Source organism: Ligilactobacillus murinus, assembly GCF_003288115.1.
Taxonomy (GTDB): domain Bacteria; phylum Bacillota; class Bacilli; order Lactobacillales; family Lactobacillaceae; genus Ligilactobacillus; species Ligilactobacillus murinus.
This window is the reverse complement of sequence record NZ_CP023565.1, coordinates 2135001-2192671: the sequence shown is the minus strand read 5'-3', so window position 1 is coordinate 2192671 and position 57671 is coordinate 2135001. Positions and strand designations below refer to the sequence as shown.

Below are 57671 nucleotides of genomic sequence, written 5' to 3'. Positions count from 1 at the left end.
GCTGGCCAATAATATCTGCGACAAAGATGAAGATGTTGTGATCGGACGTAAAACACTTGCCTATTATCTAGGCACCAAGCACAGTTTGACTTTATTGCAAATTAATTATGTTTTTAGCTATCTGGGACTGATCTTAAGCGCGATCCTTGGTTATCTCCCCTGGCTCATTGTCTTATCCATCTTCACGGTCAAAAGTGACTATCAGCTAGTCCAAGGCTTTGTCAAAGCACCCAATAAAGTCACAACTTTTCCGCGTAATGTTTTGATGTTTCATAAGATCGTCGGTCTCGAAGTTATCTTAGGCTTACTTGGTTTGTTGCTGTGATGAAAGGATAGTTAAAATGCTGCTCTAAGCTATCATGTTTAATAAAGTAAATAGGCAAGTAGCGCTTTAGCCCAGCCGCTACTTGCCTATTTACAGTGCTGACTGCATTAGCCCACACTTTTATATCTTAACTTTATTCAACAATAATGAACTACCGACAACTGAGATCGAGCTAAAGGCCATTGCTAGACCGGCTAATTCTGGGCTAAGCGTCAAGCCCCAAGCCATAAAGACACCAGCTGCGATCGGGATCCCGACCACATTATAGATCAATGCCCAAAACAAATTCAATTTGATCCGTTGGAAGGTCTTTTGACTTAGCTTCAAAGCTTTAACGACACCCATGAGATCATTTTGGACTAAAACGATCCCGCCAGCTTCGATCGCAATATCAGAACCAGCTCCCATTGCGATCCCGACATCTGCAGTCGTCAAAGCAGGCGCATCATTGATTCCATCCCCAACAAAGGCAGTTTTTCCTTGTTTTTGTTCTTGTTCGATGTAATTTGCTTTTTCTTGTGGTAAGACCCCAGCAATAACTTCATCGATCCCAACTTCTTTAGCGATCGCTCGAGCTGCCCGTTCATTATCACCTGTCAACATCACGGTCTTTAAGCCCTGAGCTTGCAACAATGCCAAGGCCTGCTTAGAAGTCGGTTTGGGGGCATCTTGAATAGCGACCATACCAATAACTTTATCCGCTAAGCCAACTAGGGAAACGGTTTTGCCTTGAGCTTGTAATTTATGGAGCGTTTGTTGTTGCTCGCTGGTCAATTTAGCATTACCCAAGAGACGTTCATTTCCGATAAAGGCTATCTGATCTTCAACTTTGGCAGTCACCCCCATCCCTTTTTGGGCTTTAAAGTCAGTCACTGGACTTAATTTTAACTGTTCTTGTTCTGCTTGTTTTAAGATCGCTTGGGCTAATGGGTGTTCTGAAGTAGCTTCTAAACTAGCTGCCACCGCCAAAACTTCTCGGCTGTTTGCACCGACTACATCCGTTACGACCGGTTTTCCTTCAGTGATCGTCCCCGTTTTATCTAAGACGATCGTTCTTAATTGATCAACTAACTCTAAAACTTCACCATTTTTGATCAAAACGCCCATTTTAGCGCTCCGACCTGTTCCGACCATCAAAGCTGTTGGCGTCGCTAATCCCAGCGCACACGGACAAGCGATCACGATCACAGCGATCGCGTAGAGCAGAGCTGTGATCGCACTTGCACCTAAAAAGACGTACCAAACGACATAAGTTACGATCGCTAAGATCATTACTAACGGGACAAAATAATTTGAGATCTTGTCCGTTAATTTTTGGATCGGTGCATGACTGGTCTGAGCTTTTTTGACCAATTCAACGATCTGAGCTAGTAAAGTTTCTGCACCAACTTTTTTAGCTTCAAATACCAAAGTTCCATCGGTATTTAACGTTGCCCCGATAACTGGTTCACCCTTTGTTTTTTCAACTGGCATACTTTCCCCAGTCACCATCGATTCATCAACTAAAGAATCGCCTTTAACAACGATGCCATCAACTGCGATCTTTTCTCCTGGCTTGACTAAGATCAGATCACCAACTTTAACTTGATCTAACGGTATTTTGACCGGTTTACCAGCTTGCAAGATCGTTGCTTCTTTAGCTTGCAGATCGAGGAGCTTTTCGACAGCACTCGAAGCATTGTTGCGCATTCTTTCTTCAAAAACTTGCCCTAATAAGACAAAGACCGTGATGAAGGCGGCACTTTCAAAGTACACTGGACGCCCCGTTGCCATCGCAAAAATACTATAAAAATATGCAACTGCCGTCCCTAAGGCCACCAATGTGTCCATATTGGCATTATGATGCTTAAAGGCTGCATAGGCACTGCGCCAAAATGGATAAGCAGCGAAAGCCATGATCAGCGTCGTTGTGAGCAGTGCGATCCAATTGTATCCAGGTAGCATTACACCAAAGGGCATCAAGATCATATCTACCAACATCGGTAGCGATAAAACTAAGGCAAGCCAAAAACGTTTTTGATATGACATCATTTAACGACCACCTTCCCATGAAACATGTTCATTCCACAAGCATAATTGAATTCACCCGCCTTGTGCGTATCGATCTTGATCGCATGGTCTTGATCTTTTGGCAAAGTCTCATTGATCCCAAAGTCTTCAAAGACGACCTTTTCCAAACATGCTGATGGATCTTTACGTTCAAAAACTATCTCAGCTGGGACACCCTTTTTCAAAACGACCGTGTTTGGCGTATACCCCCCATCAACTACAACTTTTACTTTTTGCAAATTTTTGTCTTTCATCGTTGCACTTACCTCTTTTTGCTCATGTTTGCCAAAGAACCACCAACTGATAAATCCGATCAAAGCTACTGCTACAACTAGTGTCAATGCTTGTGCCATTTATTTCTCCCTCTTTCGTTTACATTTGTAATCACAATTATATAATACACCTTAGTTTACAAATGTCAACAAAAAAGTTCAGCCTACTTGCGACTGAACTTTCACCTATTATTTATTTTGCCAACGTAAGCAGTAACGCTCTAAACCGCTGATCGTTAAAAACAACAAAAATGAGACCACACTGATCACAATGATCCCGCCAAACATCGCTAAATAATCCAAGCGATTCCACTGATCCATGATATAGTACCCCATACCATACTGTGTCCCATACATCTCCGTGAAAAAGAGCGTAGCAATGGCAGTCCCCAAAGCGATCTTTAGCGCAGAAAAAAAGCCCGCCAAACTCGCTGGTCCCGTAACATTGACAAAGGTCTGCCACCGATTTGCTGCCAGCACATCTAGTACTTGATACATCGTAGGAGCGATCTGCTTGACTGCATCCCGGACCCCGATGATGATCTGAAAGACGATGATCAAAGTGATCGTGATGATCTTTGAGGCATTGCCTAAGCCCGCTAGCAACATGATCACAGGCAATAAAGCGATCTTTGGGATCGGATACGTAAAATACACTAAAGGTTCAAATAAAGCTCCGAATTTAGGCAAACGGACACTCATGATCCCTAATGGAACACCGATAAGCGTCGCAAACACTAAACTCAGCGCCAACCGATATAAACTAAAGTAGATATTCCACCATAGATCCATATTCAGCAAGTGTGGAAAATACATATATACAGCCCAAGGTGTCGGTAAAATTGGCCGATCCACGAGCCAAGCCCCAAGTGCCCACAAAACATGCAAGATGAGCACAGCATACAGTAATTGCAGTCCGCGTTTTACCATAATGTTGACACCAACCCTTCTAATTTCGTCAAAGCCGGCGTCAAGATCTCTGGGTGAGCGCGTTTAGCAAACGTGATCGCTTGAAGAGGATTTTTAATTAAACGTGGCTGGTCTTTGGTCAAGATCAAGATCTGGTCACTGAGTTGTAAAGCTTCTTTTAGATCATGCGTGACCATTAATGTCGTCACCGGACTTTGTTGCCACTGTGCTAAAAACAACTGTTGGGCTCGGCGCTTGATCACTGTATCTAAAGCTGAAAAAGCTTCATCCAACAATAATAGCTCAGGTGTCAAGGCAAAGGCCCGCGCTAAGGCCACCCGTTGCTTTTGTCCCCCAGAAAGCTGACTGGGATAACGCATTAAAACGTCTGTCAATTCCAAAGTCTCACACAGCTGCTGTATTTTTTTATTATCTAGCTTTTGTCCTTTGAGCTTAGCCCCTAGTTCGATGTTTTGTATGACACGTTTCCAAGGTAATAAGCCATAATCTTGGGGCACTAGTGCGAGTGTTGCTTGTTTAGGCGTGACTGGTCTAGCATTTAAATAGATCTCACCACTATGAGGCAATAAGCCTGCGATCGCATTTAAAAGCGTTGTTTTTCCACTACCAGATGGACCTAAAATGGCTAAGATCGTCTGTTCAGGGATCGTTAAGCTAAGATCGGTGATGACTTGACGCTTTGCATATCCGATCGTCAAGTGCTCAAGTTCAAACATTACTTAGCCACCGGTAATTGGTAGTGACTAGCATCAATATTATTTTTCAAGATCCCCTCTTCTTTAGCGTAGTTGAAGGCTGCTTGAAGCATCTTAGCTGGGACACGCCCGGCTTTTTCATAATGAGGCAAAGTGTAGTTTTTAGCAACCACTTCTGGGAAGCCGAGGTCTTTGGTCAAGATCTCTTGATAATCGCTAGCTTTATGCTTATTTATCTGAGCAACTGCCTTATTATATGCTGTCGTCAATTTTGCCAAAGTAGCCCTGTCATCACCTAATTTCTTATCTACACCAAGGATCGTTGTTTGGTAAGTCTTAGGATCACTTTTAGCGATCTCTTTTAACCCACTTGCTTTAGCCATACTCAAAAATGGATCAGGCAAGATCGTAGCGTCGGCTTTTTTTTGTTCGACCAATTGCAAACGGGCTGGAATAGCTGGGACTTCTTTGATCGTTACGTCATTAGCCGAAAGACCATTTTGCTTTAATTGTTGATATAGATAAAATGTTGGGGTCTGACGTGGCAAAGTTGCAACTGATCTGCCTTTAAGATCAGCTACATTTTTTACACTATCATCACTTGTGACGATCCCAAAATAACCGGTCAAACCAGTAGCACTCTTCCAACCTAGGTCACCATTGACATAACTAGCTAAAGCGACCACATCAGTCACCGCAGCATCCAATTGTCCCCCAGAGATCGCTGCATCACGCTCTTTAGGTGATTTAAAGTTAGTTAATTTGACATCCAAGCCTTGATCTTTAAAATAGCCTTCTTTTTGAGCAACATATAATGGCAAAGAATCCGGTGCTGGCATCGTTCCAATATTTAAAGTAACTTTCTTATCAGATTTTGCTGAAGAGGAGCTATTTTTTACGGCATCTTCACTCGGAGCGCACGCACTCAAAGTCAAGACAACCAATAAAAAGGCGCCTAATGCAGTAAGGAATTTAGTGTGTTTCACCAATAACATCTCCATCCATAAATTTTTAGTCACTGAAAGTTTAAGAAAAAAATTATCAACTGTCAACTAAAGTAACTCAGTGCGTAAAAATGCGCTCTGAGCCGTACAGATAGCCTAGGTTCGGCAAGGATGCGCTTTTTGCATCTTTGACCAACCGTAGCTATCTGCTAGGCTCTGCATTTTGGAGCACGACAATAACTCAGTGCGTAAAAATGCGCTTTGAGCCGTACAGATAGCCTAGGTTCGGCAAGGATGCGCTTTTTGCATCATTGACCAGCAGAAATAACGCGGGCTCTAGCGCAATGCAAAAAGGCACCGCACGCTAGAACCCGCGTTATTCATCTTGTACGACTTAAGCTTCCGACTAATGTTTGCCCTTGACGGCTAATTTAACTTTAAAACCAAAGACTTCTTTGAAGATGCCACTCTTGTTCAACAAGGCGATATATAACAGAACAAAGGCCCCGCCAAAGACCGCTGCATACAAGAAGGCCGTTAATTTATTTTGTGGCAGATAAACTAAACTGATCAATTTGTTTGTCAGATAAGCCATTAAAGCTACCAATAAATTGATCACAATGATCAACTTCACATTTTTCATCTGACCTCTTACTAGATAATGCTTCTTGATCTGGCCATAGACCCCTAAAGAGATCAGTAAAAATGACACTGTCGTCGCACTTAAAGCACCGTACGCCCCAAAAAGATAGGTCAACGGAACTTGTAAGGCTAATTTTAAAATGATCCCTAAAGTCAAATAACGCACAGCTAAGCGATGTTTACCAAGTGATTGAACGATCGTAAAGAAATCCGTAAACAAAGCCAGCGCAATACTTGTAACTAAGGCATACGCTAACAAATTGGCTCCCAAACGACTAAAGGGGAAAAATACCCCGTTTACTTCCCAAGAGAGTACCGCTAATAATAGCGAACTTGGCAAAAGTGTCAGTAGCATCAATTCGATGTTTTGTGCGATCGTTTTTCCGATCTGACGCTTGTCATTTTGCTTGGCTAATGTTGCTAATAACGGCAAGGAAGATTCAGAGATCGCGATCGTTAACGAGATAACGACGGTCGTGATCTTACTTGGGTTAGCTGAAAAATACGTGTATAGATCCTGAGCTTGTAACGCATCCAAGCCTGTCAGCTCGACCATGATATCTTTAAAAGTCAGCTGATCGATAAATTGGTAGATCGTGATCGCTGAACCAACAAAGATAAAGGGTAAAGCTTCTTTGAAAATATTTTTAAAGATCGTAAAAACATGCATATCGTGAACAGGAACACTTTCATGGTAAAGTTCGCGATAATGTCTCATACGCTTTCTCGAATAGGCGATCAAATATATGTAACTTGCTAAAGCCCCGATAAAGGTCGCAAATGTACTGTAATTGACCGCTTTGATGTAACTTCCATGTTGGACGAGCATGATCCAATAAGTTGCTCCCAAAATAAAGAGCACTCGGATCAATTGTTCCCATAATTGAGAAACGCCCATCGGTTGCATATCGGAGTTACCTTGATAAAAGCCTCGGATCATACTCATCGGTGGCAAAATGATCAAGGTCGGCACCATCACCCGGATCGCTGTTGTCGCTACCTCAGTCGAGACGACCGCACTTCTTTGTGCGATCATTGGGGCAAAAATATAGAGTAGTAGCCCACACAACGAACCCGTAAAGAGCATGAACAACATTCCGTATTTAAAAACATGGACACTATCTTTAAAGCGATTTTGCCCATTATACTCAGCGACTTGGCGTGCGATCGCAGTTGGAAAGCCAGCTACTCCGAGCGATAGAAACAGAGCATACGGTGTATACGCTGCATTAAAAATAGCCTGGGCAGCATTTTGATCACTAGGTGAACCGATCATCATCAGCCACGGGATAAGATATATGATCCCTAAGATTCGTGAAAGGATACTCCCAAGCATCATCCAAAAAGTTCCGGATAATAGTTTATTTTTCATTTCGATTCTCGCTTTTCAATTTAAACTCAGTATTAACCAAAATGTGGCTACACAATAGACATTATATACCATAATTAAAAAATTTTCTTTTAAATCAACAAAAAAGCCGATCACGACTTTTGTAGCATGATCGGCTAAGATCGCGGTAAAAATAAACCATATCCTTAAAATAAAGATCAGACTTAATGCGCAAAAATCTAAAAACATTGCGCAGATAAAAGCGCATGTTATTCAAAGCAGTAACCTCTGTATGGTCTTTAGTCGGCACACCTGTTGTTGTACTTAGCTAAATATGGGCCCATACGTTTGTACTTTAATTTCATCTTCAGCGTAACACTATCTCTGTTGATACCCTGACACTTCTAGTCTAAATTTAACAATGAAGCAGCATCTTCATCTACGATCACTGTTACATTTGGATGCTTTTGCAAAATACTTGCGGGAACATCTGTCGTTACTTCACCTTCGACCATCGCTTTGACCGCTTTGGCTTTGTTTTTGCCAAATGCTTCCAGCAAGATCTTCTTTGCTCGCATGATCTCGCCAATGCCCATTGAATAAGCATATTTAGGCACATCTTCGTAGTTGTCAAAGTAGCGTGAATTGGCTTTGATCGTTGAGTCGGTCAAATGGATCTTGGAAGTCGTTGAATCAAAGGCACTTCCAGGTTCATTGAAACCAATATGTCCATTTTCACCGATCCCGAGAAGTTGTAGATCGATCGGATCAGTGGCGATCACTTGGCTATAACGCTTAGTCTCGGCTTTTTCATCAAGGTTCGTGCCATCTGGCAAATATGACTTCTTGAAAGGCTTTTTGTCAAAAAGATGATGTTGCATGTAATAGTGGTAACTTTGCTCATCATCAGGGGCTAAGCCGACATACTCATCCAAGTTGACTGAAACATCATCGCTAAAGTCAAGGTCGCTTGCAACTATTTGTTCATAAGTTGTTTCTGGGGTCCCACCAGTAGCTAAACCAAAAACTTTGGCACCGCTATCATGTTCTTGTTTAAAAATCTCGGCTGCTTTTTTGCCACCTTCAAATTTATCTTTAACTACAATAATTTCCATGATCCATTGCTGCTATATAAAATATGAACAAACGTAATCAAATATATCAAATGATTACATTTGAGAAAGAAATATAGCTTTTCCTTTCCTAAATTTTATTTACTACCATCAACGCTAGTGTTCCCATATCCTAACAAGAGGGTAATGACATTGACTAGCTCAGATAGCTTAAGGGTGTAGCCCACCCCATTATATTTTCTAGTTTCCTGAATTGTCAAATCAAGTTAGAAAAAGGCTAACTGCTCATTTGTAATATACTTCATGAATATTTCTAGTGGTGTCTTATAGTTTAAACTTTTACGTGGAATATTGTTTCTATAGCTAGCTACTTGTTGAACATAGTCATTGGAAAGATCACTAAAATCCATATCTTTTCCTAGTCCATCTTTCCTGGGTAATCCATTTGTCTGTTCATTTAACGCTCGTTGGTTAGGTGCACCTACATCAGCAAAGTAGGCACTGATATCATGCTTATTAGCGATATATTTCCATTTAGCGAATTCTTTACCATTATCGAATGTGATCGATTTAAAGAATCGTCTAGGAGTAGCAGAAAGTAGCTTATCAAGTTTTTCAAAGATCGCTTTATCATTTTTATGATGTGTATTCAAAACGATAACAGCCTTAGACTTGCGCTCCACTAAGGTCATCACTACTCCCTTATGCTTTTTGCCTTGGATCGTATCGGCTTTACGATGTCCAAATTCATTATGATAGTTAGGATATTCTTTATAGCGGTCTGAAATACTACGACCTAATCGTCCAGCTTTACCACGACGTTTAACATAACCGTTTGGATGTCGTTTGCCTTTCATTGGAAGAGAGGTGATATCTAGTTTACTGGAGCGTTTGAAGATACGATAGAGAGTGTGCATCGAACAACTGATATGTTTTTCATTACGTCCGATGATCGTATCAGGAGTCCAACCTAAACCAACTTTTTCCTTGATGTACTCAAGTTCGTCATTAGGTAATACGAGCGATTTACGCCCAGACTTAGCTTTATTAGCTTGATAATTTTCATAGTATTCAGAGATCGTCTTTCCAGTATCAAGGAAACGGTAGACGCGATAGATAGTTTCAGCACTACGCTTTAAAGCCTTGGCTGCAATATAAGCTTTAATACCTTGACTCCAAAAATTTTGTATGAATGATAGTTCGCTTATGATAAGATGATTGTAGGTCATTTGTGATTTTCCTTTACTTTTGTTTGTCGGTACTCAAAAGTCTATCACAAATGGATTTTTTATTTTTCTAACTTGATTTTACAAACTGCGTAAATAAACTTGAGAAGAAAATCAAGAGTAAAACAACTAACTTCAAGTTCACACATGCTTAAAGTAAAATCTTTAAAACATTGAACTTAATTTTCTCGACTATTATGGGCTAATATATACAAATAACTTTGAAGCTAATCTATTTTCTGCAACAACCATTATCACAATCTCTATTTTTTTGCTATGTAATGTACAGCTTTTTTGATATGGTATACGAATACATAAAAAAGAGTCATAATGGCATCTCTCTCTTGTGCATCCTACCACGAAAACTCAACTAGAAAGTATGATGCCCATTATGACCTCTTCAAATTATACTACAAATTCGATCGATTCGATAGTTAAATCTTGCCTTGATCGTCATGATCCACAGCTTCGTTTTGAGGCTAAGCCTTATCTTGATACTCTTAGAGGTATCAATTATCTTATTTTTCCTGCTACTATTGTTTTTTTACCTCAGGAATCAGCTACTTTTAGATGCCATAACTGCGGAACTACTTCATTTTATCGCAATGGTTTTACTCCTAAACATTCATCAGAGTTCTTTCTGTCAATCGACATATCAAACCAGTATCTCTGCTTGTTCAGCTAGGTTACGAGGAACTCACAACACTTATTATTTTATTTGTTTAGACGCTGTTAATCATGCTATACAGACTATCTTTCCTAATCACTTGAAACAGACTATTTCAATTACTTCATGCGGTTTCCTGATCCTGTGAGAAGCTTAGTCCGAACTGTTAGTTGAAATCTAAATTCTTATTCTTACTATGTCGATCTTATCAAAAGGCTATTTCCTAACGCCAAGATCATCATCGACAGATCCCACATCGTTCAAATGCTCAACCGGGCTGTAAATTCAATGCGTACTGACTTGATAAATCGCTTTGATCATAGTTCTAAAAACTATAGGTTATTTAAACGTAACTGGAAACTTTTCTTAAAGCGGTATGATGATCTAAACTGTACTCATCAATTTTATGAAAGATCACAACGTAAATGGGTCACCTCTGAACGCTTGGTCGCTCAGGGGCTTCAGTTAGCTGATCAAAATTTTCGTAAGGCATATTGAGATCATCAACGACCTCTAAGCTGAAAATATTCAAACAGCGTCTTGACGAAGTACACCAAAAGTGCTCAGGTTCTTGCCATAACGTCTCTAAAGCTGACAAAGTACTACTGACGCTCTTTGTTAATTTGTCTCCTGTTATCACAGCTTTAAAGCCAAAATATCGTCATTATACTAATGGACCTTTGGAAGGTATAAATCGTAAAATAAAACAAATTCAGCGAACTGCCTATGGTTATCGCACTTTTAAACATCTTAAAGCTCGGATCTATCTCCAAACATATCTTGGAAAAGATACAAAAAGTTCTGTTAAAACAGCTTAAGCCATTCTCACGGAACTTCTCTAAAAATATTTATGCTTTACACAGTGGTTGACAAAGAGCCGAAAAATCCCGCGTTCAAACCGCATAAACTATTTTTCTATTTAAACTGTATACTTGACGGACCCCAGTACCCCACATTTAGCGGACTAGGCGATTTTTCATAATTTCAATCGACTAATTTCGAATCTCTTATTCCTTAGCTAGTCAGAGTATATCAGTCATAGCAAGTTACCTTTTTGATCCTTACCCGCGACTAATTATCCGTTTCTAATGTATCTTTAATGAATTGTTTGAGATACGTAACGGTTGAGTCGCTTGCCAGGCTTTCTTTGGCGGTTTCCAACAGAATTCTTGGTAAATCCAATACTGATGATTTATTTGACAAGAGCAACATGAATGTTGAAAATTCATTGAAGGAAGAAAAAGCTAATAAGTTGTCATGTTTTTCCGCTAGACCTTTGACTGAGCTGTGTAAATCTTCGGAGATATTAATTGAATTTCCGTACACGAAAATAGATTTATCTAATCCAGCTGAAAGGCTTTTCTTTAGGCTGTGTTCCACATCTTGAAGTGTAAAAGGTTTGTCTTTTGCTTCTACCGAAAAAACTAGTACCGAACCGTCATAAACATCGATATCGCCAATTTCTTTTGATGATGCACCGGATTGATTAACTTTGTGAACCTCAACCTTATACCCCAACTCATGCGAGTTAGAATATATTTTTAGCAAAGTTCCTATTAAAATTGCAAGTGTTTCCCCTCCATGCTTTTCTGATAGCAAATCACTTAGCATATTTTTTGTTTTCAATAAAGAAGAGTCATTTGTGCTATCAATTTTATACTTATCATTGTTTTTTTCACCGACTTCAATGAGTATTTGAAGAGATTTCTTCAGCATCACTATTGCCTGTTCTTTTGATATGCCACCAAGAACGTCAACCAATAAATCTAGTTTCTGTTTATCTTGTCCAGCACGGACAGCATTTTCCTTTGATAATGCAGGAAATCGAGCAGGTTTATTCAGATAAGGCTCATTCGAGGCTCCGAGTGCCCCCATTTAAAAACTCTCCTTCAAAAGGAACAACTACTTTATGCGCTAAACTCCTAGCATCATAGGCCCCTTTTCCTTTATATTCTTTTTGAAGAGATAATGCACTTATATCTTCACCGAAAGTTGCCTTTGCAAGCAAAGCAGTAAACAAAATATACCTATATGTCTTATGATTTCCCGTCAAAATCATCTCTAAGAATACATCAAAATCAGAGTGAATTTTCTCATCAGTTCCAATAACTTAGTTATAACTAGCATGCAAAAAATTTTCAGCTTTTTGCAATTTCTCCTTGCTCATTTCCACATTTGTTTCCCCCTACGCTCTATCGTACAGGGACAATTATATCACGGTAATGATGTTGTTGTATATTTTTCCTCAAGTATGGGCTAACTGTAAGGTAGATGAAAACAGATAACCTTCTCATTAACAAAATGCAAGTACGTGTACATGAGAATGTATTTTCAAACGGACAACTCGATTAACAGTAAGTCGTCCGCTTATTTTTATGCCGACCGAAGAGCCATTTCTTCTAAATATGTGACCACAGCCTTCGCAACAGCTTCAGCCATTTTTGATGGTACGGCATTCCCAATCTGGGTATATACCTTCCCTTTGCTTCCAGCAAATTCGTAATCATCTGGGAACGATTGTATTTTAGCAGCTTCCTTAATAGTTAATCTTCTCAAGCGATTTGGAGCTAATTCAAATTGCGGTTTGATTGTGCCATTAACCAATCCTTTATGATACCCTACTACCCAATCCTCTTTGGCATCACCATATAGATAATCTTCATCAACAAATGGGGTTTTATTTCCTCCCATGGATGCGGGAAGAGTATTGGAGTATTCATCCACGTTTATCGGTCTACCTTGACCGTTAAAATACATGCCAGAATAAGGCGACTTCCTCATAATTGGATTCGTTGCAAATGTAATCTTTGCGGTACTTGTCTTAGGATTGATTTCAGTCCCAGCAACACCTAGTGGGGCTAGAACTTCTCGAACGCTTGGAGCTTTTACTTTTTGGGCATTTATCAGTTCTTGCATATTGTGTTCAAACATTGCATCGTCAATTCCTTTAATCCCAATGAAGAATACACGCTCCCTTTTTTGAGGAACTCCAAAATCAGTAGCTTTCAAGACAAACGGCACACATAGATATCCCATTTCCCTAGTTCTACCTAGATATTTTTTTCTGACATCAGACCATTTATCTAACACTCCCAAAGCTTTAACATTTTCCATAACAAATGCCTTTGGTTGTATTTTTTCTACTGCATCAAGAAATGTAAAAATTAACTTACTTCTTTCATCATTCGGATCCATTTTACCCGCAACCGAGAAGCCTTGACAGGGTGGTCCTCCAAATACGAAATCAACACCTGCATAATCTTCTAATAAAGGAAAAATATTATTTACATCATCATTAACCATCTTTGCCCCAGGGTGATTGGTGGAATACGTAGTAGCAGCTTCTTTCATCATCTCATTGGCAAGAACGGGTTTTACACCAGCCTTTTCAAATCCAATATCCATACCACCTGCACCAGTGAACAGCGACACCGCTGTGTAATTTTTATCTCTCATAGCCATTTCAAAATCCTCATACCTTTCGAATTATCATTCAACCTACAAATCTGTATTTTTTTCCACAGATTCAGAATTGTACTCTACGATATCTTCAATCCTACAGTCAAAACTTTGACAAATTCTTCCAAGAACCTCCATCGAAACTGTCTGATTTTTTGAAAGCCTTGATAACGTTGCATTTGTTATACCAACTTTATCTCGAAGAGCTGTTTTGTTTAAACGATTTTGATATGCGATTTCCCATAGCTTATCATAACAAAATGACATGGCAACCTCCGTTCTACAAACGAAGAATTTTTATTCTCTATTTGTAGAATAATTGTAGCACAGAAAGTTCAAGATTGGAAGTTAGTTCTTAGCCAAGAATCGTGTAGCTTCTGTTTTAGTCACCCCCAGTAGTCGTGTTAATTGGAACATCAATCCTTGCCTTAGCAATTAACGTATCATCTATGACTGCGTAACACTCGACATAATGTTCTCCATTAAAATCCGTATGCTCTTTTTTCCTCATACCACCAACAACAATTTGGCCACGTTCATTATTTCTATTTTTGGCTTCATAACCAGTATTGCGAACCTTCCAATACCAAATCACTGATGGTATCAGCAAATCAGGAATATCAGTTTTAACAACTTTGAACTCAAGCTGTTTATTCGCCTTCAAAGGACGATGCTTAGCTAAAAATTCTGTCAATAACTTAGGTCTAAAGCCTGCTTGAGTTACTGTGCAATCCAATTTCAGGTTATATCTGATATCCACATTGAATTTATTTTCTGCGAATTCTTCATAAGGGGCAACGTACTGAGCCTTTGCAGTTTCCTGAGCAAATTTTGATCCAAATAGCTCTCGATAAGCATCCCTTAAAGCCTCCTCAGATTCAAGTGCATTGACTTTGTTGAATGCCTTCTTGGCCTTTTTTACAAACTTCCCATTGTCGTCATTGGTGATTTGTTGATTGCTCCCAAGTGCATACCAGTAACTTCTTTCAGGATCTTTTTTAGAAAGATACTCAAACAAATCAGTCACAAGAGTTCCATAATCTGAAAATGTCACAGATTTACGTGAATCATCTGCATCAATGAAATTCTTCACTAATGAGTCAATAAGAAGTCCCTTAAACTTGAATCCAATATTGTTCTTCCATTTACGGAGCAACTGACAGAGGTAGATGTAATGGTTACTAGTTATTTCTGCCATTTCAGTTGCAGCATCTTGCTCTGGAATTGGTTTAGTTATTTTCCATGAACCCCCATCATGTGAATCAGGGTATTTATAATTTCCATCAGACTGCTCGAATCCCGGTACTAACTCAATAACTCCATCACTAAAAGAAACAACAACGACTTGGCCATCTCCTTTGATGTCCGTTCTAGAATATAGAAAATTGATTTCCTTCTTCACCTCTTGAAGCAAAGCAGACTGACCATTTGAATCATAATCATCAAATTTGTCAAAAACATCTTGTGGCAATGAAAAAATGCAGTCCCAGTCACTGACTCCGTGAATAGCCGTATCCCTACCGATACTGCCGACAACTACCATATGATCCCTGTTCGATGTTGAGTCATAATACTTTTTATTCAGTTTCTTTGCTATGGATTCTAGCCGATTTATCCATTTACCCGCCTCGTCATCTGTGATTTGAATTTCATCACAAAAATCTTTGAAATCATCTGATAACCCCAACTACTTTTCGTCCTCCTTCAGTTCCATCATATTTTGTGGAATGAAATACTGATAATCTTCTGAATAATCATTGTCTTTGCGCTCCTTAAGAAGCTTTGATGCCTTCGTCACAACTCGAGAGGGAACATTCAATAGCTCATCATTGTACTGATTACGCAACTCAATCAACTCATCAAATTTAGTTTTTACATTTGCAATTTCGTCTGTCGAAAATTGAACATCTGATAACAATCTCTTGCCACTTTCTCTCAGTTTCCAAAAATTGTTGGCATCCTGCTTCTCTTTAGTGGAAAGCTTCCTCAAATCCATTGCCTTATCGAGTCCATTGGCCACGAGCGTAATGAAGGAAATTATTGCGATAATGACATTAAATTCGAAGCTGCCCTTCCCTAACACGATAGCTAGTAGCCCAGATGCAGTGATAGCAGATGACAAAATTTGGACAATCTTAATTGCATTTGCCCACCACATAAGTTTATCTGACTGGACAATGTGTATTTTATGTGTCCAACCGACATTTACAATGAACTCCTTCAATTCTGCATAAAGTCTTTCTCTTAATTCCAAAATCTATCGCCCCTTTCAGCTATCCTATACATCGGTGTATTTCCTAATTATAGCATGAAAAGCCCAACATTTCAGGCTTTCTTTCCATTCTCTTCATTCGATTAACCTGATGAAATTAGCTTACTTTTCCAATTCAACTAACTTCCTTTGCAAGTAATTGGCATGGTCAGCAGCATGCTTAAATACAGCCACAATTTCTTCAGGAGAAACCTCCTCACTCAATTGAGATACACTTTTTCCGTATTTATTGACAATTTCTTTTATTCGTTGCTCTTCTTCAGTCGGTTCTGGCGTTTTCAAGTCCTCCATAGTTATTTGTTGATGTCCATTGATTCAAATTCAATTTTACTCACTACCATCAAGGAGCGTAATCATCAGTTTCCTGTCCTTGCTAACTACAATCTTCTCAATAATCATTGCCACGTCATCTCTGCTCCCAATTTTGAACTCAGCACTCTTCCCATCCACATCAAAACCAAGAATCTCATTCAGCACTTCACTCAAGTCCTCTCTCATCTGAAGGATTAGTCGAATAATATCACCAAGAATCACTCCGATATGACCATCATAAATATGCGGTGTGCCACAGGTAGTTCGCGTTCTACATTTCCATACTTTTGCTTTGTGACACGACTTCTGCTTTCTTTTCAATTTATAGGCATGCCACGTTCGTGGTCCGTAGTAATTCCCGCATTCTTGACAGGTAATCTTCCTACACACTGGATTATCTACTGTTCGGCCAGTCAGCGAAAGAGTCTGAACATAATCGAACACCTCTCGTGAAACAATACCTTGATGATGATTTTCAACATAATACTGGGGCAGCTCTCTCTCATTCTTCTTTTTTCTCTTAGTCAGGAAGTCGGAAGTAAATGATTTCTGAAGCAAGGCATCGCCCTTACCACCTTTGCTTGCTTCTCGTTAACAACAAACTCACCATTGGACTCATATCGTAACCCATAAACCGTCTGAACGGTACTGTGGCCTTTCCATCAACGAAACACTTCCTCTATCCCCACGTACAATTTTCAGAGATACTACGGCTCTCCTCTTGAGCCAGACTCGACATCAAGGTGATAACGAACTCGCCCTTGGCATCAAGCGTGTCGATGCCTTCCTTTTCAAACCACACGCCAACATCAATTGCCTTGATCATCCGAATGGTCGTCAACGTATCCACAGTGTTCCGGGTGAATCGGCTGATGGATTTAGTGATGATGTACTCCACTTCACCCGACTTCGCCTTTTCAATCATCTCCTGAAAAGCGACACGCTTCCTAAAGGGCGTGCCACTCAAGCCCTCATCCGCAAATAGTCCAGCAAACTCCCAGTCTTCATTGGATTGGATGACTTTAGTGTAATGTTCTTTCTGTGCAATTAGGCTATGAGTCTAATTGTCCTTTTCTGTTGAAACCCGTGCATAGGCAGCAACCTTCAACTTACCCTGCTTCTTATGAGCTGATTTGATTTTCGGGTAGAGCGTTGGCTCAATTTTGATGATTTCCTTATTTGCCATGTTCCGCCTCCAACATCCCAATAATCGGTTCATAAACTTTGAGCAAACGGTTGATTGCTTTATCTCGGTCACGCTTGTTAATCACGCCACTGGAGTGTAAATAGTCAACCATCATCTTCGACAGCCGATAGTCCATTTCTGATTTCTTGATTTGGGTCACTTCCGCTGCCCCAAGAGCTAGTTTGGGATTCCAGTTGGTGCGATTACCCGTCAACCCTTTTGCGTGATAGAACGACTTAACTGTGTTGAGGGAAACGTCCAATACGTTTGTATCCGACCCCCTCGTTCCGTAAATCGATGATTTTTTATTTTTAGGGGTGTCCATTTTTGTGTCCTCCTTCTCTTTTTGATACACACATACATCCCTCTAAAGTCTTATAAAGGCAAGTGTTTCAATGGGTGTCGCACTATCACAAAATGGGTCTTGAACGCAAAATAGGGGTGTCGGTTTTCTCGGATCAAGGGGGCCGATCCCCTTTGCCAAAAATTCCGACACCTCTAATTCCGACACCCATCAGCTGCAATAATTAGAACTTGACCCTTTTCCCGCAAAAGCCTGATGAAAAACCGACCCTCAAGCTCTTTAGGGTCAAGCAGTTTGTAAAAGTATCATTTCCGACTTTCAAAAATGTATTAAGGGTTCAAGAAGAGTACAAATGCGTAACCACGGGCTTTGTATTGGTTTGGAAGTGCAAATAGGTATTTTGAAGGCAAAAAATTAGAGCCGCAGCTCCGACCCCCATTATGGTTCTTTGTAAATGTATTATTAAAGGATTTACATATCATAAATTCTTCCTTTATATGGTTCGATCATTTCAACTAATGTTCTAACGATCGACCGTGGCGTATAAAATCCCCCTCCATTTTTACCTTTTCTGGCTGCAAATTCACGAAGAAAATATTCATATACTCTTCCTAAAACATCTGTTCCTTGCGCCTCTTTACTTCCCACATCAATTTATGTGATCAGATCCACCACTTGACCTAAACGTACTTTATCCAAATCTGGAGAAGCATAATTTTTACTCAATACTCCACGGATAGACTCATTTTCTTTTTCGATTGCTACCATAGCCTTATCGATTATTTCTCCAATTTGAGGTGTTTTGGCAGCAGCCTGAATAACTTCCCAACGCGCTTCTTTTGGTACCCAAAAAATATTGTCGGCCATATACATATCTGGATCTTCAGCATCTTCAAGATAATCTGTGGCTAGAATTTCTTGATGTTTTTCTTCAAATGAATCTGATACATATTTTAAAAAAATCAAACCTAAAACAACATTTCTGTATTCAGACGCATCCATACTTCCACGTAATGCATCTGCTGTTGCCCATAGTTTATCCTCAATACTAAGTTCTTTTGATTTTGCTACCATCTTCTCCTATTCTTTCTTATGTATAAAATATACTTTAATCAATATTATTATATCATTGAATATAATAACAACTACAGGTAACTTACATTTTATGTAGTTTATGAAAATGCTACTACCAATTTGTTGCACAAAAACAAGATTTTTTAATTACTCCTGAATTGTCAAATCAAGTTAGAAAAAAACTACTTGCTCATTTGTAATATACTTTATGAATACTTCTAGTGGGGTTCTATAGTTTAAACTTTTACGTGAAATATTGTTTCTATAGCTAGCTACTTGTTGGACATAGTCAGTGGGGAGATCACTGAGATCCATATCTTTTCCTAGTCCGTCTTTCCTAAGTAATCCATTTGTCTGTTCATTTAACGCTCGTTGGTTAGGAGCACCCACATCAGCAAAGTAGGTACTGATATCATGCTTATTAGCGATATCTTTCCACTTAGAGAATTCTTTGCCATTGTCAAATGTGATCGATTTAAAGAGTCCTTTAGGAGTAACAGAAAGTAAGGCATCAAGTTTCTCAAAGATAGCTTTATCCGTCTTATGGCGCGTATTCAAAATGATGACAACCTTAGACTTTCGTTCAACTAATGTCATTACTGCACCATGATGTTTTTTACCTTGGATCGTATCAGCTTCAAGATGTCCAAATTCATTATGGTAGTTGGGATAGTCCTGATGCCGCTCTGAAAGATCCCGACTTAGTCGTCCAGCTTTTCCACGGCGTTCAACGTAACCATTTGGATGTCTTTTTCCTTTCATTGGAAGCAAGGTCACATCTAGAACGTTAGAACGCTTGAAGATGCGATAAAGGGTACGCATCGAACAGCTGATATATTTTTCATTACGTCCGATGATCGTATCAGGAGTCCAGCCTAGACTAACTTTTTCCTTGATGTACTCAAGTTCGTCATTAAGTAATACGATCGGTTTACGCCCAGACTTAGCTTTATTAGTCCGATAGTTTTCATAGTATTCAGAGATCGAATTCCCAGCATCTAAAAAACGATATACTCGATAAATAGTTTCAGCACTACGTTTTAAGGTTTTAGCTACAATATAGGCTTTAACACCTTGATTCCAAAAATTTTGTATGAAGGACAGTTCGCTTATGGTAAGATGATTATAGGTCATTTGTGATTTTCCTTTACTTTTGTTTGTCGATACTCAAAAGTCTATCACAAATGGCTTTTTATTTTTCTAACTTAATTTTACAAACTGCGTGTAAAAAAATACTCCCCACATTTCTGTAGGAAGTGTTGTATAGGTCATCCATATCAGTTGACGGACACCCAAATATTTACTCTTTACACAGTTATTGACAAAGGGATTAAATACATTATTTTTGTAATCAACTAAAAAACAAACCAGAAATAACGATGTGTGAAGTGAACCCCCTAAGTTGGACAAAGGAATCTGACTTAGGGGGTTTTACTATGACTAAATTTTCTTTTGAGGATAAGTTGCGGGCTGTAAATATGTATCTAAGAGGCTATGGAAGTAACACAGTAGCTAAAGTTTATAAAGTGAAGAATCACTCAAATATCCTTATGTGGGTCAAACGATATCAAAAATATGGTATTGATGGGTTAAAAGTTCGCCGCCCTAAATACGATTACGATGGAAATTTTAAGCTCAACGTTTTAAACTGGAGAAAAAGACATAAGGCTTCCTATCCGGAAACAGCACTTCAGTTTGATATAAGTGATCCTGGGACGATCGCGACTTGGCAACGTAAATTGGATACTAAAGGTGTTGATGCCTTATTTACTAGAAGAGGACGGGCTAAACACATGACGACCAACAATAATAAACAAGCAGAAAAATCAGAATTATCTGAATTAGAACGTTTACGAGCTGAGAATCGTGCTTTACGGGTTGAAAATGAATACTTAAAAAAACTCGATGCCTTGGTTCAGAAGCGCGGACATCGCAAGAAAAATATCAAAGCATCCAAGAATTAAGGCAAGAATTTAAATATACATTGGATGAAATACTACCTTACACTAGTCTTAAACGTAGTACATTTTACTATCAAGCTCAACGAATAAACGATAAAGCCCATATAATTGTGTAAAAGTTAAAAGGCCATGTAACAGCCCTTTTTACGGTACAATGTTTTTAACCACAAAAACATACCTAGGAGGACGTTACATGACCCAAGTACATTTTACACTAAACAACAAAGAGGTTCAAAGTATTATTGAACATTCGGTAAAAGATGATATATCTAAAAACATTCTAACCACTATTTTCAATCAATTGATGGAAAATCAACGAACCGAATATATTCAAGCCGATGACTATGAACGATCAGAAAGTCGTCAGAGTCAAAGAAACGGCTATTACGAGCAAGATTTTACGACTCGTGTGGGTACACTTGAATTAAAAGTGCCTAGAACACGTGATGGTGAATTTGCACCGACGGTGTTTGAGCGTTATCAGCGAAATGAAAAGGCACTGCTCGCTTCCATGTTAGAGATGTATGTCTCAGGTGTTTCTACCCGTAAAATTTCAAAGATTGTTGAAGAACTCTGTGGAAAATCGGTATCGAAATCTTTTGTTTCTAGCCTGACTGAACAGTTAGACCCGATGGTCAACGAATGGCAGAAACGTTCACTCTCAGGTACGAATTATCCTTATCTGATGACGGATGTTCTCTACATAAAAGTCCGAGAAGACAATCGAGTGCTTTCTAAGAGCTGCCATATTGCAGTCGGAATAACGGAAGATGGTGACCGTGAAATCATTGGCTTCATGATCCAAAATGAAGAAAGTGATGACACATGGTCCATCTTCTTTGACTACTTAAAAAAACGCGGTCTACAGGGGACAGAACTCATCATTTTTGATACCCATAAAGGCCTAGTGTCTGCGATTCGTAAGTCCTTTACCAACGCAAGTTGGCAGAGATGCCAGGTCCATTTTTTAAGAAACATCTTCAGTTCCATTCCAAAAAAGAATTCAAAACCGTTTAGAGAAGCAGTAAAAGCGATCTTTAAGTTTACGGATATTGAACTCGCTCGAATAGCTAAGAATGCCTTAGTCGGTGAATATATCGACCAGTCTAAATATACAAAAGCTTGCGAAACATTGGATAATGGCTTCGAAGAAGCCTTTCAATATACGGTTATCGGAAATGGTCACAATCGGCTAAAAAGCACCAACCTTCTTGAACGACTGAACCAGGAAGTCCGCAGAAGAGAAAAGATTATTCGGATTTTTCCCAACCGAACGTCTGCCAATCGATTAATTGGAGCTGTCCTTATGGACCTTCATGACGAATGGCTCAGTTCTACAAGAAAATATATTAAGTTTGATCAATGAGAGACCGGTAAAACATTGTATAGTATTTTACACAGGATTATGGACTTGACTAGTGAAAAAAATTACTATATTTAAACTCATCATCCTTTAGTGAACTATGTGTTTCTAAAGTAAATTTAGAACTGCATTTAATCGTAGTGTCAGAAGTTTTGACCTTACAAACATAGCTAATATCATATTTATGTTTCTTGTTACTTTTCTCGACAAGTAAGCTTTCATCCTCGATATCTTCATTAGCAACATTCTCATCATCTACTTTAAACTCCGAATGTGCTACTGCATGAGCATACTCCCAAAAAGCATTTTTTTGTTCATCTGTCAATTTGTCTATTTTTGATGATAGTAAGACTTGTTTTTCATTCGAATTATAGGCCGGTGCATGCCAAATATACCAATCATGTAATTTGATTCCACCAACTATACATATTATTCCAATCACAATACTAGGTAATACGATCTGCAAAATTTTTTTCTTATCCACAACATTGACCCTCCATTTATTTTTTTAACACAATATAAAAGTATCTTATACTATAAAAAACAAATCAAGTTGTGTCCTATTTTAATTACTTGTAAATAGTTACTGACTCCTATAAATATCTATTCATACAACAATACAAGTCATTAAATCTCGCAACAAAAACTATCTTCGTAAAATTTTATTTCTCTGTGTTGGCGGTATCATTAAAGGATCAGCTACGATCTCATCAATAAATGCTAATGTTTCTTGATATACTTCTTCTTGAGTCATCATATCTAAGACCTTAACACCACCCACAGCATTAAAATGTCCATTTATGAAGCCATAGCTCCAGCTCTGATTTTTGATAACATCTTGTCTATCTCTGATACCCTTTACTATACCGAGCATGATCTCTTTATTCGAAGTTAGCTTGCTGGAAAAGAAACCTACAGCTTTTCCTAGTGCATTCTCTGCACAGAAAAATTCCATTAATTCATATGGATCATCGCTTTTTTCATCATACAGTAGATATCCTAACCACCAATATTTGGAAATACATTGGATCAATTGATCACGCTTAGTTTTCAAAAACAATGCATTCTTGACTTTTGTCCGATCGTTACTTGATAACAGCTTAAGGGTATAATCTAAATAAAAGGTATTAGCTAATGTAAACCACAAATTCTCCTTAGAAGCTTGAGCAGGAGTTAGTTCACGTAATGATCCATATATGAGTTTCGTATTATTGATATAGTCATTAGGTGTTGTTAACTCATGAAAATCAAATGGAATGTCAGCTTCATATGTAGGTGCTTTTTCAAATATCTCAAGTAGCGCTTGTTTGTCACCCGTCCGATATAATTTTGCATATTCATCATTTATATCTCTCCCAAAAGCTTCAATGAATTCTTCTGTAAATAACTTAATCCTCATTTTTAAATAATTCCCCCACTTCTTCAAACGAACGCTCAAGTGGATCATCTAAGATCAACTGTGCTAACACGATTGCTGAAATACGTTGATCTTTTAACTCATCGATACTATGTCCCAAAAGTTCGATTTTTTTATCTAATACCTGATACCATTTATAGTCTTCTAATTCTGCCGAACCAGAGCTTGCTACTTTATTCAATAGTTCGATCACCGCAGGAAAAATAACCATACTTAAAGCTATTTCAGGATAATTGATCGACTGCACATAAGCTTCATACTGCTTTTTTGGTAAATAGACATATACAACATGGCTATCCATATTCAGTTCTAACTGCTTACTATCCCTAGACTTGGCTACCTTTATAATAGATGAGAGTTTTTTAAAACTTTCTACTTCAGATAATGTGATATCAACTGTAAAGCTAACTGCTAAAGGATCTCCCTTTTCTAAATCAGGAAAGACATAGTTACTTCCATAGAGATCTGGATTAACATTTCTTATTTTTAAATCATCTATATCTTCATTTGCGAGTAAGAATCCAGTCAATTCAACTTTTTGTCGCATCAATGTTTGATCTATTTCTACATCTACCATTTTTGTAACTGGATCAACTGGAATAAGCTTTCTAAAATAAGTCCGACTACATTCAACATGCATATATAATCCTAAAACACCATCTGTAAGTAGCGTTTCAAGCTGAGCATCCTTCAATTTGAATACACAGTGGACCTTGGCATTCTTAAATGGTGTCGCTTTTGTCATCGTATATTCCACATTAAAATATGAATCACTGGTATAATCCTCATCTTCGACTGATAGCACTGGATAAGGATAGATACTATTTTGTATACGCATAAACTTCCACCTCCAGTTTCAAACGAGTATTCCGATTCAATTTTATCCGAACCTTCTGCCAACGTTTCTTTAAAATTTGTGGCAAATATATACTGTGTCCTTGTGTTTCAAAGTTTGCATTACTTACCTGTGCATTCAAAACAGAAACATAACCCTTGTTTCCAGAATCACCAATGATATCAACATCTACTTTGACATTGGATAGATCATGATCAGACCACAGCAACAGATCATGGATACCATGAGCAGCATCAACTTCAATACAACGATACTTGATCCGAGTGATGCGACTTCGATTACGACGACCTTTATTCAGATACTGGTCACCGCTAGTTTTATCAAAATTCCCCATAGATCCACCGATCCCATTTTGATTATCACCAGTACCTAGGCCTTTACCATTACCTGTGCCATAACTTTCCGCTCCACCATGTTCGCCTGGTTTACGTCCTGTTCTTTCAAAATCATCGCTCATATCATCATCAAAACTAGTTTCATAGTCACGAGTAGACTTACTGCTTGTCGATTCTTTATGCACAAGTTCGATCTTAATATCATCTTTTTGCTTAGACAAACCTTCTCTACCTTTTAAATCATTAATATCATCAGGTAAAAATTCACTGATACCAAATGCATCGACTTCATCTTCAATTTTTTCTTTGTACTTTTGATTGATGCTTTCACGAATAAATTTTCGTAGATCTTTGAGCAGATTTTTGGCAAACTTTGGATCATCACTGTACCTATCAGCAGACCACTTATCATGATTAGGATTTTCAACTTGCTTCAAAAAATCATTGATATTTCTTCCATCCGCGTAAAAAATACCCGAGAATTTCAAAGTACCACTGATATTTTTTTGTTCGTATATCTTCATCCCCGCGCTACGCGTCATTAAAACACGCCGATTACTTTCGACATTTTTAGAGGCTATTAAAGTAGCTTCACCTGGTTGTATCCCATATTTCTCCAATCCGATCAATGGGAAAACATCATGTTCTTCATCTTTTAAGACACCATAGTAACTCAAAACATTAGTGTACCTCTTAGTTAATTTCTTATTAGACTTGATCTCAGCTATTATTTCATTGATAGTCGAAAAATCGACTTCAAAGTTATTGATATCCACAACTAGTTTTTGCTTATAAAATGAGTACAAAAAGTTATCCACAAGTGAATATTTTATCTGACTCTCCCAGTTCTCAAAAATATCCTTATTTATCCCAATAATATAAATGTCTGTGCCACTTTCCTTGCGAATATCATCGTCAAAGGTAACATTTTTTTCTAACGGTTGTTTACCGTTCTTCCCTAAATAACCAGTCCCCTGTGTTATCTTATCGCCTTCTTTAAAGGATACAAATTTCATGACCCCGATCGAGCGATTTTGCTCTTCAGCAACAGTATTATAGAAGACCATTCTTAAGTCACTAACTGCAAATGGCGCGCCTTTTCCGATACCAAATGATCCCGCAGATGAAGAATCTTTTTTTACGGATGAACCTACTTGATCGATCAAAGATTCCCAATTATTTTTTAGCAATCCTGTCGTGTTATAGTCACTTATCTTTAAAATATCTAAATATTCTTGGTCTAAGACTTCTTCCATTCTTTGAAGCATTCGTTGTGTATTAGCTTCATTTGGCCATTGCTTCTTTGCTTTTTTGACGATATCTTTACGTAATTCATCTATTCCTTGGATCGAACTTGTTTTCTTTTTTAAAAGTTTAAATGCTACTCTTACTGGCTTATTTTCCTCAAGTTTAGCATCCAAAGAATTTTGACATATCTCACGCGTCAATGAGTCAAGTGGATCATCTCTAAACATCTCAAGTGCAGCATTAGATCCCGATTCTAATTGAAGATCACGTCCACCTGGAAAATACCACTTATTCTTTCGTATGCTCGAAAAAATACTCATAAGTATTATCTCTCCTTAATATATGTAATTTATGTTTATTATACGTGATACGTCAATTTTTTTATACTTATTCACTATTAATATTGATAAAATTGAAAATTTTTTATAAAAAATGAGCAGTATCCTACTTTGGGCCCTGCTCAATTATACTTAATATATTTTCTTAGGTGCTTTGTTGAAATACGATTCAATGTGTAATTCTGCAATTTTTTTCAAATATCCCTTGTCGATCACAATATTTATTGGCTTTTCTGGTAATTCTATATTTCGCATCAATCTAATTCCCTTACCTTCATCAAAATCCTTAAACTTATAACACCGCTTGTCAATTGTAGCCATAAATTTTTCCAAGTAGTCGGGATCGTCATATTTTCCAAATAAATCATCCTCACACGAAAAAACATCTCTAACAAAATCTTGTATTCTCTTTTTGTTTAGTAACATTGACTCAACTGATATAATCTCTACATCTTTTTTCCACCAATGTTTATCTTTTACATCATCTGGTAACGTTATCCAATTTATCAAATAATAATCCGTATTCGTGTAATTTTTTCCAAATAACCATCCTTGATTATTTCCATGAGCATTTATCTTCGTCTTTAATTCAAATGCGAAGGTGTTTATTGTTTTGCGTGGATTTGGATAATACAATGCAGCTTTTTCGTCAATAACGACCACTCTTTTATCATCCATGTATAGTAGCATATCTTCTCCCGCAGATTGTCTAATTTTTTCAGTCACTGTTTCATATCGAACTACTTTACTTCCATCCAATGAATATCTTGTTTTAACTAATCCGTATTTTCCACCATATAAATGCTCACATAGAAATTTATTTACTTTTTCTTCACCCAAACTATCTTTCCGCTCCCTACACATCTTCTATTCCTCCCTACTTCTCACAATATACTTCACAAATTCCACACAATAATCGGTCTCTTTCAATACCATCTTCTCCCAAAAATGGATCACATACCAGCCATCAGCTTCCAATAAGGCATCATTGCGCTTATCACGCTTCATATTCTCTTCGATTTTCTCTATCCAATACTCACGATTACGTTTTAACCTCTGCTTACGCACCTCCCAATCCTTTCCATGCCAAAATTCACCATCAACAAAAATAACAATTTTATATTTAGTTAATACGATATCTGGAGATCCAGGTAATTTTTTATAATTTTTGCGATACCTTATACCTTCGTGCCATAAACGTTTCGCCAATAATACTTCAGCCTTACCGCCTTTTAAATGGACCCGAGACATGCGTTTTCTTGTCTTTTCGTCAGAATCATAACTTTTTGGATGCTTCATCTTGATCACCTTATCCCTGACCGTATTATATCAACTATTTAATAATTTTTTTATCATAGTGGTATCACTTCACCTTTTGTGTCATTATATGAGTTAGAGAACTGTAGATAAGGTGGGAAAATTATTATGGAACATGAATTTTCATATACCTCAAAAGAGATCAACGATAAGCTGAGCTCTATCATTAATGAAACTTTAGGAGATATCGACGTCAATAATGCTTTTGACAAAACTATCGGTAAACCTAAAGTTACGGGGATCGCTGGTGATGTTATCGAACAATCAGTTCTAGGCTACCCAGCTAATTCTGACCAAAAGCCAGATATTATCGTTGATGGTAAAAACGTAGAGGTAAAAACTACTGGTGTCAAATATTCAACTAAAGCCTTGAAAAAGAAAAAACAAACAGTGGCTGACTTTGAAGCCAAGGAACCAATGTCTGTAACTGCTGTTTCACCTGAAAAGATAGTAAATGAAACATTTGACGATTCAAATTTTTGGCATAAGTTAGAAAATATCCTCTTCTTTTATTATCACTATGATTCCCCAACGACCGTCAAATCTTGGGAGTATAAGGATTTTAAGGTGGTAGGTGCTGAATTCCACGAATTTTCAAATGCAGACAAGGAACGTTTGAAGCAGGATTGGGAAAAAGTACGTGATTTTATCATTGATGCTCAAAAAAATTATTCTGACCCAACTACTCGGTATCCTTTGCTTGGTTCCTTACGTAAAGAATTATTACTGATCGACACAGCACCTAAGTATCCAAATCCACCACGTTTTCGCCTTAAGCGAAGCACTGTGACTTCGATCATTCAAGAATACTTTGGTAAAAAATTTGAAAAACTTCCTCAAATCGATAGTTTTTCAGATATCGATAAAGTCTTGCATAATGCAACTCAAAAATATCGTGGTCTAACAGTCGAAGAATTACTCAAACGCTTAAATATAAAATATACATTGAATACGAGTGGTGATGTTAATAAAAATGTTGCTGAAAAAATAATGCTGAAACTTTTCGGTTCAAATGCTAATAAGCTCAATAAGATCGATATCTTTCAAAAAGCAAACCTCACCTTAAAATCGATCGTCCAAACTAAGAAACAGACTCGGACTGAAGATACTAAATTGTTTCCTATCGACTTTGACGAAATAGGACTAGATCCTGATTTTGAAGAATCTCAATTCTATACTTACTTTAGTGAAAAACAATTTATCTTTGTTATCTTCGAAGAACCAGATAGCGATGCAAAATTACTCAAAAATAAATTTCTCGGTTTCAAACGTGTTTCTTTCGATGACCACTTCATTGATAATTATGTTCATAAAGCTTGGACACATACCAAAGATCTAGTCTTGAATGATGGTTTAGTTGAGGAGATAGTCATCAGTAAGAAAACTGGTCGGCCTATCATCAACAAGGCTGGGACTCCGAGGACTAAATTGAACTTCATCAAGAGTTCTGAAAATCCTATCTTTGTTCGTGGGTCTGGAAAAGATTCTAAACACAAACCTTTGCAAGTCAATGGTATCGATATGTATGCACAATGGATCTGGATCAAGGGATCGACCATCAATGAAATGCTAAACAACTTAGACTACATCTAAAAAAGAGCAGCTGCCTATCATTTGATAAGTAGCTGCTCTTTGTCTATTCATTATCTGCATCTATTTTCTTAAGTTCTTTACCAATGCGTGATACGATCCCTGTAACTAACGCATTTCCCATGAAAAACATCCGCATTCTAGTGGACACTTCTTTAACTTGACCATCTTCAGTCAATTTATATTTAGTCCAATCATCTGGGAAATCTTGTAAGCGCTCAGCTTCAATTGGTGTCAATAAACGATAACGTCCATCAATTTTTAACAAGTGGGTCGAGCGATTAGTTGAACCCTCAGATGTTAGCATCGTCCGACTTGGTAAGTCTAATGAATCATATGGACTCATGCCGCCTTCAGAATATGTGTATTCATGTCCATCAGCTGATTTACGTTGGAGTTTCTTAGGACCACGTAGATACTTGAATTTTTCTAATTTATCATCATCATTTAGATAGAATTCTTCTGGTACATCTGCTTCAGCTTGTACGATATCCCCTAAAGTTCTAGGCTTTTCTTCGCCAGTAGGTGCTGTTTCGATAGTGTAATAATGCCCATTATGCATCACACCAGTATTAAATACTTTACCAGTGAAGTTATCAGAAATATCAACAACATCACCTTCTAAAGTATATTCAGCGACCCGATTTTTCACTGGCTCTTGCTTCACAGGAAATTGTCTTGCAAATAATCCATCTTTAAAAATATAGTCTTCATATGGATTTTGCCCTAACTCCTCCAAGTGCTCTACTTCACCAGATCCAAGCTTTTTGTTCACACGCTTGGCCCATGGTGTATCATTACGATAGACAAAGAAAAAGACACGTCTTCTTCTCTGTGCCTCCCCATATTCAGCAGCATTGATGACACGCCATTCGAGCGAATATCCTAAGTCAGCAAATGATTTGAGCATAATAGCAAAATCACGTCCACGTTGGCTCGTAGGTGATTTTAAAAGGCGGTCAACATTTTCTAAAACGAGGTACTTGGGCTTGATATTTTCAGTAGCACGAATGATCTGCCAAAAGAGGACACCCTTCTTACCTTGGATACCCTTAGCACCTGTATGGGCAACAGAGTAGTCTTGGCAAGGAAAGCCACCAACTATCATATTAACGCCATTTTCCTTCATTTCTTGGAATTTTTTATCAGGTATTTCTGCTACATCGATCCCAATATGTTCCATATCTGGGAAGCGATATTTCCCTACTTCAAACGCATCTTGTGTCTTACGTGATGGTTCATATTGGTTAGAATACAATGTTTGATAATACTCATTATCTGCATTGTCAAAACCGATCGTAAACCCACCAACACCATCAAACATTGAAAAAATGTTTAACTCCGCCATTCATTTCACCTCATCAATTAAATATCATTACTATATTGTAGCAAAATTTCCCTGATCGATCAAGGGAGCGCTTATATCAGTCAATCATAATATGTTATCGCCATTAAACAAACATGAGTTCGTACGAGCGAAGAATTAGATACTATATATTACAATTACTATTCTTAACGCTTTATGCAGAAATAGTTATACAATTCTTATGTTATGAATATCCCTCAGTTGCTCAATAATCTATAACTTTTTTTGTGTCACTCTATCCCTAAATTCTAACATGTCTATTCTTTCTAGTAATTTCAAAGCTAATTTTTTATCGGTATTTCCAATAAAGTGTGCCGTTCCTCTCAAATATCCAAAAAAGTTCTGTCTATTATATTCTCCTACATATTTCAGATGGCCAGATACACCAAATTTTTCACAGTAATGGATTTCCCGCTTTATTCTCCTTCTTATTTTTTTTGAAACTGACATATACTCTTTAAAAACATTAATTCCTGTGACTTTAGCTGGATATTTACCTAAAATAATTTTTTTCTTCATCTTATTAATTTTAAATTTAGGTAATAATAAATTTTCTATTTCCGAAGATAGTTTCATTAAATCATCGAAGGTAAATGTTTTACTAGTAGATATTGTTATATCATCCGAATATCTAGTATATACGAACGTATTTTTACCATATTTCTCATTTAAAATTTTTTCTATCAATTTATCATATTTATAAAAAAATATATTTGATAACATTGGACTAGTTGAAAAACCTTGATTTAAAATATTTTTATTTGAACATAATTTTCCAAATAACATAGCAACATCCTTAGAAAACCCCAGATTTTCAAAAATCTTTGAAATATCATCTCTATTAATAGCATCAAAAAAATTCATAATATCTAATTTAATCATACCTTTATATCCTACATGGCATTGCGCATTTGTAAATATAGATTTTTTAGATACATATGCATTTGCAGCGTCTGAAATCTTCACATCCTCTAAGATATTTTCCAGAATCCAACTCTGTATTGCTTTTAATTGATTGTTAGCAATAAATATATACCTTATATCCCCATTCTTTTTCTCTATGGGGTAGAACCAACTACTATTATCGACAAATTCATCAATATTTTCATTGATACCAAAAGCCTCACTTACCTGTTTTACTGATATACTTCTAGACACTTTCACTATAAATCCCCCTACACAAAAAGCCATCCTTTTAGAAGATGGCCGTTGGAATACTAACAAGAAACTTACTAATGAGTGAATGATTCTTTTTCTTTATAGATATTCGCTCATAAAAGGACACCTGTCCTTACTCTATTCCCCCATAATATTACCATAGTAGCCAAAGATTATCTACCTTATTAATTAAGAAGATGATCTTTTTATGTGTCTTATCTCTTCATCATCATTGCCACATAATTCCTAGTTTTTATATCTTTGTTCGCATATAATTAATCTTTTCAATCGTATTTTTACTATCGAAAAATGTACTCGAAGCCCAATATAATACTTGTTTGCCATACTTATGATTAATTTCATCGTATCTATACCATCTTCTCTGATAAGCGATAGATTGTCTTTCCTTCAGTTAAACCACTTTTGATACTTTTTGTCTCCGTAACGTTGAATTTTTTCGAACCTCTGTAAATTCTATGAATTTTTATATAAACAATTAAGAGCTCACTAAATAATAGTAGCTCTACTTGTATAAAATATCATCGTTAGGTAGCTTATAGCAACTCTTCCATTTTATATTACTTAAAATCCCCTCTCCACGTTTAGTCAAATAAATTTCATCATTTTTATACTCAATTAATTTTGCCTCATTAAACAAGTCAACTAAATCTAATGCAGTCCCATCCTGTATAGCCAAACAATCGCAAAAAATTTTTATTACATCTCCTAATTTAGGATTAACTTTATCACTTATTTTTTTTAACAGTATTAGCCCCTTCATACAAACTTTTTTATTTATTCCTCCTCCACTACCTATATTTATTGAAGAATATCTAAAATCATACTTTTCCAATGTGCGATTCAAATTATCCATATTATATTTTTCCTGAATATTCCTATTTGCACGTCTAAACATAGGTTTCCAAAATTCATTTTCCTGCCAAAAATTTTCTACAGTACTATTCGGTGTATCTGTATATGTAGATACCAAAGCTTTTTTACTATATCTGTTAGCTTTAACTTTAGCTAAACTATTGATAGTTTCGACAGCTTTCGTATTTGAATATTCAGTCATCGTGGCACACTTATAATACCTAACAACATTTTGTAACCTATTTTCATCAATAAATTTTTTTATCAGTTGTTCAGCCTCTTTTGAGACTTCCAATAGTAGCATTACGACTTCTATATTTAATTGCCCTAATTCTTGTATATTTTCAGAATTTTTTTTCAAAAATTTATTAACTAAACTATTTCCAGTTCCTACAAAATCATCAAAAATGATAATTTTCTCTAACCTAAAAACATTAGCAATACCATATGATTTACCTTTTTGGGATAGTCTCTTCTTCTCTTCAATATACTCAGCATCTGATATTTCCTTACCAATTCTTTTGTCTTTTAACGCTTTATGTTTTTCTCTTATATTTACTACTTCATAAAATAATTCATCCGTCTCCAATCTAGATAATTTATATTTTCCATCTTTAACCCCTTCACAAAATAAATTATATGTCAAATTTGAAGATTCAACTCTATTTTTTTCCATTGTCAAGGGGTTTATTATAATATTAGGTTCATTCAATATACCACTATATTTCTTAATAAACTTAAGCATATCATCTCTTGTATAGTATCTATACTCATCCAACATATTAAAATAATATTTACGTGCTTCAGGCTTACTATTAAAAAAATTTTTTTGAAAATCTAGCATTTCTATGATATCTCTATCATCTTTTATATCTATGATATTTTTGCTTGTAATTTTTAGATACTTTTTGTATATGTCTTCCATCATATGCCCTCCTCATAATAAATAATATTCCTAATATATATATTGGCACATCTATATAATCTAGTCTTTTATCGTAACGTAAAAACATTTCCACACTCTGTAGCCTAATTTCAGAAGAATATAAAATTACTTTTAAAGTTTGAAAATATACTACTATTATTGCGAAACTCATTGTCTATTATTTATAACCGATATCATAAATTCTCCCAAACTTTTAGCCGAATTAGCTACCAAGCGTGCATGATGCTCCTTTATTGTATTTCTTTTACTACCTCTTCCATGAGCATCTCCATTATTATTACGAAATTCTGAAATAGCTACTATTATTTTTTCAAGACCTGATAGTATCTCTTTCACTCTCACATCTTCAAATTTCGACTGATCCATATTATAGTTTTGTTTAACCAACTTGTACAGTTTTCGTATATTACCGCGAGTATTTGCTTCAACTCCTCGTTTTTCAAGAGCATATATAAATACTTCTTCTAGTAGAGTTCTAGATTGTGTTAACACACTATCATAATCTCCAGATTCTAAATTTTTATCTATTTTAACAGAAAGTTTTTTTACGCAGTTTGTAAAATTAAGTTAGAAAAATAAAAAGCCATTTGTGATAGACTTTTGAGTACCAACAAACAAAAGTAAAGGAAAATCACAAATGACCTATAATCATCTTACCATAAGCGAACTGTCCTTCATACAAAATTTTTGGAATCAAGGTGTTAAAGCCTATATTGTAGCTAAAACCTTAAAACGTAGTGCTGAAACTATTTATCGAGTATATCGTTTTTTAGATGCTGGGAATTCGATCTCTGAATACTATGAAAACTATCGGGCTAATAAATCTAAATCCGGCCGTAAACTCATCGTATTACCTAATGATGAGCTTGAGTACATCAAGGAAAAAGTTAGTCTAGGTTGGACTCCTGATACGATCATCGGACGTAATGAAAAACATATCAGTTGCTCAATGCGTACGCTTTATCGCATCTTCAAGCGTTCTAACGTTTTAGATGTGACCTCGCTCCCAATGAAAGGAAAAAGACATCCAAATGGTTACGTTGAACGCCGTGGAAAAGCTGGACGACTAGGTCGGGCTCTTTCAGAGCGGCATCAGGACTATCCCAACTACCATAATGAATTTGGACATCTTGAAGCTGATACGATCCAAGGTAAAAAACATCGTGGTGCAGTAATGACATTAGTTGAACGAAAGTCTAAGGCTGTCATCATTTTGAATACACGCCATAAGACGGATAAAGCTATCTTTGAGAAACTTGATGCTTTACTTTCTGTTACTCCTAAAGGACTCTTTAAATCGATCACTTTTGATAATGGTAAGGAATTTTCTAAGTGGAAAGATATCGCTAATAAGCATGATATCAGTACCTACTTTGCCGATGTAGGTGCTCCTAACCAACGTGCACTAAATGAACATACGAATGGATTACTTAGGAAAGACGGACTAGGAAAAGATATGAATCTCAGTGATCTCCCCACTGACTATGTCCAACAAGTAGCTAGCTATAGAAACAATATTCCACGTAAAAGTTTAAACTACAAAACCCCACTAGAAGTATTCATGAAGTACATTACAAATGAGCATGTAGTTTTTTTCTAACTTAATTTGACAATTCAGGTGATCTTTAGTCGTTGTTGTCGCTTCATCAGCTGATACTCCACTAAAACCAGCAAAAGTAAAACCGATCAAGACAGAAGCGACTCCAACACTGATCTTTCTGATCGCAAAGCGTTGTTTCTTTGGTTCTAACTTATGTATTAATAATTTATTATTATTGCGTGATAACAAAACTAAAAATAGCCCTCCTCAGTTATTAAAAAGTATAAAAATAGGGGGCGTATACAATCGCTATACTCCTCTACCTAATTTATAAACATTTACTATAGTACAACTAAAGAAATTTATTTTCGGTAATTTTTTGATATAAATACATATATTATTTTAATTTTATTTTTTAAAATAAAATTTTTAAAAATATATCTATCCTTATAAATATACTTTTTTTGGGCTAAAACACTTAAATTGGCCATGCTACCCTTACACAAATAGCATTTCAATTTAACAAAAAACTAATATTTTTCTAAAAAATTGACTATAGTTCCATTTGAAAATGAAACTATAGTCAATGAGCTTTTTAAAGATCGTTGCAACGCATGATCGTTAAATGTAACATAAAATCATTGTATTTATCATCAGCTAGATCACGCCCAACTGCAGTGACTGTCCGTACAGCCAACTCTTCGTTTTGATCATACAGATCTGTGCTATCAACACGTAGATCTAAATCGATACCATCTTCAATATGAATGTGTAATTCGGTCTCGTCATAATCACATTGGTAAAAACCACGGATCGGAGGTAAAGCATCTTTGCTTTGACGTTCACCTTCAAATGACACTTTTTGACTCTGAGCATCGCATAATATCATCTTAACATTAAAGTCTGCCATCGTTGACATTTCTGCAAATACGTAGTAGCCACGAGGGATACTCAACTTAACTGTCTTATCGTCTTCCAGCAATGCGATCTTATTCATCTTTTAACCCTCCATAAATCAAAAAATAAAATAATTATATAAAACTTTTTAATGATTTAATTTTATATTCTTTCGCATTTTTGGGTCAACAAAATCACTTTCATTTAGTTCTGACTTAACACAAACATAACAATTATTATGTAAACGTTAAGTTATTTTTTATCAATCTTATACCACAATTAGCAAAAATTACATCTATAGGGTAAAATATAACTATAAATATGCAGTAAAGGCAGGTAATATTATGGTAACGATCAAACAAATCGCAGAAGAAGCCGGTTTTTCACAAGCTACCGTCTCACGCCTCTTAAATGAAGATCCGACCTTATCCGTTTCCCCTGCCACTAAAAATAAGATCCTCACAGTGGCAAACAAGCTCGGCTATGGTAAACGCCAAAATAAATTTCTTATCTCACGTAAGATCGCACTTTTGACCAGTTTCACCGCTGAAGAAGAGCTGCAAGATGTTTATTTTAATACTCTAAAAGAACTTATCCTAAAACAAAGCAAAAATGCCAACTTAGAGATCGATATCTTTCATGATCTTGATCATTTGATCGCTAAGGGGAAAAATTACGAAGGCTTCATCGGGATCGGTGCAGATGATCTTTCCTCAGAAAAGCTAGCTAAACTCCATGAAGTCACACCGCTCGGGATCTTTTTAGATATCAATCCTTATCCGGATAAATTTGATTCCGTCCAACCAGACCTCTCCCAAACGATCTTAGATGCCCTCGACTTATTACAACGTGCTGGCAAAAAACGGATCGGCTTTATCGGGGGTGTCGGTTCGATCATGGGGCAACACAACTATCGCCAAGATCCGCGGGCTTTTGCCTTTGAAAATTGGGCTAAGCGCTTAAATATCTTTAATGAAAAAGATTATTTCGTCGGTGGCTCATTTACAACTTCAAATGGTTATGAGCTCGGTAAAAAAGTCATTACTAACTTAGGTACAGATCTCCCCGATGCCTTTATCGTCGCTTCTGACGCTTTGGCGATCGGTGTTTTACAAGCTTTCAATGAGGCTGGGATCCGCTTGCCACAGGATACTGCGATCATCAGTATCAATAACATTGAAGTCTCACAATACGTTTCACCACCATTGACGACTTATAGCATCGACCAAAAAGAACTCTGTCAGACCGCGATCAATTTATTATGTGATGCCTTAGAGCGTCCTGACCGCGCCAAGATCCATGCTTTCGTCAATACTGAATTAGTGATCCGTAAAAGTTTTACTTTATAACCCCCTAAAAAATCGCATTCTATCAAGGATGCGATTTTTATTTTACCGTTTTTACGTAATTATTTTAGTAATCTAGTTTACTTATTAAGTAAAAAGTTGTATGATGATTCCTGTAAACGATTACAGCTAGTTTTAGTTATTTGCTTAGCTTTTAGGGGGAACACCAATGGAAAAACATGCATCAAAATCATTTATCTCTAAGTTCTCATTTGCAATGGGCAACTTGGGGCATGCAGCTTTTTACGGCTTACTGAGCAATTGGTTCATCGTCTTTGTTACGGCGGGCTTGTTCAGTGAACTAGCACCTGCGATCGCCAATAAGCTGATCGCTTTGATCACTGGTCTGATCGTGGTGATCCGGATCATCGAGATCTTGATCGATCCACTGTTGGGAAACATCGTGGATAACACTCAAACTAGATGGGGCAAATTCAAACCTTGGATCATTGCCGGGAATCTAGTCAGTGCTGTGATCTTAGTAATACTTTTTACTGGGATCTTTAACCTAGCCAATGTCAATTGGATCGCCTTTGCCGTATTATTTGTGATCTTGTTTATCACTTTAGATGTCTTTTACTCATTTTCCGATGTCTCTTATTGGGGCATGGTACCAGCCTTGAGTGAAGATAGTAAGGAACGGGGCGTCTACACGGCCCTTGGAACTTTGACCGGTTCGATCGGGTGGAATGGTCTGACCGTCATCGTCGTGCCTGTGGTGACCTATTTTACTTATGTTGCCACCGGAAAACACACGCAAGGTGCCCAAGGTTGGCTAGCATTTGCGATCATCATTTCGCTTTTAGCTATCGCCTGTGCATTTATCGTTGCTTGGGGAACTGAAGAAAAAGATAATCTTATCCGTAATGCTGCTAAGCAAAAAACGACGATCAAAGATGTTTTTTTGGGGCTAGCCAAAAACGATCAGATCCTTTGGGCCAGTTTAGCATACTTTATGTTTTCCTTTGCTAACGTGGTCACAAACGGGGTCTTGTATTACTTTTTCAAATTTGTCTTAGGTAAACCAGAGACCTTTAGTTTGGCGGGCTTTATTGCGATCTTAGTCGGTTTTATGACCTCACCTTTATACCCTGTCTTGAATAAGTTCATCCCAAGAAAGTGGCTCTTTTCCTTTGGACAATGTTGTATGATCACTTCATACCTGATCTTCATCTTTGCCCGTGAAAATATGGCCCTTTTAGTCGTTGGGCTCGTCTTATTCAACATTACCTTTGCCCAACTCGTCACAGTCCTCACCTTAACAGATGCGATCGAATACGGGCAATTAAAGACTGGCGAACGTAACGAAGCTGTCGTATTAGCTGTTCGTCCGATGATCGATAAATTAACAGGGGCCTTTTCAAACGGGATCGTCGGTTATATCGCGATCGCCGCGGGCATGACTGGCTCAGCGACTGCTGCTGACATGACCGCTAAAAATATCCGAACTTTTGAAAGCATGGCTTTTTACATTCCACTTGCTCTAGCGATCTTAGCTTTGTTGATCTTTTTGACCAAGGTCAACTTGACTGAGAAAAAACACGCTGCGATCGTTGAAGAGCTCAAGGATAAATTAGCTGCTGGCGATGAGACTTTTGGACTTGAAGCTAAACAAGCTCCACTAACTGTCAGTGAGACAACTAATGTCTTAGCTCCAGTCACTGGTTTTGCTAATGCTTTACCAAGCAAAGCTGCACCTGATTTTGATGCAATCGGTTTTGTGATCGCTCCCCTCGATACTAAAGTCTACGCGCCATTTGACGGCACAGTCCGCTTTACATTCTCCACTAAACACGCCTTAGGATTGGTGGCCGATAATGGACTAGAAGCGGTCATCCATGTGGGGATCGATACGGTCAAATTGCGTGGTGAAGGTTTTGTCACATATTATACTGACGGTCAAGCCGTCAAAGCTGGTGATCTGTTGTTAGAATTTGATCCAGCTGTGATCAAAGCTGCCGGGCTCAGCGATAATGTGATCGTCTTTTTCACACAGCCTAAACGCATCACCAATTTGAAACTCGATATCAAACGCGAAGTGACCCATGGGCAACTGCTTGCACAGGTCACCATAAAACAAGGTTGACTTTAAACCACTTAAATAGGCGTTCAGGACACACACACCGTGTCCTGAACGCCTATTTTGTCGTGCTCCCAAATGCAACTCCTAGTAAATATCAACGCCTCACTAACGATGCATAAAACGCATCTTTAGCGAGACATTGCTATTTTTACGGAGTTGATCGCATTTGTCCGCACTGATTTATTTTGGAGTCTTTTTCTTTTCTACTTTTTTACCCATTTCCATTTCATCGTTGTAGCCCCAGAACCAGGTCACTAAGAAACTAATGATCAAAGCAGCTGCACTTGAGAATAAGAAAGCATAGAAACTGTTTAACTCAGTTGGATGTGCTGGGTTAAAAAATGATGGGAAACCGATCAATGAACCTGTAAAGCCAAACATCGAACCGTGCATCAGACCTGTAATGAAACCACCCACAGCTGAACCGATCAAACCTGAGATAAAGACTTTACGGTAGCGTAAGTTGATCCCGTAGATCGCTGGTTCTGTTACCCCGCAGAAAGCAGAGATAGCAGCTGCGATCCCTAATGATTTCATGTCATTTTTACGTGATTTGATCGCTACGGCTAAGACAGCGGCACCTTGAGCGACCATAGTAACCGAGATAATCGCATTCAATGAGCTTTCGCCACTAGCTGAGATCTGTTGTGCCACCAATGGAACAACGCCCCAGTGTAAACCAAAGATAACTAGCAATTGATAGAAACCGCCAATGATCAAACCACCAGCCCAGCCAGAAGCATGGACTAACCAGTTGATGAAATCAGCGATCCCGTTAGCTGCGCCTTGAATGATCGGACCAGTAACAACTAAAGTGATCACAGAAACAACTAACACAGTGATCAATGGATTAAAGATCATTTGCAGATAGTTCGGTAAAGTCTTCTTCAACCAATCCCCTAACTTCTTAGCCATCCAAGCTGCTAAGATCATCGGAAAGATCGAATATGTGTAGTTTAAGAATTGGAAGTGGAACCCACCGATCGTAAACATATCCTTAAACTCACGACCCCAGTCAACTAACTGTGGATAGGTCAAGACGCCCCCGATCACAGCTGTTACGATCGGATCACCACCTAAACGTTTAGCTGCAGCAAAACCAACTAAAACTGGCAAGAAGTAAAAGGCTGAATCGGCGATCGCACTAATTGTGATATAAGCCGTATCCTTAACGTTCAACAAACCACCTAATTGTGGCAAGGTCAATAAAGCTAAGAGCCCTTTGATGATACCAGCCGCAGCGATCACACCAACTACTGGACTCATCGAACCTGTGATGACCCCGATCAAATTGCTAAAAGCACGACTCACTGGATTTTTACCATCATCTTGTGTGGTCGTTTCAACAGCTTCACCTTCACCTAAACCTGGTAATTTCTTCATCACTGCATCAAAGACGTTGGTTACTTCATTTCCGATCACAACTTGGTATTGACCTGAAGCATGCATCACGTCGATCACACCATCGGTCTCACGTAAAACGTCATCGTTGGCCAGCTTTTCATCTTTCAAATAAAAACGTAAACGAGTAATACAATGGATCAAATTATTGATATTTTCTTTGCCACCAACATTTTCGATGATGATATCAGCTAATGCATCATAGTCACGTTTGCCAGCTTTTTGTTTAGCTTCTTTAACATAAGCTGTTGCGACCGTTTGACCAGCTGTTGCTTCTAATTCTTCAACATCCAGTCCTTCTAACTTATCGGCCGAGTTCGTGATGATCACCATGATCGTAGTTTGAAGACCCGCTAAACGGATATTTTCCAAGGCCATGTTAGCGATCTCTTGTCCTGCTTGAACTTTATCTCCAGTCTTGACCTTTAATTCAAATGGTTCCCCGTGCAGACCAACGGTATCGATCCCCATATGGATCAAGACTTCCAAACCTTCTTTAGTTAAAATACCGATCGCATGTTTAGATTCGGCGATCATCGTGATCTCCCCAGCGACTGGTGCCACGATCTTTTCACCGATCGGTTCAAGTCCAAACCCTTGGCCCATCATCCCTGTCGAAAAGACTTCATCTTGAACTTTATCTAGTGCAATGGCTGCCCCTGCAGCGGGTGCACCTAAGACTACTTTGTTCTTAGCCATTTTATTTCCCTCCATACGTAAAACTAAAAACGTTTTCACTTAACTTCACCGATAACTATACATGTTGTCTATACATGTTGTCAACATTTTTTTGTAACCATTTACAATAACGATAACATAAGCATTTTTTTATTTTGCGCATGTACAGACAACTGTGCTAAAATGAAATAAAAAATGACGTTAAGGATGTGAAATTATGGCTTTGAAACACGAAATGATCGCTAATGACCTCGCCGAAAAGATCAAACATCAACAATTTTGTCCCGGCGATTTTTTACCTAGCGAAAAACAATTAAGTGAACTCTACGGGGCTTCACGCGAAACAACGCGTAAAGCCCTCAACCATTTGACAGAATTAGGTTTGATCCAAAAATTAAAAGGCAAAGGGTCATTAGTGCTAGACATTCAAAAGTACACCTTTCCGATCTCAGGGATCACTAGCTTTCAAGAATTGAATCAAGCCTTAGGACTTCACGCAAAAACTAAAGTCTTACGGCAAGAAAAAGTTAAGGCCCCTGAATACTTTGGCAAGACACCGATCACCGCAAAAAAAGCGCTCTTTATCGAACGCCTACGGATCATTGATGATGCTCCTGCCGTGTTAGATCAAGATTATCTATTAGATCCACCGATCAGTGAACTACCAGCAAAGGTCGCGGCTAATTCGATCTACGCCTATTTAGAAAAACAATTAGGCCTTGAGATCGACTATGCCACAAAGGAGATCACTGTTGAAGAAGTTCCTAAAGATATTGCAAAGCGTTTAGACCTTGGACCAAACGAACCAGCTGTGATCGTGCGAAGCCTTTCTTACCTAAGCGACACTACTTTATTCCAGCTGACAACGTCATATCATCGCCCTGATAAATTCAAATTTATCGACTTTGCCCGCCGAAAGAAATTAAGTACTAACTAGGAGGAAGTTATGAAGACAAATCTTGGTGAAAAAGTTATCTACCAAATCTATCCAAAATCATTTTACGATTCAAATAATGACGGTTTTGGCGACTTACGTGGGATCATCGACAAGATCCCTTATCTAGCTAAACTCAATATCGACATGATCTGGTTCAATCCATTTTATGTCTCGCCCCAAAATGATAACGGCTATGATATCGCCGATTACCGCCAGATCGATCCGCGCTTTGGCACAATGGCTGACTTTGAAGAACTAGTTGCCAAACTAAAAGAAGTCAAGATCGACGTTATGTTGGATATGGTCTTGAACCACTGCTCGACTGAACATGAGTGGTTCAAACGTGCACTTGCTGGCGAAGAGAAATACCAAAAATATTTCTATTTGCGTTCAGCTAAAGCAGATGGTTCTTTACCAACTAACTGGCAGTCAAAATTTGGTGGTCCGGCTTGGGCCAAGTTTGGTGACACTGAGCTTTACTATTTGCACCTCTATGATAAGACCCAAGCTGATCTCGATTGGCACAACCTAGATGTACGCAAAGAAGCCCAAGATATCGTAAATTACTGGCGTCAAAAAGGAGTCAAAGGTTTTAGATTCGACGTGCTAAATGTGATCGGAAAAGATGAGATCCTTGTTGACTCCACCGATCCTGTCCAAGAAAAGATGCTTTATACGGATACACCGATCGTGCACCAATACATCAAAGAACTAAACGAAAATTCCTTTGGGCAAGACGAAACGATCATCACTGTCGGTGAAATGTCTTCCACTAATTTTGCTTCTTCGATCAAGTACTCCGACCCTAAAGAACATGAACTATCCATGGTCTTTACCTTCCATCATTTGAAAGTCGATTACAAAGATGGTGAAAAATGGACCAAGACGCCCTTTGACTTTATGGCACTCAAAAAACATTTAGCTGATTGGCAAACTCAGATGGATCAAGGGGGAGGGTGGAATGCACTCTTTTGGAACAATCACGACCAACCGTTTGCGCTCAACCGGTTTGGCGATCCCGTAAACTATCGGGTCAGATCCGCCCAGATGTTAGCAGCGACGATCCATCTTTTACGTGGCACCCCATACATCTATATGGGTGAAGAACTCGGAATGATCGATCCAACTTACACAACGATCAATGACTATGTTGACATTGAAGCATTGAATGCTTATAAAGACTTATTGGCTCAAGGACACAGTGAAAAAGAAGCTTTCGCGATCGTTTTGGCTAAAGCACGTGATAATTCACGGACACCAATGCACTGGGATGATGGTGAATTTGCTGGGTTCTCCAATGTTGAGCCGTGGTTGATGCCAACTGGACAAGACAAGATCAACGTGGAAGTTGAATTAGAAAGCGGTGCGATCTTTAACTTCTATCAAAAACTGATCGCACTTCGCAAACAAGAGCGTTTGATCTCTGAAGGTCACTTCAAATTGCAGCTAGCAGATGATAAACAAGTCTTTGCCTTTGAACGTTATCTAGATGACAGCAACGACAAATTATTAGTCTTAAACAATTTCTACGGCACTAAAACTACAGTCAAGCTAACCGATCTAGCTGGTAAAGCAGGTAAGGTCCTTCTTTCTAATTACGACCGCGACCTAACAAATTGGCCAGACACGATCACACTAAACCCCTACGAAACGCTAGCATTTAAGGTGTAAAACAAGTTGCTCTACGCCGTATGAATAACCTTGAGACCGGCAGGATGCGCTTTTGGCATCATGCTGGGCTTAGCGTTATTCACTAGGCGTTGACTTGACGAACACGTTTCAATAGAGTGTGAGGCAAGTCGCTCTACGCCGTATGAATAACCTTAAGACCGGCAGGATGCGCTTTTGGCATCATGCTGGGCTTAGCGTTATTCACTAGGCGTTGACTTGACGAACACGTTTCAATAGAGTGTGAGGCAAGTCGTTCTACGCCGTATGAATAACCTTAAGACCGGCAGGATGCGCTTTTGGCATCATGCTGGGCTTAGCGTTATTCACTAGGCGTTGACTTGACGAACACGTTTCAATAGAGTGTGAGGCAAGTCGTTCTACGCCGTATGAATAACCTTAAGACCGGCAGGATGCGCTTTTGGCATCATGCTGGGCTTAGCGTTATTCACTAGGCGTTGACTTGACGAACACGTTTCAATAGCTCTATTGCATAAAGACATTTAAATTTAGATCAAAAAACTGATATCAAGATCTTACTTTGCACGATCTTGATATCAGTTTTAATTTTGTGAGATATTTGTCAAAGTCACGGTGCTCAAGCTGGTCAACTGTTTTGCGTTGTAGATCTGTACCTCCCATGTCTGTAATTTTGTACCTATATGCACTGGGATCGCCTTTGCAAACAGGGTCCCGCTACTGGCTTTGCGTAAGTGTTGTGTGGTAATATTGACACCAACAGCGACTTGCTCTGACGTTAAGTTTTCATTTGCACCAAGAGAAGCTGCTGTTTCTGCAAGGACTGCGTTGATCCCACCATGGACTAGACCATATGGTTGCAGGAGCTTAGCTGTGATCGGCAGTTCGAGTTTCACGTAGTCTTTTTGCAAAATTATCGTCTTTATCCCTAAGTTTTCTAATAAATTCATCAGCTACACCTCGTTTAGCTAAAAAGGAGTTATTTTATGTCAAATATCAAGTGGGAAACCATCAAACAATACTCTGAGATCTTATTTGAGCGCAATGATAAAGTCGCTAAGATCACGATCAACCGTCCAGAAAAGTTGAATGCTTTTACTCCAGTCACCGTTCAAGAAATGATCGAAGCCTTCAGTATCTGCCGAGATGATAGCACGATCGGTGTGATCATTTTGACTGGTGCTGGCGACAAAGCCTTTTCTTCTGGAGGCGATCAAAGCATCCGTGGCAACGGAGGCTATGTTGGTCCAGACAAGATCGCTCGCTTGAATGTTTTAGATCTTCAACATCTAATTCGTATTATACCAAAACCTGTGATCGCGATGGTCAAAGGTTGGTCTGTCGGCGGTGGCAATGTTTTGCAACTCGTCTGCGACTTAACGATCGCTGCTGATAATGCAAAATTTGGTCAAACTGGTCCTAAAGTCGGTAGTTTCGATGCCGGTTACGGTTCTGGGTATCTTGCCCGCGTTATCGGACATAAACGTGCTAAAGAAGTTTGGTTCTTAAATCATTTCTATAGTGCTGAAGAAGCTTACCAAATGAATTGGATCAACAAAGTCGTGCCCTTAGTCGATGTCGAAACTGAAACTATGGCTTGGGCTCACGAATTACTTGAAAAGTCGCCAACTGCGCTTCGCTTTATCAAAGCAGCCATGAACGCTGATACGGATGGTCTAGCCGGCTTACAACAATTTGCTGGCGATGCCACGATGCTCTTTTACACTACTGACGAAGGCAAAGAAGGTCGTGATGCCTTTAATCAAAAGCGTAAACCAGATTTCGATCAGTTTCCAAAATTCCCTTGATGCAAACGCAAAATTGGCTCTTAAAACAAGCGAGTTTAAAACCAAATACCCCAGCGGTCATCACGGAAAAACAAAGTCTGACTTTTGCCCAATTAGCCAAACTCGCTGCTAAAAAGGCCGGTCAGATCGCCCAGATGACCCAAAAAAGGCGTGTCGGTCTTTTGGGGGATAACTCGCTAACGACCTATGTTTTAGCGCTCGCATTATTATTTTCGAAAAAAACGATCGTCTGGCTCAATTTTCGCTTATCAACTGCCGAACTATTGGCGCAGGTAAGCGATAGTCAACTTGATCTGTGTTTAGTCACCGATGAGCTATGGCGATCCGAATTTACTGAGCCCTTTATCCCCTATTCAAAGCTTGAAGCAAGTAAAGCACCGGCTAAAGAGCTCATGGAGACCGTTGAGCTTGATGCGATCGCAAGTATCATGTACACTTCAGGGACCACTGGACAAGCTAAAGGTGTCCTGCAAAGCTTTGGCAATCATTTCTACTCTGCGGTCGCTTCCGCTTTGAATCTGGGTTTGAGTGCTAATGATCAGTGGCTTTGTGCCGTACCGCTCTTTCATATCAGTGGTTTTTCGATCCTTATGCGCGGACTGATCTACGGCATGACTGTCCGTTTAGTCAAACGCTTTGAGCCCAGATCAGTCGAAACGCTCTTAGTCAGTGAACCAGTTACGATCATTTCGGCAGTCCCCTACATGCTACAGGAACTGTTAAAACAGCATGTTACCCCGTATAATCCCAAGTTCAGACTTGTCCTTTTGGGTGGGAGCAGTGCACCTAAGGAGCTCTTGTTGGCAAGTAAAAAAGCCCAGATCAATGTCGTTCAATGTTATGGAATGACTGAAACTTGTTCGCAAGTCGTAGCCCTATCAAGTGAATATGCGCTTGCTAAATTAGGTTCAGTCGGTAAACCGCTTTTTACCACCCAAGTAAAACTTGCACCTACGACTAATGAACTCCTGTTAAAAAGCCCAGCCTTAGTCAGTGGTTATCTAAACCATCCTGAATTATTTGCTAAAAAGCTTGACGCTGGCTGGTACCATACAGGCGATGTCGCTCACTTTGATCACGATGGTTTTCTTTATATTGATGGTCGTTTAGATGAAATGTTAGTCTCAGGTGGCGAAAACATTTTTCCCCAAGAGATCGAACAATGCTACCGTAAATTACCTGAGATCGCCGAGATCATTGTCGTCGGTCGGCCTGATCCCATCTGGGGCGAGGTTCCAGTAGCCTTTGTCCGTGGGCAAAAATTAGCTCAAGCTGCCCTGCGTACTTACGGCGAAAAATATTTAGCTCATTATAAGATCCCCAAAGAATTTATTTGGGTAAAAGATTTTCCTAAAACGGCTAGCGGGAAAGTCAAACGGTATTTATTGAAAGGAAGTTTTTTGAATGAATAATACAACTACACGCAACAAAGTTTGGACTTTTTGCGTGATCTACCTAGGTTATATGCTACTTTTTGCCGATCGAACAGTCTTTAACTTAGCTTTGGCTGGGATCGGCAAAGACTTCAACATGTCACCAGCTGCTTTAGGAGCTGCTGGGAGCGCCTTTTTTCTGGGTTATACATTGATGCAGATCCCTGGTGGCTACTTGACCGATCGCTTCGGCGCACGTGCGGTCGTTATCTCTACTTTGATCTTATGGTCACTACTGACCGGGTTTACTGGACTAGCTTGGTCTTTTAGCGCTTTGGTCATCATTCGCTTTTTATTTGGGGTCGCGGAAGGTCCCTATCCAGCTGCCGCTTTAAAGCAAGTAGCCCAAAATCATCCTAAGAAAAAACGCGCCCAATTAACTGCCCTATTGATGTCTTCAAATTATGCAGGAGCTGCGATCGCCCCCTTTATCATCGTTCAAGTCATCGCTGCTAGCGGTTGGCGTAGTGCCTTTTATTATCTCGGAGCTTTTGGGATCATCTTGGTCGGCTTATATGCTTTGAGTGACCGCAAAGTAGCCACTGATACTAAAAAGTCCACTACCCATAAGATAAATTGGCGTGAACTCGATGCACGTGTCTGGTTATTTGTGGTCTTAGGGCTAGCTTTGAATGTGATCACGAAAGGCTTAGAAACTTGGATGCCGATCTATTTTTTGACTTCACAGCATTTGGAACTTAAAAAATTAGCTTGGCTTGTTCCGCTCCCAACGATCGCTGGTGGGATAGCCGCTGCGATCAGTGGCTATCTCATGGTCCATCTCTTCAAGAAAAAAGAAGTCTTGATGCTGATCACCGCCTGCGTCTTGACCCTTTTATTCATGTTTGGCTTATTCAGATCTCAAAGTCTATTTTGGATCGTTTCATTTCAGATCCTGACTTATTTTGCTAAATCATTAGCTTTCACTGGGATCTTTGATTTTGCTTCACAAGTTCTCCATGATGATAGCTACGGTTCGGCGATCGGGATCATCAATTTTGGCGGACAACTCGGAGGCTTTATCGGGCCATTACTGATCGGTTGGATCGTTCAACTGACGGGTTCATATTCAGCTGCTTTCTTAGGCCTAGTGATCAGCGCGGTCATTGCCGTGATCACCAGTTTTTGTATCAAACGCGATCAATAACTACGACATAAGTAAAAAGGCATCTTCAAATTCCAATATTGGAATTTCTGAAGATGTCTTTATTTATATATAGAAAAGCTATTTTTTTAAAGCTTTGCCGTAGAAAATAACACCTAAACAACGAATAATAATTTTTTAGCGGTAGTTTCTATTAATATAATATACACAACCTTTTTATTTAAATTTCATTTCTTCACGCAAAGCAGTATAGATCGGACGCCCCCCTAAAAGTGTATCGACCGTATAGGCAATAAATGTTACAAAGACTAATGGGAAAACTGATGCTAATGAGCCTGCCATTTCAGTCAATAAGACGATCGCCGTAAATGGGGCTTTTTCGATCGCTCCAAAATAAGCTGCCATTGAGACCAAGATCAATCCCAAGACCTGGCTGTGCTCGATCCACCCAGCATTTACCCCTAACAAGCCTGAAAAGCATCCGATCACAGCACCTAAAGTCAAGATCGGCATAAAGATACCCCCTGGAACCGAAGCTCCATAGGATATCATGGAAAAAATAAACCGAACAATAAAAAACAGCAAGAGTAACTTCAAAATTGCACGTGGCTCAGTCGTCATTAAACTCATATTCGTCATATAATTGATAAAATCATGACTCCCACCTAAGATCTTAGCATTCCACAACCCCAAAGGTATAGTCAATAACAATGGGATCAAGCTATGATAACATTGAGGTAACCATTTTAGCTTGCTATACAGATAACGTTGCTCTAACAAAACATATTGATATCCATATGCTAAGACACCGATAACAATGCCCAGAATAAGCAAAAATACATAATTAGGCGCACTCACAAATGGTGTGATATACATTGCTAAACTAGGCTGTGGGCCTAATAAAATCAAAGTCATCAGATCCGCACTCAAAGCTGCCGCTAAAGCCGTCAACCAGATCCGTGGTTTAAAAGTCATTGTGATCTCCTCGACCATGAATAATACCCCAGCTAATGGTGCACTAAATGCAGCTGCCAAGCCTGCTGCTACACCGGCCAAGAGCAATGTCTGTTGATCTTTTTTAGAGGTTTTAAAAACATCATTGGCCAAGCCTTTCCCTACACAAGCTCCCATTTGGATACATGGACCTTCACGTCCCAAAAATAACCCAGGACATATGGCTAACAAGCCACCAACAAATTTACGCCACAAGATCTGCCATGGGGCATAACTATTTTGCCCCAGTAAGATTGCTTCGACTTGGGGGACCCCTGAACCGACTAAGTTAGTCAGATCATATTTGAGGATCTTGCTTAATAACCAGCTGATCGCCACTAAAAATAGCGCATAAACGAGTACATAGCTCAAATGTTTCTCAAGATATGGATACCACCAAAATAATAATTTCAATGAATGATCGATGATCCACCGAAAACAACTAACGATCCCACCCGTGATCAGACCCACGATCGCTCCTTGAACGATCAGATTTACATAGTTTATGGAAAATGGTCGTTCCAGTATATCCTTTGCTCTAGCTACCAAATCGTCACATCCCTTCAGATAAAACACTCCATCTATCATAACATTCTTATCACAGTTTATCACATGTTTAATCTTTTATTAAATTCCTAGAATACTTGACCTAGCGTACCTAACTTTACTATATCGCCCCAAATGAATCCCTTTTCTAAATTAAAGACTAGAACAATATTTTTTTATTTTATAATCTTTATAGACTGCATCCGTTCAATATGCGATAATTCTCTACGTTATGCTATTTTACAATAGCATCAGGTAAGAAAAAGGGGATCTTTAATTATGAAACATTGTGCCCTATATCTGGGCTATTTGATCGCGTTACTTGCACTCCTATTACTACTTTGGTGTGCACATTATTCGTACACGCATACAGGAACACACCATTTCGTTGAGATCAGACTAGAAGATGATGCTTTTGATGATCCACACGATAGCAATTTTTCAGTCGAGTATAATTGATTTAAAAATAAAAGGACTACTGGATGCCAGTAGTCCTTTTATTGCTATTTATGACTTTCAATATAGTTGAAAGCTTCTTGACCGGCAATGCCACCGTCGCCAACTGCAGTCGTGATCTGACGTAATGTCTTTTGCCGAACATCCCCGATCGCATAGATCCCAGGAATGTTAGTCTCCATCTTATCATTTGTCACGATCCAACCCTTGTCATCCGTGATCCCTAGGTCTTGGAACGGAGCTGTCATTGGGATCGAACCTACATAGATAAAGACACCATCTGCTGGAATGGTCGTGGTTTCACCCGTCTTGACATTTTTAGCCTTGACCCCCGTCACTTTTTGCTCGTCACCTTGGATCTCTTCAACTACAGTATCCCAAGTAAATTTGATCTTGTCATTTTTAAAAGCACGTTCTTGTAAGATCTTTTGCGCACGTAAACTATCACGCCGGTGGACAACATTCACGCTTGCAGTAAGGTTAGCTAAATACATCCCTTCTTCAACTGCCGAATCACCACCGCCGATCACAACAACATCACGATCTTTATAAAAAGCACCATCGCAGACAGCACAGTATGATACACCGCGGCCACTGTATTGTTCTTCGCCAGGTACACCTAACTTACGACTTTCTGAACCAGTAGCAATGATCACCACAGGAGCTTCTAATTCGCCACTATCTGTCTTAACGAGCTTCGTCTTTTCATCGAGTACTTCGATCTTTTCAACATTACCGTAGACAAATTCAGCACCAAAATTAGTTGCGCTTTGATACATTTCTTCAGAAAGATCTGGTCCCATGATCGTTTTAAACCCCGGGTAATTTTCGATCTCGGCCGTGTTATTCATATTACCACCATAAACACCGCGATCAAGCATCGCTACTTTTAAATTTGCGCGTGATGCATAAAGAGCTGCGGTCATGCCGCCTGGTCCTGCACCGATCACGATCACATCATACTTATCTGCCATCTACGTATCCTCCATTAATTAAGCTAAATGCTTTTCTAAAGCTTGTTTCAATTGGTCTTTCATATGGACACCAACTAATTGGTCCACAACTTGACCATCTTTTTTGATCAATAAAGTCGGGATCGACATGATACCAAAACTTTGAGCGGTCTTAGGGTTAGCATCAACATCTAGCTTGCCGATCGTTACCTTATCGCCCATCTCATCCGCTAATTGTTCGATGATCGGAGCTTGCATCCGACATGGACCACACCACGTTGCCCAAAAGTCGACCAAGACAACCCCTTTATTTGTTTCTGTTTCAAAATTTTCATCTGTAAATACTTTGACCATTTTTATTACCTCACGATCACAAAACTATTCAACTACTTAATTGAATAATTAAACTATATCACGCTTTTTTATTTAGCGCAACCATTTTAACTTACTTTTTTCAGTTACCCAATCATAATAGCTATAATTCAAGCTATACGCTTCATATCCCTTAGCATGCAAAAGTCCTGTTGCTAGATCAGCATAGGTGCAAAGCTTTCCACGACAATAAACGATGATCTCACGGTCTTGGGGTAAAAAGCTCAAATGCTCCTCTAACTGTTCAAATGGAATATTCAATGCGCCTTCGATGTGACCTGCTTGATACTCATCGGTGGGACGAACATCTAAAAAAAGAGCGTGATCTTGTTGTTTAGCCTGTTTTAACGTGATCGTCAAACTCCCTGTTTTTTTAGCCAGATCAGCTTGCATCTTTTCTAAACGAACCACACCAACTTGTTTTAAGCTACTTGCTAACTCTGCCACTTGAGGTGAAACAAGCGAGTAGACCACAAAATTGCCTTGTTTTCGGCGCTTGACTAGCCCGGCTTTAAATAAAACTTGCAAATGGCGCGATGTGTTGGCGATCGTCATCTGCGTCTCTGTAGCCAGCTTTTCAACAGTCTTTTCACATTGGATCAATAATTCTAAAAGTTCCAACCGGCGTGCACTCGAAAGACATTTGCCGATCTTAGCCAGTTCAGTATAAAGTTTATTTCTGTATTCTTTAGCTTTACTTGTTTCCATCAACTCACCCCTAACTATTCAATGATATTATTGAATAGTTTAAGTGATTTGACCGATTTCGTCAAGAATTATCCCAAAAAACAATTTCATTTAATTTTAAAAATGTTCATTTATTCTCATTTTAGGTTTTAATATATATAAAATTATAAAACTTAAAACATCTATTTTTAAACTTTTCTGAAAAATAAATCCATTTTCCTATTTCATTCTTTTTTAAATGTAGTATAATATGGCTAAAATAAATGTCTGCTCCTAATCAGACAGACTAAGTTTGGGGGAATGCCTATGTTTAGTAAGATCGGTCAGTTGATCTTTAATAATGAAGCAGTTGCTAAAACATCAGATTTCACAATGGGGCTTGAGATCGAGATGCATCGCGTTGATGATACGGGGAATCTCAGTCAAGAACCATATCCAGCCGCACTCGGTGATGAAACGACCAATCCTTGGATCACTACAGATTATTTAGAAACGATGTCTGAAGTTGTGACACCACCTGCGGCTTATGCCCTTGATGCGATGCATTATCTTTACGGTATCAATAACGTCTTACGCTCTGCTTTAGCACCAGGCGAATTACTTTGGCCATTATCAATGCCACCTAAATTACCTAAAGATACGAGCCACATTCGTTTAGCTCAGTGGGGTCCTGAAAAAGAAGCCTATTTAAAAGAGTGGACCAGAAGGCACCGTTTTGCTGAAGGTACTCCGTGTGGGGCTCATATCAATCTCAGTATTGATCAGCACCTCATCGAATTAGTCTTAAAAAACTTTCCCGAGCGCTTTAAGAATGAACTTGAAGCTAAAAATTACCTCTATGAGATCTTAGCGCAAGGATTTGTCCGTTATCGTTGGTTGATAACTTATCTCTTTGGTGCTAGTCCGATCGCTGAAAAGAATTATTTTGAAGGTAATTTCAAGCTCGATCATCCTGTTCGAAGCGTACGCCAAAGTTCTTTTGGCTTTGGGACCAAATTTGCAGGCGATTATACGAATGTACAAGCTTATGTCGAGCGCATAAAACAAGGAGTCAAAGATAAGATCTTGATCAAAGAATACGAATTTCATGGTCCAGTGCGCTTTAAGGGGAACCCCGTTTTATCTGAGTTACCAAAAACTGGTGCTGAATACATCGAATTACGAATGCTAGACCTTGATCCAAGTAGCTCAGTTGGTATCAGGACCGATACATTGCGTTTTCTTCGCCTACTGGCAAGCTATTTTATCATGAGTCCAGCTCTCAAAAAAAATGAAGTCAATCGCGTTTTAGAGCAAGCTGACCGAATGAATGAAGAAGTTGCCAATGAAGATCCGCGTAGTATTTGTAAATATCAAAATAAAGCACGCGCATTTCTCAAGAGTTTAGAACTTTATGCTAATCGGCTCCAACTTGGACCTGAATATCAAGAAATTCTAGATGATCTAGCTGACCGCGTAGAAAATCCACTAACGACCCCGAGTGCCCGCCTGTTAAATTACGTTAAAGATGATTCCTTAGAAGAATATGCTTTACGTCGCGCTCGGCGCTATCAACGGGCAGCCCAAGATGCGATCCTCAAATTTGAAGGCTTTGAAGATCGCCAATACACTGCAACCGAACTTAAGCAAGCACTCTTTCGTGGTAACTGGGATCCTGATCTGCGTCGTAGTTGACCGTTGCTTTATTTGTAAAAATAATATATGATTTCCTTGGAAGTACAAAATGCGGGGAAATCATTTATTTAAAACTTTTTTGTAACCGCTAACAAAAACAAAGAAAGGAAAACTATATTTCTTCCTAATAACATAAACCGCTATGTTATTCCGCATTTAATATAGTAACACAAACATATGAAAGCCGTTTCAGTTAAGGACTCTGGGGTTGGGATCGAAATTTCAGAACGCGCTATTCCAACACTTAAACAAGGTGAAGCTTTAGTAAAAATGGAGTATTGTGGTGTTTGTCATACTGACTTACACGTGGCTAATGGGGATTTTGGTAAAGTTCCAGGTCGGATCTTAGGCCACGAGGGGATCGGGATCGTCACTGAAGTTGCTAATGATGTAACTTCGCTCAAAGTCGGTGATCGCGTAAGTATTGCTTGGTTCTTCAAGGGGTGTGGATACTGTGAATACTGTACCACAGGTCGTGAAACTCTTTGTCGTAATGTACAAAATGCAGGTTACTCAGTTGATGGGGGCATGAGTGAATACGCTGTCGTTGTGGCAGATTATGCCGTCAAAGTTCCTGAAGGGCTCGATCCAGCCCAAGCTAGTTCTGTTACTTGTGCTGGGGTAACAACTTATAAAGCACTAAAAGAGGCAGACGCAGCCCCGGGTAAATGGATCGCGATCTACGGCGCTGGTGGTTTAGGTAATTTGGCTGTTCAATACGCTAAAAAGGTCTTTAACGCTAAAGTTGTCGCCGTTGATATCAACGATGATAAATTAGCTTTAGCCAAAGTATCTGGGGCTGATATCGTTATCAATGCTAAAGATACTCCTAATAGTGCAGAAAAGATCCAAGAGTTAACTGGTGGGTGCCACGGAGCTGTTGTAACAGCCGTTTCTAAAGTTGCTTTCAATCAAGCAGTTGAAAGTTTGCGGGCTGGTGGAACAGTCGTTGCGGTAGGTTTACCCTCTGAATATATGGAACTAAGTATCGTTAAAACAGTTTTAGACGGTATCAAAGTTGTAGGTTCATTAGTTGGGACAAGAAAAGATCTAGCTGAAGCTTTTGACTTTGCAGCTCAAGGATCAGTTGTACCAGTCGTTCAAAAACGACCGATCGAAGATGCACCAGAAATTTTTGCAGAAATGGAAGCTGGCAAGATCAACGGTCGTATGGTACTTGATTTCACCAAATAAAATAATTTTACTCCACAAAAATAGCTCGCTGGATCGACCCACCGAGCTATTTTTTAGTTATTCTTATTATTTTTTTGAGCAACTTTTGCTGCACGTTTGATCAGATCAGCAAAAATATTTTGTGAATCCCGATAATGCTTATAGGTATTTTCAGGATGCCACTGTAAGCCTAAGATCTGATCATTTTCAAGTGATTCGACCGCTTCAGCTACGCCATCATCAGCTTTGGCTACAACACGTAAAGACGGCGCGATATCCTTTAAAGCTTGATGATGCCGGGAATTGATATACGGTCGTTTCCCCACGAGCTCATAAAGACGACTATCTGTGATCACATTTGCATGATGAGACGGAAAGTTGCCAGGCGCATCTTGTGAATGCTTAACATAGATATCTTTATCTTCTGAAAGATCTTGATACAACGTCCCACCTAAAGCTACATTGATCAGTTGCATCCCGCGACAGATCCCTAAAATAGCTTTCCCCTTTTCAACTGACCGTTTTAATAATGCAATTTCAAAAATATCACGTTTGCGGTAGGTCATCCTCAGCTTCAAATGAGGTTCTTCTCCAAAAAAGGTCGGATCGACATCAAAACCCCCCGCAAAAACGATCCCATCAAACAAATCGATATAATCATCTACAAACTTTGGATCAACACTTGGCAAAATAACAGGCACACCACCAGATTTGACGATCGCTTCGATCGCGGGTCTTGGTGCATAAGGCGCATTACGTTCATTTATTACGTTTGTCGCCTCAGTTAAAGTATCCGCTGGTATTGCAATTCTTGGTCGCATGAAATTTCCCCCTTAAAAATACGTTATGAGAAAAATATCACATTTATGATTTTAAGTAAAGTTAAAAGCCTTAAGAAATTTAAATCATTCTACCAATGACCAAGCCTTAAATTACCATTTTGCCCATTTTCAACTTTAACAAATGGCAAATAAGCCATGGCATACTCGATCTGGCCTTGATCTCTAACATAACAACTACCTTGGTCACGTAATTCACATATTGCCATTTGAACTTCATAAGGTGTTAGACTAGGACTACGTTGTAAAATATCTTCCACTTGTGCCAATTCATTCAAGTTAAACATCCTACTCATCCTTTCTTATCAGTTACTGATCGTCTCTTGATCTAGATTTTCTTGCACATCAAATTGTGGTTCAAGTTCTTCACTCGGTCTAACTTTAAGACTTGTCTCCATAGCTTCATTTGTTGGTCTAAGCTCAAGATCATCATGTAAAAAATTACCTTCAAAAAAGAATAGTACTGCAAGTAAAATAATAGCTATTATAACGCCCAAAACATTTAAGTAACCGCTCTCATTTAAACGTTGCTTGATCGGTCGGCTAATGGGCTGATCAGATCGTTTTCTCATTGTTGCTGCTAGATAAATGTATAGACCGCAAAACTGCACAGAAAGAATATCGTTTCCCTTTTTTAACTATAAATATCATTAACTACTACACTGACCAGCTATACATTTGTCTTTCCCTGGCCATTTTAACTACAAACTTATTATATCATTATAACGATTTAAAACAGTAATTTTTTGTTTTGCCCTACTTAATATGAATACACAAAAAAAGCCATACCCAAAAGTATGACCTTTACACGATCGGGAAAACAGGATTCGAACCTGCGACCCCCTGGTCCCAAACCAGGTGCTCTACCAAGCTGAGCTATTTCCCGATAAAAAATGCACCCAGCAGGAGTCGAACCTGCAACCTTCTGATTCGTAGTCAGACACTCTATCCAGTTGCGCTATGGGTGCATAATATAAAATATTCAGTTAATGCCGAGGACCGGAATCGAACCGGTACGGTGATCACTCACCGCAGGATTTTAAGTCCTGTGCGTCTGCCAGTTCCGCCACCCCGGCGTGATACACTGATCACAAGCGGAAGACGGGATTCGAACCCGCGACCCCCACCATGGCAAGGTGGTGTTCTACCACTGAACTACTTCCGCATTAATGGTGCCGACTAGAGGATTCGAACCTCCGACCCTCTGATTACAAATCAGATGCTCTGCCAGCTGAGCTAAGTCGGCGTAAAAATGGTGCGGGTGAAGGGACTTGAACCCCCACGTCATAAGACACTAGAACCTAAATCTAGCGCGTCTGCCAATTCCGCCACACCCGCAAAATCGACGAAATGAGTCGTGACAGGCTCGAACTGTCGACCCTCTGATTAAAAGTCAGATGCTCTACCGACTGAGCTAACGACTCATGATGGAGGATACAGGGCTCGAACCTGTGACCCTCTGCTTGTAAGGCAGACGCTCTCCCAACTGAGCTAATCCTCCATAATGATAGCGTGGCAACTTCCTATCCTCGCAAGGAGCGATCCCCTAACTACTATCGGCGTTACAAAGCTTAA

Annotated in this window: 58 protein-coding genes, 8 tRNA genes, 1 rRNA gene and 1 pseudogene (2 of these 68 cut by a window edge); 17 read left to right on the top strand and 51 right to left on the bottom strand. The window is 38.8% G+C overall.

Features of this window, described 5'->3' with window-relative positions:
• A protein-coding gene (locus tag CPS94_RS10685; protein ID WP_112286504.1) for a prenyltransferase crosses the window boundary here: on the top strand, positions 1–325 show its 3' end. The gene continues 575 nt to the left of window position 1, outside the view; only the last 325 of its 900 coding nucleotides appear in the window; its start codon lies off the left edge, out of view; its stop codon occupies positions 323–325.
• Positions 326–445: 120 nt separating this feature from the next.
• Here CPS94_RS10685 and CPS94_RS10680 read toward each other — a convergent pair whose 3' ends face one another.
• From CPS94_RS10680 to CPS94_RS10645, 8 genes are all read right to left on the bottom strand, one after another.
• Complete coding sequence (locus CPS94_RS10680; RefSeq protein ID WP_112286503.1) at positions 446–2356, bottom strand: copper-translocating P-type ATPase; 1911 nt, start codon at positions 2354–2356, stop codon at positions 446–448.
• The gene (locus CPS94_RS10675; RefSeq protein ID WP_089135388.1) at positions 2353–2727 is read right to left on the bottom strand and encodes a cupredoxin domain-containing protein; all 375 of its coding nucleotides are present in this window, start codon (positions 2725–2727) and stop codon (positions 2353–2355) included. The genes CPS94_RS10680 and CPS94_RS10675 overlap by 4 nt, the downstream gene beginning before the upstream one ends.
• A 108-nt stretch (positions 2728–2835) precedes the next feature.
• The gene (locus tag CPS94_RS10670) at positions 2836–3576 is read right to left on the bottom strand and encodes an ABC transporter permease (RefSeq protein WP_112286502.1); all 741 of its coding nucleotides are present in this window, start codon (positions 3574–3576) and stop codon (positions 2836–2838) included.
• Positions 3570–4292 carry an ABC transporter ATP-binding protein gene (locus CPS94_RS10665; protein WP_112286501.1) on the bottom strand — a complete coding sequence of 241 codons (723 nt, stop codon included), beginning with the start codon at positions 4290–4292 and terminating at the stop codon, positions 3570–3572. Before CPS94_RS10665 ends, CPS94_RS10670 begins: the two co-directional genes overlap by 7 nt.
• Entirely contained in the window at positions 4292–5266 is a 975-nt protein-coding gene (locus tag CPS94_RS10660) for an ABC transporter substrate-binding protein (RefSeq protein WP_238145418.1), read from the bottom strand. Before CPS94_RS10660 ends, CPS94_RS10665 begins: the two co-directional genes overlap by 1 nt.
• 355 nt (positions 5267–5621) lie before the next feature.
• Positions 5622–7229: a putative polysaccharide biosynthesis protein gene (locus tag CPS94_RS10655; protein WP_112286499.1), complete on the bottom strand. Its 1608-nt coding sequence runs from the start codon at positions 7227–7229 to the stop codon at positions 5622–5624.
• Positions 7230–7591: 362 nt separating this feature from the next.
• On the bottom strand, positions 7592–8302 hold the full coding sequence (locus CPS94_RS10650; protein ID WP_004050488.1) for a glucosamine-6-phosphate deaminase: 711 nt from the start codon (positions 8300–8302) through the stop codon (positions 7592–7594).
• Positions 8303–8526: 224 nt separating this feature from the next.
• Positions 8527–9489: an IS30 family transposase gene (locus CPS94_RS10645; RefSeq protein ID WP_112286498.1), complete on the bottom strand. Its 963-nt coding sequence runs from the start codon at positions 9487–9489 to the stop codon at positions 8527–8529.
• A gap of 871 nt (positions 9490–10360) precedes the next feature.
• Here CPS94_RS10645 and CPS94_RS11835 point away from each other — a divergent pair.
• Positions 10361–10651 carry a transposase gene (locus CPS94_RS11835; protein ID WP_112286497.1) on the top strand — a complete coding sequence of 97 codons (291 nt, stop codon included), beginning with the start codon at positions 10361–10363 and terminating at the stop codon, positions 10649–10651.
• Complete coding sequence (locus CPS94_RS11735; protein ID WP_112286496.1) at positions 10648–10971, top strand: transposase; 324 nt, start codon at positions 10648–10650, stop codon at positions 10969–10971. The genes CPS94_RS11835 and CPS94_RS11735 overlap by 4 nt, the downstream gene beginning before the upstream one ends.
• Positions 10972–11224: 253 nt before the next feature.
• Here the strand turns inward: CPS94_RS11735 and CPS94_RS10630 are convergent, their stop codons facing one another.
• The 13 genes and pseudogenes from CPS94_RS10630 to CPS94_RS10585 form a co-directional block, all read right to left on the bottom strand.
• Positions 11225–12028, bottom strand: coding sequence for a restriction endonuclease, SacI family (locus CPS94_RS10630; protein WP_112286495.1), 804 nt, complete (start codon positions 12026–12028; stop codon positions 11225–11227).
• Positions 12003–12212, bottom strand: a complete 210-nt coding sequence (locus tag CPS94_RS11830) for a restriction endonuclease, SacI family (RefSeq protein ID WP_112286494.1) — start codon at positions 12210–12212, stop codon at positions 12003–12005. The genes CPS94_RS10630 and CPS94_RS11830 overlap by 26 nt, the downstream gene beginning before the upstream one ends.
• A 314-nt stretch (positions 12213–12526) precedes the next feature.
• Positions 12527–13615 carry a DNA cytosine methyltransferase gene (locus CPS94_RS10620; protein WP_225427394.1) on the bottom strand — a complete coding sequence of 363 codons (1089 nt, stop codon included), beginning with the start codon at positions 13613–13615 and terminating at the stop codon, positions 12527–12529.
• A gap of 36 nt (positions 13616–13651) precedes the next feature.
• Entirely contained in the window at positions 13652–13879 is a 228-nt protein-coding gene (locus tag CPS94_RS10615) for a helix-turn-helix domain-containing protein (RefSeq protein ID WP_112286493.1), read from the bottom strand.
• A 115-nt stretch (positions 13880–13994) separates the two neighbouring features.
• Entirely contained in the window at positions 13995–15299 is a 1305-nt protein-coding gene (locus CPS94_RS10610; RefSeq protein ID WP_112286492.1) for an SMODS domain-containing nucleotidyltransferase, read from the bottom strand.
• Complete coding sequence (locus tag CPS94_RS10605; RefSeq protein ID WP_162626446.1) at positions 15300–15866, bottom strand: SLATT domain-containing protein; 567 nt, start codon at positions 15864–15866, stop codon at positions 15300–15302. It abuts the gene before it with no gap.
• Between the two features lie 120 nt (positions 15867–15986).
• Positions 15987–16166, bottom strand: coding sequence for a hypothetical protein (locus CPS94_RS10600; protein WP_112286490.1), 180 nt, complete (start codon positions 16164–16166; stop codon positions 15987–15989).
• 45 nt (positions 16167–16211) lie between these two features.
• Positions 16212–16754, bottom strand: a complete 543-nt coding sequence (locus tag CPS94_RS11675) for a recombinase family protein (RefSeq protein WP_238145355.1) — start codon at positions 16752–16754, stop codon at positions 16212–16214.
• A gap of 121 nt (positions 16755–16875) precedes the next feature.
• Entirely contained in the window at positions 16876–17214 is a 339-nt protein-coding gene (locus tag CPS94_RS11670) for a recombinase family protein (RefSeq protein WP_238145417.1), read from the bottom strand.
• Positions 17215–17256: 42 nt separating this feature from the next.
• Positions 17257–17382: a hypothetical protein gene (locus tag CPS94_RS11730; RefSeq protein WP_263854369.1), complete on the bottom strand. Its 126-nt coding sequence runs from the start codon at positions 17380–17382 to the stop codon at positions 17257–17259.
• Positions 17372–17707, bottom strand: a complete 336-nt coding sequence (locus CPS94_RS11665) for a hypothetical protein (protein WP_135058253.1) — start codon at positions 17705–17707, stop codon at positions 17372–17374. Before CPS94_RS11665 ends, CPS94_RS11730 begins: the two co-directional genes overlap by 11 nt.
• A gap of 456 nt (positions 17708–18163) precedes the next feature.
• Positions 18164–18760 (bottom strand): annotated as a pseudogene (locus tag CPS94_RS10590) (type I restriction-modification system subunit M N-terminal domain-containing protein); the annotation flags it as partial.
• 171 nt (positions 18761–18931) lie between these two features.
• Positions 18932–19894 carry an IS30 family transposase gene (locus tag CPS94_RS10585; protein WP_112286489.1) on the bottom strand — a complete coding sequence of 321 codons (963 nt, stop codon included), beginning with the start codon at positions 19892–19894 and terminating at the stop codon, positions 18932–18934.
• Between the two features lie 302 nt (positions 19895–20196).
• Between CPS94_RS10585 and CPS94_RS10580 the strand changes: the two genes are divergently transcribed.
• Both CPS94_RS10580 and CPS94_RS10575 read left to right on the top strand, forming a co-directional pair.
• Entirely contained in the window at positions 20197–20724 is a 528-nt protein-coding gene (locus CPS94_RS10580) for a helix-turn-helix domain-containing protein (RefSeq protein ID WP_112286488.1), read from the top strand.
• Positions 20725–20914: 190 nt separating this feature from the next.
• Entirely contained in the window at positions 20915–22087 is a 1173-nt protein-coding gene (locus tag CPS94_RS10575) for an IS256 family transposase (protein ID WP_112193322.1), read from the top strand.
• 49 nt (positions 22088–22136) lie between these two features.
• Here CPS94_RS10575 and CPS94_RS10570 read toward each other — a convergent pair whose 3' ends face one another.
• From CPS94_RS10570 to CPS94_RS10545, 6 genes are all read right to left on the bottom strand, one after another.
• Positions 22137–22568: a hypothetical protein gene (locus CPS94_RS10570; protein WP_112193324.1), complete on the bottom strand. Its 432-nt coding sequence runs from the start codon at positions 22566–22568 to the stop codon at positions 22137–22139.
• Between the two features lie 162 nt (positions 22569–22730).
• On the bottom strand, positions 22731–23483 hold the full coding sequence (locus tag CPS94_RS10565; RefSeq protein WP_112193326.1) for a DUF6339 family protein: 753 nt from the start codon (positions 23481–23483) through the stop codon (positions 22731–22733).
• Positions 23473–24339: a hypothetical protein gene (locus CPS94_RS10560; RefSeq protein WP_112193328.1), complete on the bottom strand. Its 867-nt coding sequence runs from the start codon at positions 24337–24339 to the stop codon at positions 23473–23475. The genes CPS94_RS10565 and CPS94_RS10560 overlap by 11 nt, the downstream gene beginning before the upstream one ends.
• On the bottom strand, positions 24323–26260 hold the full coding sequence (locus CPS94_RS10555; protein WP_112193330.1) for a hypothetical protein: 1938 nt from the start codon (positions 26258–26260) through the stop codon (positions 24323–24325). Before CPS94_RS10555 ends, CPS94_RS10560 begins: the two co-directional genes overlap by 17 nt.
• Positions 26261–26410: 150 nt before the next feature.
• Positions 26411–27118, bottom strand: a complete 708-nt coding sequence (locus CPS94_RS10550) for a hypothetical protein (protein ID WP_135998878.1) — start codon at positions 27116–27118, stop codon at positions 26411–26413.
• A 27-nt stretch (positions 27119–27145) separates the two neighbouring features.
• Positions 27146–27577, bottom strand: a complete 432-nt coding sequence (locus tag CPS94_RS10545) for a very short patch repair endonuclease (RefSeq protein WP_112193335.1) — start codon at positions 27575–27577, stop codon at positions 27146–27148.
• Between the two features lie 126 nt (positions 27578–27703).
• Between CPS94_RS10545 and CPS94_RS10540 the strand changes: the two genes are divergently transcribed.
• Positions 27704–29188, top strand: a complete 1485-nt coding sequence (locus CPS94_RS10540) for a MutH/Sau3AI family endonuclease (RefSeq protein ID WP_202863184.1) — start codon at positions 27704–27706, stop codon at positions 29186–29188.
• A 43-nt stretch (positions 29189–29231) separates the two neighbouring features.
• Here the strand turns inward: CPS94_RS10540 and dcm are convergent, their stop codons facing one another.
• The 4 genes from dcm to CPS94_RS10520 form a co-directional block, all read right to left on the bottom strand.
• On the bottom strand, positions 29232–30533 hold the full coding sequence (dcm, locus tag CPS94_RS10535) for a DNA (cytosine-5-)-methyltransferase (protein WP_112193339.1): 1302 nt from the start codon (positions 30531–30533) through the stop codon (positions 29232–29234).
• 231 nt (positions 30534–30764) lie between these two features.
• Positions 30765–31715 carry a reverse transcriptase family protein gene (locus CPS94_RS10530; RefSeq protein ID WP_162626445.1) on the bottom strand — a complete coding sequence of 317 codons (951 nt, stop codon included), beginning with the start codon at positions 31713–31715 and terminating at the stop codon, positions 30765–30767.
• A 517-nt stretch (positions 31716–32232) separates the two neighbouring features.
• On the bottom strand, positions 32233–33507 hold the full coding sequence (locus CPS94_RS10525) for a phosphoribosyltransferase-like protein (RefSeq protein ID WP_112193343.1): 1275 nt from the start codon (positions 33505–33507) through the stop codon (positions 32233–32235).
• 168 nt (positions 33508–33675) lie between these two features.
• Positions 33676–34020 carry an abortive infection family protein gene (locus CPS94_RS10520; RefSeq protein ID WP_112286486.1) on the bottom strand — a complete coding sequence of 115 codons (345 nt, stop codon included), beginning with the start codon at positions 34018–34020 and terminating at the stop codon, positions 33676–33678.
• Positions 34021–34165: 145 nt separating this feature from the next.
• Here CPS94_RS10520 and CPS94_RS10515 point away from each other — a divergent pair, with 145 nt between their 5' ends.
• Positions 34166–35128: an IS30 family transposase gene (locus CPS94_RS10515; RefSeq protein WP_004048827.1), complete on the top strand. Its 963-nt coding sequence runs from the start codon at positions 34166–34168 to the stop codon at positions 35126–35128.
• Here CPS94_RS10515 and CPS94_RS10510 read toward each other — a convergent pair.
• Both CPS94_RS10510 and CPS94_RS10505 read right to left on the bottom strand, forming a co-directional pair.
• Positions 35078–35317, bottom strand: coding sequence for a YSIRK-type signal peptide-containing protein (locus CPS94_RS10510; RefSeq protein WP_112286485.1), 240 nt, complete (start codon positions 35315–35317; stop codon positions 35078–35080). The genes CPS94_RS10515 and CPS94_RS10510 overlap by 51 nt on opposite strands.
• 346 nt (positions 35318–35663) lie before the next feature.
• Positions 35664–36065 carry a hypothetical protein gene (locus CPS94_RS10505; RefSeq protein WP_112194262.1) on the bottom strand — a complete coding sequence of 134 codons (402 nt, stop codon included), beginning with the start codon at positions 36063–36065 and terminating at the stop codon, positions 35664–35666.
• Between the two features lie 244 nt (positions 36066–36309).
• On the opposite strand from CPS94_RS10505, the gene CPS94_RS10500 reads away from it, so the two are divergent.
• Entirely contained in the window at positions 36310–37314 is a 1005-nt protein-coding gene (locus CPS94_RS10500) for a LacI family DNA-binding transcriptional regulator (protein ID WP_112194260.1), read from the top strand.
• A gap of 166 nt (positions 37315–37480) precedes the next feature.
• Positions 37481–39397, top strand: a complete 1917-nt coding sequence (locus tag CPS94_RS10495) for a glycoside-pentoside-hexuronide (GPH):cation symporter (protein WP_112194258.1) — start codon at positions 37481–37483, stop codon at positions 39395–39397.
• 177 nt (positions 39398–39574) lie between these two features.
• Here the strand turns inward: CPS94_RS10495 and CPS94_RS10490 are convergent, their stop codons facing one another.
• Complete coding sequence (locus tag CPS94_RS10490; RefSeq protein ID WP_112194256.1) at positions 39575–41494, bottom strand: glucose PTS transporter subunit IIA; 1920 nt, start codon at positions 41492–41494, stop codon at positions 39575–39577.
• Positions 41495–41690: 196 nt separating this feature from the next.
• Between CPS94_RS10490 and treR the strand changes: the two genes are divergently transcribed.
• Both treR and treC read left to right on the top strand, forming a co-directional pair.
• Positions 41691–42410, top strand: coding sequence for a trehalose operon repressor (gene treR, locus CPS94_RS10485; RefSeq protein ID WP_004050005.1), 720 nt, complete (start codon positions 41691–41693; stop codon positions 42408–42410).
• A gap of 9 nt (positions 42411–42419) precedes the next feature.
• Positions 42420–44081: an alpha,alpha-phosphotrehalase gene (gene treC / locus CPS94_RS10480; RefSeq protein WP_112194254.1), complete on the top strand. Its 1662-nt coding sequence runs from the start codon at positions 42420–42422 to the stop codon at positions 44079–44081.
• 560 nt (positions 44082–44641) lie between these two features.
• On the opposite strand, the gene CPS94_RS10475 is transcribed toward treC, so the two are convergent.
• Complete coding sequence (locus tag CPS94_RS10475) at positions 44642–45007, bottom strand: PaaI family thioesterase (protein WP_112194252.1); 366 nt, start codon at positions 45005–45007, stop codon at positions 44642–44644.
• Positions 45008–45043: 36 nt separating this feature from the next.
• Here CPS94_RS10475 and menB point away from each other — a divergent pair, with 36 nt between their 5' ends.
• The 3 genes from menB to CPS94_RS10460 are packed head-to-tail and all read left to right on the top strand — an operon-like array spanning position 45044 to position 48445.
• Positions 45044–45865 carry a 1,4-dihydroxy-2-naphthoyl-CoA synthase gene (gene menB / locus CPS94_RS10470; RefSeq protein ID WP_112194250.1) on the top strand — a complete coding sequence of 274 codons (822 nt, stop codon included), beginning with the start codon at positions 45044–45046 and terminating at the stop codon, positions 45863–45865.
• A complete protein-coding gene (gene menE, locus CPS94_RS10465) occupies positions 45865–47277 on the top strand; it encodes an o-succinylbenzoate--CoA ligase (protein ID WP_112195923.1) in 1413 nt (470 codons plus the stop codon). The genes menB and menE overlap by 1 nt, the downstream gene beginning before the upstream one ends.
• The gene (locus CPS94_RS10460; RefSeq protein ID WP_112194248.1) at positions 47270–48445 is read left to right on the top strand and encodes an MFS transporter; all 1176 of its coding nucleotides are present in this window, start codon (positions 47270–47272) and stop codon (positions 48443–48445) included. Before menE ends, CPS94_RS10460 begins: the two co-directional genes overlap by 8 nt.
• Positions 48446–48619: 174 nt before the next feature.
• On the opposite strand, the gene CPS94_RS10455 is transcribed toward CPS94_RS10460, so the two are convergent.
• Positions 48620–49945 carry a ClC family H(+)/Cl(-) exchange transporter gene (locus tag CPS94_RS10455; protein ID WP_167397198.1) on the bottom strand — a complete coding sequence of 442 codons (1326 nt, stop codon included), beginning with the start codon at positions 49943–49945 and terminating at the stop codon, positions 48620–48622.
• Between the two features lie 276 nt (positions 49946–50221).
• Here CPS94_RS10455 and CPS94_RS10450 point away from each other — a divergent pair, with 276 nt between their 5' ends.
• A complete protein-coding gene (locus tag CPS94_RS10450; protein ID WP_112194246.1) occupies positions 50222–50401 on the top strand; it encodes a hypothetical protein in 180 nt (59 codons plus the stop codon).
• 44 nt (positions 50402–50445) lie between these two features.
• Here CPS94_RS10450 and trxB read toward each other — a convergent pair whose 3' ends face one another.
• From trxB to CPS94_RS10435, 3 genes are all read right to left on the bottom strand, one after another.
• The gene (gene trxB, locus CPS94_RS10445; RefSeq protein WP_004049982.1) at positions 50446–51372 is read right to left on the bottom strand and encodes a thioredoxin-disulfide reductase; all 927 of its coding nucleotides are present in this window, start codon (positions 51370–51372) and stop codon (positions 50446–50448) included.
• A gap of 18 nt (positions 51373–51390) precedes the next feature.
• On the bottom strand, positions 51391–51705 hold the full coding sequence (trxA, locus tag CPS94_RS10440) for a thioredoxin (RefSeq protein WP_004049980.1): 315 nt from the start codon (positions 51703–51705) through the stop codon (positions 51391–51393).
• A 72-nt stretch (positions 51706–51777) separates the two neighbouring features.
• Positions 51778–52431: a metalloregulator ArsR/SmtB family transcription factor gene (locus tag CPS94_RS10435; RefSeq protein WP_112194244.1), complete on the bottom strand. Its 654-nt coding sequence runs from the start codon at positions 52429–52431 to the stop codon at positions 51778–51780.
• Positions 52432–52716: 285 nt separating this feature from the next.
• Between CPS94_RS10435 and CPS94_RS10430 the strand changes: the two genes are divergently transcribed.
• Both CPS94_RS10430 and adhP read left to right on the top strand, forming a co-directional pair.
• A complete protein-coding gene (locus CPS94_RS10430) occupies positions 52717–54084 on the top strand; it encodes a glutamate--cysteine ligase (protein WP_004049975.1) in 1368 nt (455 codons plus the stop codon).
• A 177-nt stretch (positions 54085–54261) separates the two neighbouring features.
• On the top strand, positions 54262–55278 hold the full coding sequence (gene adhP, locus CPS94_RS10425; RefSeq protein ID WP_004049972.1) for an alcohol dehydrogenase AdhP: 1017 nt from the start codon (positions 54262–54264) through the stop codon (positions 55276–55278).
• 53 nt (positions 55279–55331) lie between these two features.
• Here the strand turns inward: adhP and CPS94_RS10420 are convergent, their stop codons facing one another.
• The 12 genes from CPS94_RS10420 to rrf all read right to left on the bottom strand — a co-directional run.
• Positions 55332–56078, bottom strand: coding sequence for a gamma-glutamyl-gamma-aminobutyrate hydrolase family protein (locus CPS94_RS10420; protein ID WP_112194242.1), 747 nt, complete (start codon positions 56076–56078; stop codon positions 55332–55334).
• 89 nt (positions 56079–56167) lie between these two features.
• On the bottom strand, positions 56168–56383 hold the full coding sequence (locus tag CPS94_RS10415; RefSeq protein WP_112194240.1) for a hypothetical protein: 216 nt from the start codon (positions 56381–56383) through the stop codon (positions 56168–56170).
• 18 nt (positions 56384–56401) lie between these two features.
• The gene (locus CPS94_RS10410) at positions 56402–56668 is read right to left on the bottom strand and encodes a hypothetical protein (protein WP_112195921.1); all 267 of its coding nucleotides are present in this window, start codon (positions 56666–56668) and stop codon (positions 56402–56404) included.
• 240 nt (positions 56669–56908) lie between these two features.
• Positions 56909–56982, bottom strand: a tRNA-Pro gene (locus CPS94_RS10405).
• An 8-nt stretch (positions 56983–56990) separates the two neighbouring features.
• A tRNA-Arg gene (locus tag CPS94_RS10400) sits at positions 56991–57064 on the bottom strand.
• A 22-nt stretch (positions 57065–57086) separates the two neighbouring features.
• Positions 57087–57172: transfer RNA gene (locus CPS94_RS10395), tRNA-Leu, on the bottom strand.
• 17 nt (positions 57173–57189) lie between these two features.
• A tRNA-Gly gene (locus CPS94_RS10390) sits at positions 57190–57261 on the bottom strand.
• A gap of 5 nt (positions 57262–57266) precedes the next feature.
• Positions 57267–57342 (bottom strand) — tRNA-Thr (locus tag CPS94_RS10385).
• Positions 57343–57349: 7 nt separating this feature from the next.
• Positions 57350–57434, bottom strand: a tRNA-Leu gene (locus tag CPS94_RS10380).
• 13 nt (positions 57435–57447) lie between these two features.
• Positions 57448–57520 (bottom strand) — tRNA-Lys (locus CPS94_RS10375).
• A 4-nt stretch (positions 57521–57524) separates the two neighbouring features.
• Positions 57525–57597, bottom strand: a tRNA-Val gene (locus CPS94_RS10370).
• A gap of 9 nt (positions 57598–57606) precedes the next feature.
• Positions 57607–57671 (bottom strand): 5S ribosomal RNA (rrf, locus tag CPS94_RS10365); it runs 52 nt beyond the window's last position.

Coding starts and splice junctions, on each gene's coding strand:
- CPS94_RS10545 (WP_112193335.1), bottom strand. CDS start 27,577: ATGAAGCATCCAAAAAGTTATGATTCTGACGAAAAGACAAGAAAACGC.
- CPS94_RS10660 (WP_238145418.1), bottom strand. CDS start 5,266: ATGTTATTGGTGAAACACACTAAATTCCTTACTGCATTAGGCGCCTTT.
- adhP (WP_004049972.1), top strand. CDS start 54,262: ATGAAAGCCGTTTCAGTTAAGGACTCTGGGGTTGGGATCGAAATTTCA.
- CPS94_RS10565 (WP_112193326.1), bottom strand. CDS start 23,483: ATGAGGATTAAGTTATTTACAGAAGAATTCATTGAAGCTTTTGGGAGA.
- CPS94_RS10620 (WP_225427394.1), bottom strand. CDS start 13,615: ATGGCTATGAGAGATAAAAATTACACAGCGGTGTCGCTGTTCACTGGT.
- CPS94_RS10495 (WP_112194258.1), top strand. CDS start 37,481: ATGGAAAAACATGCATCAAAATCATTTATCTCTAAGTTCTCATTTGCA.
- CPS94_RS10505 (WP_112194262.1), bottom strand. CDS start 36,065: ATGAATAAGATCGCATTGCTGGAAGACGATAAGACAGTTAAGTTGAGT.
- CPS94_RS10460 (WP_112194248.1), top strand. CDS start 47,270: ATGAATAATACAACTACACGCAACAAAGTTTGGACTTTTTGCGTGATC.
- CPS94_RS11830 (WP_112286494.1), bottom strand. CDS start 12,212: ATGATTTTGACGGGAAATCATAAGACATATAGGTATATTTTGTTTACT.
- trxA (WP_004049980.1), bottom strand. CDS start 51,705: ATGGTCAAAGTATTTACAGATGAAAATTTTGAAACAGAAACAAATAAA.
- CPS94_RS10630 (WP_112286495.1), bottom strand. CDS start 12,028: ATGGGGGCACTCGGAGCCTCGAATGAGCCTTATCTGAATAAACCTGCT.
- CPS94_RS10675 (WP_089135388.1), bottom strand. CDS start 2,727: ATGGCACAAGCATTGACACTAGTTGTAGCAGTAGCTTTGATCGGATTT.
- CPS94_RS10680 (WP_112286503.1), bottom strand. CDS start 2,356: ATGATGTCATATCAAAAACGTTTTTGGCTTGCCTTAGTTTTATCGCTA.
- CPS94_RS10490 (WP_112194256.1), bottom strand. CDS start 41,494: ATGGCTAAGAACAAAGTAGTCTTAGGTGCACCCGCTGCAGGGGCAGCC.
- CPS94_RS10650 (WP_004050488.1), bottom strand. CDS start 8,302: ATGGAAATTATTGTAGTTAAAGATAAATTTGAAGGTGGCAAAAAAGCA.
- CPS94_RS10450 (WP_112194246.1), top strand. CDS start 50,222: ATGAAACATTGTGCCCTATATCTGGGCTATTTGATCGCGTTACTTGCA.
- CPS94_RS10515 (WP_004048827.1), top strand. CDS start 34,166: ATGACCTATAATCATCTTACCATAAGCGAACTGTCCTTCATACAAAAT.
- treC (WP_112194254.1), top strand. CDS start 42,420: ATGAAGACAAATCTTGGTGAAAAAGTTATCTACCAAATCTATCCAAAA.
- CPS94_RS10575 (WP_112193322.1), top strand. CDS start 20,915: ATGACCCAAGTACATTTTACACTAAACAACAAAGAGGTTCAAAGTATT.
- dcm (WP_112193339.1), bottom strand. CDS start 30,533: ATGGCGGAGTTAAACATTTTTTCAATGTTTGATGGTGTTGGTGGGTTT.
- CPS94_RS10560 (WP_112193328.1), bottom strand. CDS start 24,339: ATGCGTATACAAAATAGTATCTATCCTTATCCAGTGCTATCAGTCGAA.
- trxB (WP_004049982.1), bottom strand. CDS start 51,372: ATGGCAGATAAGTATGATGTGATCGTGATCGGTGCAGGACCAGGCGGC.
- CPS94_RS10435 (WP_112194244.1), bottom strand. CDS start 52,431: ATGGAAACAAGTAAAGCTAAAGAATACAGAAATAAACTTTATACTGAA.
- menE (WP_112195923.1), top strand. CDS start 45,865: ATGCAAACGCAAAATTGGCTCTTAAAACAAGCGAGTTTAAAACCAAAT.
- CPS94_RS10500 (WP_112194260.1), top strand. CDS start 36,310: ATGGTAACGATCAAACAAATCGCAGAAGAAGCCGGTTTTTCACAAGCT.
- CPS94_RS10430 (WP_004049975.1), top strand. CDS start 52,717: ATGTTTAGTAAGATCGGTCAGTTGATCTTTAATAATGAAGCAGTTGCT.
- treR (WP_004050005.1), top strand. CDS start 41,691: ATGGCTTTGAAACACGAAATGATCGCTAATGACCTCGCCGAAAAGATC.
- CPS94_RS10475 (WP_112194252.1), bottom strand. CDS start 45,007: ATGAATTTATTAGAAAACTTAGGGATAAAGACGATAATTTTGCAAAAA.
- CPS94_RS10410 (WP_112195921.1), bottom strand. CDS start 56,668: ATGAGAAAACGATCTGATCAGCCCATTAGCCGACCGATCAAGCAACGT.
- CPS94_RS11730 (WP_263854369.1), bottom strand. CDS start 17,382: ATGGCAAATAAGGAAATCATCAAAATTGAGCCAACGCTCTACCCGAAA.
- CPS94_RS10585 (WP_112286489.1), bottom strand. CDS start 19,894: ATGACCTATAATCATCTTACCATAAGCGAACTGTCCTTCATACAAAAT.
- CPS94_RS10555 (WP_112193330.1), bottom strand. CDS start 26,260: ATGAGTATTTTTTCGAGCATACGAAAGAATAAGTGGTATTTTCCAGGT.
- CPS94_RS10420 (WP_112194242.1), bottom strand. CDS start 56,078: ATGCGACCAAGAATTGCAATACCAGCGGATACTTTAACTGAGGCGACA.
- CPS94_RS10415 (WP_112194240.1), bottom strand. CDS start 56,383: ATGTTTAACTTGAATGAATTGGCACAAGTGGAAGATATTTTACAACGT.
- CPS94_RS10540 (WP_202863184.1), top strand. CDS start 27,704: ATGGAACATGAATTTTCATATACCTCAAAAGAGATCAACGATAAGCTG.
- CPS94_RS10655 (WP_112286499.1), bottom strand. CDS start 7,229: ATGAAAAATAAACTATTATCCGGAACTTTTTGGATGATGCTTGGGAGT.
- menB (WP_112194250.1), top strand. CDS start 45,044: ATGTCAAATATCAAGTGGGAAACCATCAAACAATACTCTGAGATCTTA.
- CPS94_RS10580 (WP_112286488.1), top strand. CDS start 20,197: ATGACTAAATTTTCTTTTGAGGATAAGTTGCGGGCTGTAAATATGTAT.
- CPS94_RS10615 (WP_112286493.1), bottom strand. CDS start 13,879: ATGTCATTTTGTTATGATAAGCTATGGGAAATCGCATATCAAAATCGT.
- CPS94_RS11665 (WP_135058253.1), bottom strand. CDS start 17,707: ATGGACACCCCTAAAAATAAAAAATCATCGATTTACGGAACGAGGGGG.
- CPS94_RS10525 (WP_112193343.1), bottom strand. CDS start 33,507: ATGGAAGACATATACAAAAAGTATCTAAAAATTACAAGCAAAAATATC.
- CPS94_RS10645 (WP_112286498.1), bottom strand. CDS start 9,489: ATGACCTACAATCATCTTATCATAAGCGAACTATCATTCATACAAAAT.
- CPS94_RS10665 (WP_112286501.1), bottom strand. CDS start 4,292: ATGTTTGAACTTGAGCACTTGACGATCGGATATGCAAAGCGTCAAGTC.
- CPS94_RS10670 (WP_112286502.1), bottom strand. CDS start 3,576: ATGGTAAAACGCGGACTGCAATTACTGTATGCTGTGCTCATCTTGCAT.